At 66.0% G+C, this 55,082-nt stretch carries 53 protein-coding genes, 1 tRNA gene and 3 riboswitches (1 of these 57 running past the window's edge); of the genes, 26 read left to right on the top strand and 28 right to left on the bottom strand.

Features of this window, described 5'->3' with window-relative positions; all coding sequences use genetic code 11:
• A protein-coding gene (locus V6M63_RS08280) for an O-acetylhomoserine aminocarboxypropyltransferase (protein WP_056275631.1) crosses the window boundary here: on the bottom strand, positions 1-372 show its 5' end (the start). 939 nt of this gene lie to the left of the window's left edge; only the first 372 of its 1,311 coding nucleotides appear in the window; the start codon lies at positions 370-372; the stop codon falls past the left edge of the window.
• A 132-nt stretch (positions 373-504) separates the two neighbouring features.
• Here V6M63_RS08280 and V6M63_RS08275 point away from each other — a divergent pair, with 132 nt between their 5' ends.
• Positions 505-969 carry a CBS domain-containing protein gene (locus tag V6M63_RS08275; protein WP_332741110.1) on the top strand — a complete coding sequence of 155 codons (465 nt, stop codon included), beginning with the start codon at positions 505-507 and terminating at the stop codon, positions 967-969.
• 76 nt (positions 970-1,045) lie between these two features.
• On the opposite strand, the gene V6M63_RS08270 is transcribed toward V6M63_RS08275, so the two are convergent.
• Positions 1,046-2,254: a polyhydroxyalkanoate depolymerase gene (locus V6M63_RS08270; RefSeq protein ID WP_332741109.1), complete on the bottom strand. Its 1,209-nt coding sequence runs from the start codon at positions 2,252-2,254 to the stop codon at positions 1,046-1,048.
• 133 nt (positions 2,255-2,387) lie between these two features.
• Here V6M63_RS08270 and V6M63_RS08265 point away from each other — a divergent pair, with 133 nt between their 5' ends.
• Complete coding sequence (locus V6M63_RS08265) at positions 2,388-3,044, top strand: glutathione S-transferase (protein WP_332741108.1); 657 nt, start codon at positions 2,388-2,390, stop codon at positions 3,042-3,044.
• A gap of 178 nt (positions 3,045-3,222) precedes the next feature.
• Here V6M63_RS08265 and V6M63_RS08260 read toward each other — a convergent pair whose 3' ends face one another.
• A complete protein-coding gene (locus V6M63_RS08260; protein WP_332741107.1) occupies positions 3,223-3,645 on the bottom strand; it encodes a cupin domain-containing protein in 423 nt (140 codons plus the stop codon).
• Positions 3,646-3,808: 163 nt separating this feature from the next.
• Between V6M63_RS08260 and aroC the strand changes: the two genes are divergently transcribed.
• Both aroC and V6M63_RS08250 read left to right on the top strand, forming a co-directional pair.
• Positions 3,809-4,909 (top strand): chorismate synthase, encoded by a 1,101-nt coding sequence (aroC, locus tag V6M63_RS08255; RefSeq protein ID WP_332741106.1) that lies wholly within the window; start codon positions 3,809-3,811, stop codon positions 4,907-4,909.
• A complete protein-coding gene (locus tag V6M63_RS08250) occupies positions 4,906-6,090 on the top strand; it encodes an MFS transporter (protein WP_332741216.1) in 1,185 nt (394 codons plus the stop codon). The genes aroC and V6M63_RS08250 overlap by 4 nt, the downstream gene beginning before the upstream one ends.
• Here the strand turns inward: V6M63_RS08250 and V6M63_RS08245 are convergent.
• On the bottom strand, positions 6,047-6,937 hold the full coding sequence (locus V6M63_RS08245; protein ID WP_332741105.1) for a DMT family transporter: 891 nt from the start codon (positions 6,935-6,937) through the stop codon (positions 6,047-6,049). The two genes, V6M63_RS08250 and V6M63_RS08245, sit on opposite strands and share 44 nt — an antisense overlap.
• 7 nt (positions 6,938-6,944) lie before the next feature.
• Positions 6,945-7,403 carry a type II 3-dehydroquinate dehydratase gene (aroQ, locus tag V6M63_RS08240; RefSeq protein WP_332741104.1) on the bottom strand — a complete coding sequence of 153 codons (459 nt, stop codon included), beginning with the start codon at positions 7,401-7,403 and terminating at the stop codon, positions 6,945-6,947.
• 197 nt (positions 7,404-7,600) lie between these two features.
• On the opposite strand from aroQ, the gene V6M63_RS08235 reads away from it, so the two are divergent.
• Positions 7,601-8,641 carry an SGNH/GDSL hydrolase family protein gene (locus V6M63_RS08235; protein WP_332741103.1) on the top strand — a complete coding sequence of 347 codons (1,041 nt, stop codon included), beginning with the start codon at positions 7,601-7,603 and terminating at the stop codon, positions 8,639-8,641.
• Here the strand turns inward: V6M63_RS08235 and aroE are convergent.
• Complete coding sequence (aroE, locus tag V6M63_RS08230; RefSeq protein ID WP_332741102.1) at positions 8,622-9,443, bottom strand: shikimate dehydrogenase; 822 nt, start codon at positions 9,441-9,443, stop codon at positions 8,622-8,624. The genes V6M63_RS08235 and aroE overlap by 20 nt on opposite strands.
• A gap of 95 nt (positions 9,444-9,538) precedes the next feature.
• On the opposite strand from aroE, the gene V6M63_RS08225 reads away from it, so the two are divergent.
• Entirely contained in the window at positions 9,539-10,198 is a 660-nt protein-coding gene (locus tag V6M63_RS08225) for a DsbA family oxidoreductase (RefSeq protein WP_332741101.1), read from the top strand.
• 3 nt (positions 10,199-10,201) lie between these two features.
• On the opposite strand, the gene V6M63_RS08220 is transcribed toward V6M63_RS08225, so the two are convergent.
• Positions 10,202-12,130 carry a B12-binding domain-containing radical SAM protein gene (locus tag V6M63_RS08220; RefSeq protein WP_332741100.1) on the bottom strand — a complete coding sequence of 643 codons (1,929 nt, stop codon included), beginning with the start codon at positions 12,128-12,130 and terminating at the stop codon, positions 10,202-10,204.
• 147 nt (positions 12,131-12,277) lie between these two features.
• Here V6M63_RS08220 and V6M63_RS08215 point away from each other — a divergent pair, with 147 nt between their 5' ends.
• A complete protein-coding gene (locus tag V6M63_RS08215; protein WP_332741099.1) occupies positions 12,278-13,126 on the top strand; it encodes an Ivy family c-type lysozyme inhibitor in 849 nt (282 codons plus the stop codon).
• A 7-nt stretch (positions 13,127-13,133) separates the two neighbouring features.
• Here V6M63_RS08215 and gcvP read toward each other — a convergent pair whose 3' ends face one another.
• From gcvP to V6M63_RS08190, 5 genes are all read right to left on the bottom strand, one after another.
• The gene (gene gcvP, locus V6M63_RS08210; RefSeq protein ID WP_332741098.1) at positions 13,134-16,025 is read right to left on the bottom strand and encodes an aminomethyl-transferring glycine dehydrogenase; all 2,892 of its coding nucleotides are present in this window, start codon (positions 16,023-16,025) and stop codon (positions 13,134-13,136) included.
• Between the two features lie 129 nt (positions 16,026-16,154).
• A complete protein-coding gene (gene gcvH, locus V6M63_RS08205; RefSeq protein ID WP_332741097.1) occupies positions 16,155-16,523 on the bottom strand; it encodes a glycine cleavage system protein GcvH in 369 nt (122 codons plus the stop codon).
• A gap of 27 nt (positions 16,524-16,550) precedes the next feature.
• Positions 16,551-17,729 (bottom strand): glycine cleavage system aminomethyltransferase GcvT, encoded by a 1,179-nt coding sequence (gene gcvT, locus V6M63_RS08200; RefSeq protein ID WP_442909562.1) that lies wholly within the window; start codon positions 17,727-17,729, stop codon positions 16,551-16,553.
• A gap of 5 nt (positions 17,730-17,734) precedes the next feature.
• A riboswitch (glycine riboswitch) is annotated at positions 17,735-17,839 on the bottom strand.
• 12 nt (positions 17,840-17,851) lie between these two features.
• Positions 17,852-17,953: riboswitch (glycine riboswitch) on the bottom strand.
• A 20-nt stretch (positions 17,954-17,973) separates the two neighbouring features.
• Complete coding sequence (locus tag V6M63_RS08195) at positions 17,974-18,486, bottom strand: hypothetical protein (RefSeq protein ID WP_332741095.1); 513 nt, start codon at positions 18,484-18,486, stop codon at positions 17,974-17,976.
• Positions 18,487-18,615: 129 nt separating this feature from the next.
• Complete coding sequence (locus V6M63_RS08190) at positions 18,616-20,301, bottom strand: electron transfer flavoprotein-ubiquinone oxidoreductase (RefSeq protein WP_332741094.1); 1,686 nt, start codon at positions 20,299-20,301, stop codon at positions 18,616-18,618.
• A 132-nt stretch (positions 20,302-20,433) separates the two neighbouring features.
• On the opposite strand from V6M63_RS08190, the gene V6M63_RS08185 reads away from it, so the two are divergent.
• The 3 genes from V6M63_RS08185 to V6M63_RS08175 are packed head-to-tail and all read left to right on the top strand — an operon-like array spanning position 20,434 to position 22,580.
• Positions 20,434-21,216 carry an SDR family oxidoreductase gene (locus V6M63_RS08185; protein WP_332741093.1) on the top strand — a complete coding sequence of 261 codons (783 nt, stop codon included), beginning with the start codon at positions 20,434-20,436 and terminating at the stop codon, positions 21,214-21,216.
• On the top strand, positions 21,217-22,161 hold the full coding sequence (locus V6M63_RS08180) for a DMT family transporter (protein ID WP_332741092.1): 945 nt from the start codon (positions 21,217-21,219) through the stop codon (positions 22,159-22,161).
• Positions 22,158-22,580, top strand: a complete 423-nt coding sequence (locus tag V6M63_RS08175) for an acyl-CoA thioesterase (RefSeq protein ID WP_332741091.1) — start codon at positions 22,158-22,160, stop codon at positions 22,578-22,580. Before V6M63_RS08180 ends, V6M63_RS08175 begins: the two co-directional genes overlap by 4 nt.
• Positions 22,581-22,582: 2 nt before the next feature.
• Here V6M63_RS08175 and V6M63_RS08170 read toward each other — a convergent pair whose 3' ends face one another.
• Positions 22,583-23,161 carry a peroxidase-related enzyme gene (locus V6M63_RS08170; protein ID WP_332741090.1) on the bottom strand — a complete coding sequence of 193 codons (579 nt, stop codon included), beginning with the start codon at positions 23,159-23,161 and terminating at the stop codon, positions 22,583-22,585.
• Positions 23,162-23,228: 67 nt separating this feature from the next.
• On the opposite strand from V6M63_RS08170, the gene V6M63_RS08165 reads away from it, so the two are divergent.
• Positions 23,229-23,621 carry a carboxymuconolactone decarboxylase family protein gene (locus V6M63_RS08165; protein ID WP_056275566.1) on the top strand — a complete coding sequence of 131 codons (393 nt, stop codon included), beginning with the start codon at positions 23,229-23,231 and terminating at the stop codon, positions 23,619-23,621.
• A 48-nt stretch (positions 23,622-23,669) separates the two neighbouring features.
• Positions 23,670-24,641, top strand: coding sequence for a Bug family tripartite tricarboxylate transporter substrate binding protein (locus V6M63_RS08160; RefSeq protein WP_442909561.1), 972 nt, complete (start codon positions 23,670-23,672; stop codon positions 24,639-24,641).
• A 119-nt stretch (positions 24,642-24,760) separates the two neighbouring features.
• On the opposite strand, the gene V6M63_RS08155 is transcribed toward V6M63_RS08160, so the two are convergent.
• Entirely contained in the window at positions 24,761-25,315 is a 555-nt protein-coding gene (locus V6M63_RS08155) for a LuxR C-terminal-related transcriptional regulator (RefSeq protein WP_332741089.1), read from the bottom strand.
• Between the two features lie 89 nt (positions 25,316-25,404).
• On the opposite strand from V6M63_RS08155, the gene V6M63_RS08150 reads away from it, so the two are divergent.
• From V6M63_RS08150 to V6M63_RS08135, 4 genes are all read left to right on the top strand, one after another.
• Positions 25,405-26,112, top strand: a complete 708-nt coding sequence (locus tag V6M63_RS08150; protein WP_332741088.1) for a CoA transferase subunit A — start codon at positions 25,405-25,407, stop codon at positions 26,110-26,112.
• A 1-nt stretch (position 26,113) separates the two neighbouring features.
• Positions 26,114-26,752 carry a 3-oxoacid CoA-transferase subunit B gene (locus V6M63_RS08145; protein WP_332741087.1) on the top strand — a complete coding sequence of 213 codons (639 nt, stop codon included), beginning with the start codon at positions 26,114-26,116 and terminating at the stop codon, positions 26,750-26,752.
• Positions 26,753-26,769: 17 nt separating this feature from the next.
• Positions 26,770-26,943, top strand: a riboswitch (yybP-ykoY riboswitch).
• 6 nt (positions 26,944-26,949) lie between these two features.
• On the top strand, positions 26,950-27,516 hold the full coding sequence (locus V6M63_RS08140; RefSeq protein WP_332741086.1) for a TMEM165/GDT1 family protein: 567 nt from the start codon (positions 26,950-26,952) through the stop codon (positions 27,514-27,516).
• A 230-nt stretch (positions 27,517-27,746) separates the two neighbouring features.
• Positions 27,747-28,724 carry a PEP-CTERM sorting domain-containing protein gene (locus tag V6M63_RS08135; protein WP_332741085.1) on the top strand — a complete coding sequence of 326 codons (978 nt, stop codon included), beginning with the start codon at positions 27,747-27,749 and terminating at the stop codon, positions 28,722-28,724.
• A 109-nt stretch (positions 28,725-28,833) separates the two neighbouring features.
• Here V6M63_RS08135 and V6M63_RS08130 read toward each other — a convergent pair.
• Positions 28,834-28,907, bottom strand: a tRNA-Gly gene (locus V6M63_RS08130).
• Between the two features lie 13 nt (positions 28,908-28,920).
• The gene (locus V6M63_RS08125) at positions 28,921-30,411 is read right to left on the bottom strand and encodes an NAD-dependent succinate-semialdehyde dehydrogenase (protein ID WP_332741084.1); all 1,491 of its coding nucleotides are present in this window, start codon (positions 30,409-30,411) and stop codon (positions 28,921-28,923) included.
• 226 nt (positions 30,412-30,637) lie between these two features.
• Between V6M63_RS08125 and alaS the strand changes: the two genes are divergently transcribed.
• Positions 30,638-33,259 carry an alanine--tRNA ligase gene (alaS, locus tag V6M63_RS08120; RefSeq protein WP_332741083.1) on the top strand — a complete coding sequence of 874 codons (2,622 nt, stop codon included), beginning with the start codon at positions 30,638-30,640 and terminating at the stop codon, positions 33,257-33,259.
• Positions 33,260-33,269: 10 nt separating this feature from the next.
• On the opposite strand, the gene V6M63_RS08115 is transcribed toward alaS, so the two are convergent.
• The 6 genes from V6M63_RS08115 to V6M63_RS08090 form a co-directional block, all read right to left on the bottom strand.
• On the bottom strand, positions 33,270-34,475 hold the full coding sequence (locus V6M63_RS08115) for a CaiB/BaiF CoA transferase family protein (RefSeq protein ID WP_332741082.1): 1,206 nt from the start codon (positions 34,473-34,475) through the stop codon (positions 33,270-33,272).
• Positions 34,472-35,254, bottom strand: a complete 783-nt coding sequence (locus V6M63_RS08110) for an enoyl-CoA hydratase/isomerase family protein (RefSeq protein WP_332741081.1) — start codon at positions 35,252-35,254, stop codon at positions 34,472-34,474. The genes V6M63_RS08115 and V6M63_RS08110 overlap by 4 nt, the downstream gene beginning before the upstream one ends.
• Positions 35,255-35,256: 2 nt before the next feature.
• Positions 35,257-36,540, bottom strand: coding sequence for a TRAP transporter large permease (locus V6M63_RS08105; RefSeq protein WP_332741080.1), 1,284 nt, complete (start codon positions 36,538-36,540; stop codon positions 35,257-35,259).
• A complete protein-coding gene (locus tag V6M63_RS08100; RefSeq protein ID WP_332741079.1) occupies positions 36,537-37,073 on the bottom strand; it encodes a TRAP transporter small permease in 537 nt (178 codons plus the stop codon). Before V6M63_RS08100 ends, V6M63_RS08105 begins: the two co-directional genes overlap by 4 nt.
• Before the next feature lie 87 nt (positions 37,074-37,160).
• Positions 37,161-38,186 carry a TRAP transporter substrate-binding protein gene (locus V6M63_RS08095; RefSeq protein WP_332741078.1) on the bottom strand — a complete coding sequence of 342 codons (1,026 nt, stop codon included), beginning with the start codon at positions 38,184-38,186 and terminating at the stop codon, positions 37,161-37,163.
• An 81-nt stretch (positions 38,187-38,267) separates the two neighbouring features.
• The gene (locus tag V6M63_RS08090) at positions 38,268-39,494 is read right to left on the bottom strand and encodes a pyridoxal-phosphate-dependent aminotransferase family protein (protein WP_332741077.1); all 1,227 of its coding nucleotides are present in this window, start codon (positions 39,492-39,494) and stop codon (positions 38,268-38,270) included.
• A gap of 108 nt (positions 39,495-39,602) precedes the next feature.
• On the opposite strand from V6M63_RS08090, the gene V6M63_RS08085 reads away from it, so the two are divergent.
• The 3 genes from V6M63_RS08085 to V6M63_RS08075 are packed head-to-tail and all read left to right on the top strand — an operon-like array spanning position 39,603 to position 43,878.
• On the top strand, positions 39,603-40,304 hold the full coding sequence (locus V6M63_RS08085; RefSeq protein ID WP_332741076.1) for a GntR family transcriptional regulator: 702 nt from the start codon (positions 39,603-39,605) through the stop codon (positions 40,302-40,304).
• On the top strand, positions 40,301-43,402 hold the full coding sequence (locus V6M63_RS08080) for an FAD-binding and (Fe-S)-binding domain-containing protein (RefSeq protein ID WP_332741075.1): 3,102 nt from the start codon (positions 40,301-40,303) through the stop codon (positions 43,400-43,402). Before V6M63_RS08085 ends, V6M63_RS08080 begins: the two co-directional genes overlap by 4 nt.
• A 53-nt stretch (positions 43,403-43,455) precedes the next feature.
• Complete coding sequence (locus tag V6M63_RS08075) at positions 43,456-43,878, top strand: hypothetical protein (protein WP_332741074.1); 423 nt, start codon at positions 43,456-43,458, stop codon at positions 43,876-43,878.
• Between the two features lie 73 nt (positions 43,879-43,951).
• On the opposite strand, the gene V6M63_RS08070 is transcribed toward V6M63_RS08075, so the two are convergent.
• Both V6M63_RS08070 and trmB read right to left on the bottom strand, forming a co-directional pair.
• On the bottom strand, positions 43,952-44,884 hold the full coding sequence (locus tag V6M63_RS08070) for a pseudouridine synthase (RefSeq protein WP_332741073.1): 933 nt from the start codon (positions 44,882-44,884) through the stop codon (positions 43,952-43,954).
• 32 nt (positions 44,885-44,916) lie between these two features.
• Positions 44,917-45,645 (bottom strand): tRNA (guanosine(46)-N7)-methyltransferase TrmB, encoded by a 729-nt coding sequence (gene trmB / locus V6M63_RS08065; RefSeq protein WP_332741072.1) that lies wholly within the window; start codon positions 45,643-45,645, stop codon positions 44,917-44,919.
• Between the two features lie 238 nt (positions 45,646-45,883).
• Here trmB and V6M63_RS08060 point away from each other — a divergent pair, with 238 nt between their 5' ends.
• Positions 45,884-46,417 (top strand): hypothetical protein, encoded by a 534-nt coding sequence (locus tag V6M63_RS08060; RefSeq protein ID WP_332741071.1) that lies wholly within the window; start codon positions 45,884-45,886, stop codon positions 46,415-46,417.
• 64 nt (positions 46,418-46,481) lie between these two features.
• Here V6M63_RS08060 and gluQRS read toward each other — a convergent pair whose 3' ends face one another.
• From gluQRS to V6M63_RS08045, 3 genes are all read right to left on the bottom strand, one after another.
• Positions 46,482-47,384: a tRNA glutamyl-Q(34) synthetase GluQRS gene (gene gluQRS / locus V6M63_RS08055; RefSeq protein ID WP_332741070.1), complete on the bottom strand. Its 903-nt coding sequence runs from the start codon at positions 47,382-47,384 to the stop codon at positions 46,482-46,484.
• A gap of 45 nt (positions 47,385-47,429) precedes the next feature.
• Positions 47,430-48,530: an NAD(P)/FAD-dependent oxidoreductase gene (locus V6M63_RS08050; RefSeq protein ID WP_332741069.1), complete on the bottom strand. Its 1,101-nt coding sequence runs from the start codon at positions 48,528-48,530 to the stop codon at positions 47,430-47,432.
• A 198-nt stretch (positions 48,531-48,728) separates the two neighbouring features.
• Positions 48,729-49,676 carry a LysR family transcriptional regulator gene (locus V6M63_RS08045; RefSeq protein ID WP_332741068.1) on the bottom strand — a complete coding sequence of 316 codons (948 nt, stop codon included), beginning with the start codon at positions 49,674-49,676 and terminating at the stop codon, positions 48,729-48,731.
• A gap of 149 nt (positions 49,677-49,825) precedes the next feature.
• Between V6M63_RS08045 and V6M63_RS08040 the strand changes: the two genes are divergently transcribed.
• The 3 genes from V6M63_RS08040 (at position 49,826) to V6M63_RS08030 (ending at position 51,609) form a co-directional block, all read left to right on the top strand.
• Entirely contained in the window at positions 49,826-50,527 is a 702-nt protein-coding gene (locus V6M63_RS08040; RefSeq protein WP_332741067.1) for a pirin family protein, read from the top strand.
• 47 nt (positions 50,528-50,574) lie between these two features.
• Positions 50,575-50,982 carry a DoxX family protein gene (locus tag V6M63_RS08035; RefSeq protein ID WP_332741066.1) on the top strand — a complete coding sequence of 136 codons (408 nt, stop codon included), beginning with the start codon at positions 50,575-50,577 and terminating at the stop codon, positions 50,980-50,982.
• 72 nt (positions 50,983-51,054) lie between these two features.
• Entirely contained in the window at positions 51,055-51,609 is a 555-nt protein-coding gene (locus tag V6M63_RS08030; protein ID WP_332741065.1) for a flavodoxin family protein, read from the top strand.
• A 30-nt stretch (positions 51,610-51,639) separates the two neighbouring features.
• Here V6M63_RS08030 and V6M63_RS08025 read toward each other — a convergent pair whose 3' ends face one another.
• Positions 51,640-52,629 (bottom strand): Bug family tripartite tricarboxylate transporter substrate binding protein, encoded by a 990-nt coding sequence (locus tag V6M63_RS08025; protein WP_332741064.1) that lies wholly within the window; start codon positions 52,627-52,629, stop codon positions 51,640-51,642.
• 93 nt (positions 52,630-52,722) lie between these two features.
• Here V6M63_RS08025 and V6M63_RS08020 point away from each other — a divergent pair, with 93 nt between their 5' ends.
• Together V6M63_RS08020 and dnaE are read left to right on the top strand one after the other, a co-directional pair.
• The gene (locus V6M63_RS08020; protein WP_332741063.1) at positions 52,723-53,436 is read left to right on the top strand and encodes a DUF599 domain-containing protein; all 714 of its coding nucleotides are present in this window, start codon (positions 52,723-52,725) and stop codon (positions 53,434-53,436) included.
• A gap of 35 nt (positions 53,437-53,471) precedes the next feature.
• The coding region (gene dnaE, locus V6M63_RS08015) for a DNA polymerase III subunit alpha (protein ID WP_332741062.1) at positions 53,472-55,082 on the top strand (1,611 nt) is incomplete at its 3' end.

Raw genomic sequence — 55,082 nt, 5'->3', positions numbered from 1 at the left:
CATGGTGTAGTGCAGCAGGTTCTGGCTGCCGCCATAGAGCGCGGTGCTGGCGACGATGTGCGAGCCCGCACCCATGAGCGTGGCCACACTCAGGTGCAGCGCGGCCTGGCCGCTGGCGGTGGCAATCGCGCCAATGCCGCCTTCGAGCGCGGCCATGCGCTGCTCGAACACCGCATTGGTCGGGTTGCTGATGCGGCTGTACACGTGGCCCGCACGCTCCAGGTTGAACAGGGCCGCTGCGTGGTCGCTGGATTCGAAGACGAACGAGGTGGTGAGATGGATCGGCACGGCGCGTGCGCCGGTGGCGGGGTCGGGCGCGGCGCCCGCGTGCAGCGCGAGCGTGTCGAAGCCTGGGTCTGAATAACCGGACATGGGGGTGGTCTCCTCGGAGTGCCGTGCTGTGTCGCCAAGGGCTGGCGCACAGTGGTTTTGAGCGGTATTGTGGGGGTATATTGCATGGACGCCAGCCTTGCTGGAGACACCACCAGAAACAGGAGATCAGACATGAAAGTCAGCGACATCCTTCGCGTCAAGGGCGGAACGCTCTACACCACCCACCCGCACGAAACCCTGCACCGCGCGGTGGAGACCATGTCTCAGTTCGACATCGGTTCGCTGGCCGTGATGGAGCACGGCGAGCTGGTGGGCATGCTGACTTTCCGCGAAATCATTCACACGCTGGCGCGCAACGGTGGCGCGCTGGGCGACAAGACCGTGCGCACGGTGATGGACGACCACCCCATGACCTGCACCCCCCAGACCGAGCTTGAGCAGGTGCGTCCCATGATGCTGGAGCGGCACACCCGCTACATGCCGGTGATGGACAACAAGATGCTGATGGGCGTGATCAGCTTCTACGACGTGGCCAAGGCCGTGGTGGACAGCCAGAACTTCGAGAACCAGATGCTCAAGGCCTACATCCGCGACTGGCCGGCCGAAGACGAGCAACCCGCCGCTCCTGCGCGCTGAGCAACGAGCGCCCCATGACAAACGCCCCGCAAGTCGGGGCGTTTGTCATGGAGGTGGCGCGAAGCGCCGCGGGGGGTTACTGCGTGCTATGAATCATGTCCCGGACCTTCGGATAAATCTCCTGGTTCCAGCGCCGCCCGCTGAACACGCCGTAGTGGCCCACACCGGTCTGCACGTGGTGGGTCTTGAGGTAGGGGCGCACGTTGCAGCAGAGGTCTTGCGCCGCCACGGTCTGGCCCACCGCGCAGATGTCGTCGCGCTCGCCTTCCACCGTCATGAGGGCGGTGCGGCGGATGGCGGCCGGGTTGACCTTGCGTCCGTTCCAGGTGAGCTCTCCGCGCGGCAGGTCGTAGGTCTGGAACACCTTGGCCACCGTCTCCAGGTAGAACTCGGCCGGCAGGTCGTTGACCGCCAGGTATTCCTCGTAGAAGGCCTGGATCACTTGCGCCTCTTCCGTGCGGCCGTGTTCCAGGTGGTCGTAGATGTTGCGGAACGACTGCTTGTGGCGTTCCGGGTTCATGGCCATGAAGGCCGAGAGCTGGATGAAGCCGGGGTAGACGCGGCGCATGAAGCCGGTGTGCGGCAGCGGCACGTGGTTGATGAGGTTCTTCTCGAACCATTCGATGGGCTTGCTGGTGGCCAGGCGGTTCACCTCGGTCGGGTTCACGCGACAGTCCACCGGCCCGGCCATCAGGGTGAGGCTGCGCGGTTGCGCCGGGTTGTCGTCTTCGGCCATCACGGCGGTGGCCGCGAGTGCTGCCACGCAGGGCTGGCACACCGCCACCATGTGGCTGCCCGGGCCCACGGCCTCGGTGAAACGGATCATGTAGCTGATGTAGTCGTCGAGCGAAAAGCCGCCGTGCAGCAGCGAGACGTCGCGCGCGTTGTGCCAGTCGGTGATAAAGACGTCGTGGTCCTGCAGCAGGGTGCGCGCGGTCTCGCGCAGCAGGGTGGCGAAGTGGCCCGAGAGCGGTGCCACCAGCAGCACCGGCGGCTGCGGCTCCACGCCCGCCTTGCGAAAGTGCAGCAGCGTGCCGAAGGGCAGGGTGAGCACGACTTCTTCGGTCACGGGCACTTGCTGGTCGCCCACCATCACCTGGCCAATGTTGTAGGGCGGGCGTGAGTGGGTGAGGCGAAGGCGCGAGATCACGTCACAGGCGGCGGCCACCTTGCGCAGCACGCTGCGTTCGGTGTCTTGCAGCCACAGCGATGCGCTCAGGTGCTGGGCCATGAGTCGCAACGGCGAGAGCAGGTCGGACTGGGTCTGGTAGGCCTGGTACAGCATGGTGGGATCCTGAAACAACGTGTTGCTCTGCAGGCAAGTAACGCGCCAGCCGGGTCTGCACCGCCCCGGTGCGTGGCTGGGCACTTTTGTGGCACAGCCCTTGCTCAGAGCAGGACCCACGAGGAGCATGTCCATGACCACCACGGTACTCACGATCAGCAGCAAGAACTACGGTGCCTGGGCCCTGCGCGGCTGGCTGATGGCTCGGTTGGCCAAGCTGGAGTTTTCGGAGAAGGTCATCTCGCCCGACGACCCGGCCATGAAGGCCGAAATGCTGCTGCTCTCGGCCTCGATGCGTGTGCCGGCGCTGGAACACCAGGGTATTCACGTGTGGGACACGCTGGCCATTGGCGAATACATCAACGAAATCAAACCCAAGGCGGGCCTGTTGCCGGCCGACCGCGCAGCACGTGCGCACTGCCGGGCGATCTGCGGCGAGATGCATTCGGGCTTCAGCTCCATGCGTTCGTCGCTGCCGATGAACATCAAGGCGCACTTCCCGAACTTCAAGCTGTGGTCACGCGCGCAGACGGACATCGACCGCATCGAGGCGATCTGGATCGAGTGCCTGGAGACCTATGGCGGCCCCTACCTCTTTGGCGCCAAGCCCTGCATGGCCGATGCGATGTTTGCGCCGGTGGTCACGCGTTTCATCACCTACGGGGTGGCGATCGACCCGGCCTGCGTGGCGTATTGCGACACCATCATGGCGCTGCCGGCCATGAAGGAATGGGTGGCTGCTGCTGAGGCTGAGCCGGATGACATCGATGAGTTGGATGCCGAGTTCTGAGGTTTTTTTGTTCGTGGCGTTTCAGGCGGCTACTTCGCGCTGGATCGGGCACCTGGGCGCTCTGCTCCGCGAATGTCCTCCGGCGGCCTGGAGGCCGCCTCCCCCTTTATTTCGCTGCGCAGAACGCCCAGGCGCCCGATCCCCACAGACCAAGCAGGCCAGCAATCCCCGATCCTGCTCAAACCCAAGGCGTGGGTTTGGGAATCTCACAAACCGGCTCGACATCAATGGTCTTGAAGTCGGCCGGCGACACGATCTCCAGGTACTCCATGTCCGGCGAATAGTCGAACAAATAGTGGCGAATCCCCGGGCGCTGGTGCACGCAGTCGCCGGCTTCCACCAACGTCACCTGATCCTCATACATGAATTTGGCCCAGCCCTTGATCATGATCACGATCTGGAAGTCCGCCTCGTGGCGGTGCCAGCCCGTCCCCTCCTCGGGCGGCAGGTTGGCCTTGACCAGATGCGCGATCACCTTGCCGTGGGTGGCGGCTGCGATGCCGAGGTCGCGGTAGAGGAAAAAATCCCGCAGACCGCCGGTGGCGTAGGGGTTGTCGGTGCCTTTGACGTGCGAGAACAGGGTGCTGGTGCGGTCGAGCATGGCGCGCTCCTTTCTGGGGCTGGACAGCAACGATTTGCTGCACTGCAGCGCGAAGCACGAAATGTTCCTGTCGCCCTTCCTGCCATGCGGGCGGTTTTTCGGGCACCTCACGCACCAGACTGGCCCACCGGCGCACCAGCGTGCCTCAGGGATAATCCAGCGCATGAGCGGCAACACCTTCGGCACCCTGTTTTGCGTCACCAACTTTGGTGAATCCCACGGCCCGGCCATTGGCTGCGTGATCGACGGCTGTCCGCCGGGCATGGAACTCAGCGAGGCCGACATCCAGGCCGACCTGGACCGCCGCCGCCCGGGCACCAGCAAGTTCGTCACCCAGCGCAACGAGCCTGACGCGGTCGAAATCCTGAGCGGCGTGTACGAGGGCAAGACCACCGGCACACCCATCGCCCTGCTGATTCGCAACACCGACCAGCGCAGCAAGGACTACGGCAACATCGCCCAGACCTTCCGCCCTGGCCACGCCGACTACACCTACTGGCAGAAATACGGCATCCGCGATCCACGCGGCGGTGGCCGCAGTTCGGCCCGCCTGACCGCGCCCACCGTGGCCGCCGGCGCCGTGGCCAAAAAGTGGCTCAAGGAGAAGTTCGGAACCACGTTCGTGGGTTGCATGACGCAGATCGGCGATGTGGTCGTTCCCTTCGAAAGCTGGGAGCACGTGCCGAACAACCCGTTCTTCGCGCCCGTGGCCGACGTCTCGGCGCTGGAGGACTACATGAACGCCCTGCGCAAGAGCGGCGACTCCTGCGGCGCGCGCATCCGCGTGACCGCGCAGGGCATGCCGGTGGGCCTGGGCCAGCCGCTGTACGACCGGCTCGATGCCGACATCGCCTACGCCATGCTGGGCCTCAATGCGGTCAAGGGCGTGGAGATCGGTGCCGGGTTTGCCAGCGTGTCCGACAAGGGCAGCACGCATGGCGACAGCCTCACACCCGAGGGCTTCGCGGCCAACAAGGCCGGCGGTGTGCTGGGTGGCATCAGCACCGGGCAAGACCTGGAGGTGGCGATCGCGATCAAGCCCACCAGCTCGATCCTGATCCCGCGCGAGACCATCGACGTGGCGGGCGCACCCACCGAGATCATCACCAAAGGCCGCCACGACCCCTGCGTGGGCATCCGCGCCACGCCGATTGCCGAAGCGCTGCTGGCGCTGGTGGTGATGGACCACGCGCTGCGCCACCGCGCGCAGTGCGGCGACGTGCAACTGCCCACACCCGACATCGCGGCCAAAGCGCGCGGCTGAGCGTGTCGCTGCGCGGCCCACTGCTGCCGTTTTCAGCACTGAGTGCGAGCTACTTCGCGCACATCGGCTTCTTCAATCCCTACCTCCCGCTCTGGCTCAAGGAGCTCGGGTTCAGCCTGCTGGCCATCAGCGTGCTGACCTCGGTGCAGTCGGCCTCGCGCCTGTTTGCGCCTTATCTCTGGGGGTCACTGAGCGACCGCACCGGTGAGCGCGTGCGGCTGCTGCGCTATGGCGCCACCATGGCGCTGTTGCTCTCGCTGGGGCTGTGGTTCGACCTGGGCGGCGTGGGACTCTTCGTGGTGCTGCTGCTGATGTTCACCCACACCAGCGGGATGATGCCCATGAGCGAAGCCGCGCTGGCGCACCTGGTGAGCCACGGCGGTGCCTTTGACGCCCGGCGCTACGGCCGCATCCGCCTGTGGGGCTCGCTGGGGTTTCTGGTGACGGTGGTGGCCGCGGGGTTCTGGTTCGAGCGCTTCGGCCTGGTGCACTTTCCCGCCTGGACGCTGGCCACGCTGGCGGCCGTGACGATCAGCGTGTGGCTGCTGCCCGACTTTCGCGAACCGGCCCACGCCGACGAGGTGCAGCCCACCGTCTGGCCGGTGCTGCGCCAGCCACCGGTGCGCTGGTTCTTCGCCGCGGTGTTCTTCCATGTGCTCGCGCACATCTTCATCTACATCTTCTTCTCGCTCTACCTCGACTCGCTGGGCTACAGCAAGACGGTGATCGGTCTGCTGTGGGCGCTGTCGGTGGTGATCGAGATCGGCTGGTTCTTCACCCAGGGCCGCTGGCTGCCGCGCCTGTCGCTCTCGGCCTGGCTGGTGCTGGCCGCAGCACTCATGGCCCTGCGCATGGGGCTCACGGCCGGTTTCCCGCTGGTGTGGCCGCTGCTGCTGGTGGCCCAGGCGCTGCACGCCATCACATTCGCCGCGCACCACACGGTGTGCATCGCGCTGCTGTCGCACCATTTTCCCGGCCGCCTGCGCGGGCGGGGCCAGGCGCTGTACACCGTGGTGGGCTACGGCCTGCCGGGTGTGGTGGGTGGGGTGGTCGGCGGGTTCCTCAGCTCGGCACTGGGTCTGGCCAGCGTGTTCTGGCTGTCATCGGCCTGCGCCGTGGCCGCCTGCGCGTGCGCGCTCAGGGTTTGGGCGTTTCAGCGGACCAGCGCTGCAGCGGGTTGAAGCCCGTCACCAGCGCGGTGGCCAGCAGCACCAGCGCACCGCCGGCAAAGATGCCGGGTGACAGGGCTTCACCAAGAAACAGATGGCCCCAGGTCACGCCGAACACGGGAATCAGAAACGCCGGGCTCATGGCCGCCACCGGGGTCACGTGGCGGATGATGCGCAGGTGCGCCCAGTAGGCCAGGCCCGAGGTGACCACCCCCATGACGAGCAGCGCACCCAGTGCCGCCGGGGTGAACTGCGCTTGTGGCCAGGCCCACATGGCGCCCGGCAACACCAGCACCATGGCGCCGAGATGGATGCCCGCGGCGATCGCCAGCGGTTGCATGCGGGTGGTGGCGCGCTTCATGAGCGGGGTCGAGCAGCCGTAGCAGGCGGCCGCCAGGATGCAGGCCAGGGCTGCGGCGATGGTGCCGGCGTCGGGCTGCACCGGACCCAGCCGCACGATGAGGCCCACGCCGATGAAGCCGCACAGGCAGCCCAGCAGCTTGCGCGCGGTGAGGGTGTCTTCCTTGAACCAGCTGGACGCCAGCGTGCCGAACAGCACCGCCGTGGTGTTGAGCAGGGCGCTGTAGCCAGCCGGCAGGCGCAGCGCGGCCCACGCATAGAGCAGGAAGGGCGCTGCCACCGACAGCGCGCCCAGCAGCAACAGCTCGCGCCAGTGCTCCCACGGCCAGCGCTGCTTCAGGCCCCGCATGATGAAGGCCAGCGTGAGACCGGCCAGCGCCACGCGGCAACCCGCCAGCACCATCGGCCCGATCACGGGGCTGGCGATGCGGATGAACAGGAAGGACGCGCCCCACAGGGCGGACAGGCCCACGAGCTGGGCGAAGTGGCGGGTTTTCACCGCACGATCAAGTGGCGCCGTCTTTGCGCGCCAGCCCTTCGATGGCCAGGCGGTAGCCGTCGGTGCCGAAGCCCACCACGATGCCCGCCGCGGCCGGCGACAGGTACGAGTGGTGGCGGAAGGCCTCGCGTGCGTGCACGTTGGAGATGTGCACCTCGATCACCGGCAGGGGTTTGACGCCGCTGATGGCGTCGAACAAGGCCACCGAGGTATGGGTGAGGGCGCCGGCGTTGAACACCACGCCGGCCAGCTCTGCGGCCTTGAAGCGGCGGCCCGCATCCTGGATACGGTCGATCAGCACACCCTCGTGGTTGCTCTGGAAACACTCGACCGCATAGCCCAGGCGCTGGCCATGGCCGACGCACTCGGCCTCCACCTCGGCCAGCGTGGTGGCGCCGTACACCGCGGGTTCGCGCGTGCCGAGCAGGTTGAGGTTGGGGCCGTTGAGGATGAGCAGGGTCTTCATGGCGTGGCGGTGTTCTGGCCGAGGGTTGGGCGTCGGAAGTATAGGCCGCGGGTGGCGGCTGTCGGGCCGGCGACTGCCTTGCTCGGCCCTGAGGGTTTGCCCCGTGTCGGCCGCCGGGACTCGCGAGGATGCTTCGGTTGCGCCCACCGTTTCAGCCACCGGAGCGGCGCATCACAACAAACACCAGGAGACATTTCATGACTTTCAAGCGCATCCGCTCCACCCTGCGCGCTCTGCTGCTGCCCGTGCTGGTCGCGGTGTCGGTGTCGGCGCAGGCCGGGCCGTTTTCCAGCATCTTCGTGTTCGGCGACAGCCTGTCCGACACCGGCAACCTGAGCCTGGCCACGGGCGGTGCCGCGCCGGGTACGGCTCAGCCCTACGCCGATGGTCGGTACTCGAACGGGCCGCTGTGGGTGGAGGGCCTGGCCTTTGGCCTGGGGCTGGCTGGCCAGGCCAGTTCTTATCTCACCGGTGGCAACAACTTCGCGTACGCCGGTGCCCGCACGGGCACGGGCAGCAGCCCGCCCGGCGTGTTGGCGCAGGTGGCCGGCATCTGGGGCAGCGGCCCGGTGCCCGTGCCCGGGAGTGCCGATCCCGACGCCCTGTATGTGGTGGTGGGCGGCGGCAACGACATGCGCGATGCCCGCCTTGCCTTTCAAGGGAACACGCCGGCCGATGACCTGGGTCGCCAGGCTGCGGCGATCGCCGCGATCACCGATCTGGCCACCACCATCGGCTACCTTGCCGCCAGCGGTGCGCAGAACGTGCTGATTGCCAGCTTGCCCAATCTGGGCAACACCCCTGAAGCCGCGCTGCTGGGCCTGCAGGCAGCGTCTGCCGACGCCTCCGCCCGATTCAACGCGCTGGTGCCCACGCTGTTCGGTCTCGAATCGTTGTTTCCCGGCCTCAACGTCGAGCTGCTCGACATGGCGGGCATCGCGGTCGATGTGCTGGCGAATCCGGGCGCTTACGGCGTGACCAACACCACCCTGCCGTGCGGCGCCTTCTTCTTCAGCGCCGGCGCCGACTGCGCGCATTCGCTGTTCTCCGACACGCTGCACCCGTCGGCCTTCGTGCATGGCCTGTTTGCCCGGGCGGCGCTGGAGATCTACGGCGTGCCGGTTCCTGGCACGCTGGCGCTCGTGGCGCTGGCCTTGCTCATGCTCGTGGTTGTGCAGCGCAGCCGCGCGGGCCGTGGCCGTGTGATGGCCGTGGCGTTCAGGCCAGCGGCACGGTGAGCTGCTGAATCACCGCGCGGGTGTCGGGCCGCACGCCGCGCCACCAAGCAAACGCCTCGGCGGCCTGCTCGATCAACATGCCCACGCCGTCGGCCACGGTGCTCACGCCAGCGACCTGGGCCTGTTTCAGGAACGGCGTGAGGCCCTTGCCGTAGACCATCTCGTAGGCGATGGCGCCCGGTGCGAACACGCCTGCGGGCAGAGGCAGCGCTTCCTGCGTGAGACCGGTGGACGTGGCGTTGATCACCACGTCGAACGCCTGGCCCACGAGGGTTTCATAGCCGCCGGTCTGCAAGGGCGTGTGGGCTGCGAAGTCGTGTCTCAGCGCGTGTGCCTTGTCGGCCGTGCGGTTGGCCACCGACAGCAGCGCCGGTCGTTCGGCCGCGATCGGCAGCAGCGCGCCGCGCGTGGCGCCGCCCGCGCCCAGCAGCAGCACCCGTTTGCCGGCGAGCGGGCAGCCCAGGTTGCGCTGCAGGTCGTTGACCAGGCCCACGCCATCGAAGTTGTCGGCCAGGATGCGGTCTCCGTCGAACTTGAGGCAGTTGGCCGCTCCGGCCAGCCGGGCACGCTCGCTCGGCTCGGTGGCGATTTCATATGCCTGCAGCTTGAACGGCAGGCTCACGTTCAGTCCGCGCCCGCCGCTCGCACGAAAGGCCAGCACGGTGTCCTTGAAGCCGTCCAGCGGCGTCTCGATGGCGGTGTAGGCGATGTCCTGCCCGGTGGCCTGCGCGAACAGGCCGTGGATCAGGGGCGACTTGCTGTGGCCAATGGGGTTGCCGAGGACGGCGTAGCGGTCGGTCATGGGGTGCAATGGAGTTGGGTGCGCCGAGGGATGTCCATTGTGGCGCAAGCCCCTGCGGCGTTTGCGGTCAAGGGGCTCGGCCTACCATCGCAGCCATGACCACATCCCTCAAGATCGATTTTGTGTCCGACGTGTCCTGCCCGTGGTGCGCCGTCGGGCTGGGCGCGCTCGAAGAAGCGCTGGGCAAGCTGCAGGGCGAGGTGTCTGCCGAGTTGCATTTTCAGCCGTTCGAACTCAATCCGCAGATGGGTGCAGAAGGCCAGGACATCGGCGAGCACCTGACGCAGAAATACGGTTCCACCGCCGCACAGCAGGTGCAGATCCGCGAGACCATCCGCGCGCGCGGTGCCGAGGTGGGCTTTGCGTTCAACCCGGCAGGGCGCGGCCGCATCTGGAACACCTTTGACGCGCACCGCCTGCTGCACTGGGCCGAGCTCGATGGCGCGCCGGGCCAGCAGCATGCGCTGAAGAAGGCGCTGCTGGCGGCCTGCCACACACGGTCGGAAGCCATGGGTGATCACGGGGTGTTGCTGGCGTGCGTGCGTGAAGTGGGCTTGGACGAGGCGCGGGCGCAAGCCATTCTGGCGAGCGACGAGTTCGCGCAGGCCGTGCGCGAGCGCGAGGCCTTCTACACCAGCCACGGCATTCACTCGGTGCCGGCGGTGATCATCAACGAACGCCACCTGATCTCGGGTGGGCAGCCAGCGGCGGTGTTCGAGCAGGCTTTGAGGCAGATTGCTGCGGAAGCCGCTTGATGTTCAGGCTGGCTGGGTCAGAGCCTTCGCGATGCGGTTTCTGCCGACAGTGGCCTTGGGCACCTTGCCAGGCACATGACTGAACCAGGCACGCACGTCTTCATCCAGCCCGATGCCGTGCATGTAGTTGTAGATCGCCTTGCGCAGGCCAACGCCCAGTGCGTCGTGGTCCACGCCGCTGGGGTCGATGAAGCCGATGTCGTTCTTCGCGAAGGTGACCGGGGGCAGCGGGATCAGCTCGATGCCGTAGGCGGCCGGGTCCAGACCCACGGGTGAGTGCACGGTGCACGAAAACCGGTGGAAGAAGCCGCTCTGGATGCAGCCGTTTTCGAACAGCTGGCGCACATATTCGAGGGCGTCCACGGTGTCCTGCAAGGTCTGGGTGGGGAAGCCGTACATGAGGTAGGCATGCACCAGGATGCCGGCGTCTGAAAAGCCCTTGGTGACGCGAGCCACCTGCTCGACTGTCACGCCTTTTTTCATCAGGGTGAGCAGCCGGTCGGAAGCCACTTCGAGCCCGCCGCTCATGGCGATGCAGCCGCTGTCGGCGAGCAACTGGCAGAGCTCGGGCGTGAAGGTTTTTTCAAACCGGATGTTGCCCCACCACGAGATCGGCAACTGGCGGCTGATCAGCTCGTCGGCCAGCGCCTTCAGGGCCTTGGGTGGTGCCGCTTCGTCCACGAAGTGAAAGCCCGTCTGGCCGGTCTCGTTCACGATGGTCTCGATGCGGTCGGCCAGCGTGGCGGCTGACGCGGTTTCGTAGCGGCTGATGTAGTCCAGGCTTACGTCGCAGAAACTGCACTTCTTCCAGTAGCAGCCGTGCGCCACGGTGAGCTTGTTCCAGCGCCCGTCGCTCCAGAGCCGGTGCATGGGGTTGAGCATGTCGAGCAGACTCAGGTAACGCTCCAGCGGCAGGCCGGCCCAGGTGGGCGTGCCGATCTCTTCGAACGGCACCTCGGGCTCGGCGAAGTTGATGTAGCGCACGGTCTCTTCTTCGCGCACGAAGGTGCGCACCAGCCGCTGCTTGGAGCGTTTGCGCTGCAGATACTCCATCAGCGCCAGCAAGGGCCGTTCGCCGGAGTCCAGCGTCACGAAATCGACGAAATCGAACACGCGGGGCTCGGCCAGCTCGCGCAGTTCGGTGTTGACGAAACCACCCCCGAGCGCGATCGTGATGTGCGGGTTCTGCGCCTTGATGGTCTGCGCGATGCGCAGGGCGGCGTACAAGGCGCCCGGGAAGGGCACCGAGAGCAACACGAGGTCGGGCTTGTGTTGTGAGAGCGTCGCCAGGGTGAGCGTGTGCAGGATCTCGTCGACCAAGGTGAAGGGCGCGGCGAGGGCGGCGGCCATGGGCTCGAAGGTGGGCTGGCTGCTGGCCAGCGATTCGGCGTAGCGCACAAAGGCAAAGCGCTCGTCGACCGCGTCGCGCAGCACGTCGGCCAGGTCGTTGAGGTAGAGCGTGGCGATGTGGCGCGCCTTGTCCTGCACGCCCAAGGCGCCGAACGCCCAGGCGAGCGGATCGCCGCCTTCGTCGCTCAGTGCCGCGTCCACGTACACCTCCAGTGCGGCAAAGCGCGGGCCTTCGGGCAGCAGCTCGCGCGCGGCGATGCGGTGCGCCAGGGTCGAGTCTCTGCCCTGCAGGAAGGCGATCACCAGGCCGATGGTGGCGCGGTAGCGCGAGAACTGGTCGAGGAAGGCATGCACGCTGGCCGTGCGCTGCGCCTCGGGCTGCGCCAGCGCGTGGCTGCGCACGGATTCCAGCCCAGCCGGCGAGAACAGCTTGAGCACCAGTGCCAGCGCCAGGTCGGCCTGCACCGCGTCGACCCCGCGCGAGCGCAGGAAGCCGGTGATGTAAGCGGTTGAGGGGTAGGGCGTGTTGAGCTGCGTCATCGGCGGGATGAGGCTCAGCACGCGCAGGGCGGGGGCGGTCATGGGCAGCGCGGTGAGGGTAGGGGGTGATCTTACGGCTTGGCTGCGCCAGCGCAGGGGCGTCGCATGCATGACCGGCCATCCCTTGTGGGTGGACGTTGCGGGTGCGCCGTCCTAGCATTTCGATCTGTGCACAGGCAGGAGAACAACATGAACACCTGGAAGCAGGGTCTGCGGGCATGTGGGGCGGCCGGGCTGCTGGTCAGCGGTGCGGTGGGGGCGCAAAGCGGGCTCGATGCCGACAGCCTGAAGCTCTACGGTGGGCTGTACGCCATCGATTGCAGCCAGCCGCAGTCGCCGCGCGTGCGGGTGGAGCGCAACGCCATCAGCGTGGAGCAGGGCGACCGGCGGCTCACCGCGCAGTCGGTGCAGGCGGCGCATTCGTACTTCGGGCAGTCGCCGCCGCCGGGTTACCTGGTGGCTCTGCTCGCGCAGGTGCAGGGCCGCCACGAGATGCTGTTTGTCGTGCAGGCCGACGCGCGAGGGCAGTTCCTCAACGTCGACGGCGACAAGGCGGTGCTGGCCAACCTGGGCCCTGCCTTGTCGAAGGCGCGATACCGGCGTTGCGATGCGGCCGCCAACCAGCGGGCGGCGGCACAGGTGCGCGAAGAGCAGCAGGCGCAGGCGGCGGCGCGCGCGCCGGTCAAGCCCGGCACCGCGACATCGCCATCGGAGTTGATACGGGATGCGCAGTTCAAGGCGGCTTACCAGCGTGTGCTCGGTCCGCTGTCGTCCCAACCCTGGCTGGCCCGGATGGACGGCCCGGCCACCGAACTCAAAGCCGAGACCGTGGCGGGCACCCGCTACACGCTGGCGGCGTTCTGCAAGCCGCACGATTGCTACGACAACAGCGCATTGCTGCTGTACGACGCACCACAGGCCAAGGTGTATGGCTTCGTGCACATGGCCGGGCGCAACACCGTGGTGGGCTCTCCACCGGGCCCCGTGATGGCCGAGCTCAACCGCCTCTGGCGCCGCGAGTTGCGCCAGGGCAAATGAGTCGGCTTCAGGCCAGGTCGCTCAGCGGCACGCAGCTGCAGAACAGGTTGCGATCGCCATAGACGTTGTCCACGCGCCCCACCGGCGGCCAGTATTTGGCGTGTGCCCGCGTGGACGCGCTGGCCGCGCCGATGTCGCGGGCATAGGGGTGCGGCCAGTCGGCCTTCATCAGGCTGGCCGCGGTGTGCGGCGCGTTCTTCAGTGGGTTGTCGTCCTGCGGCCAGGTGCCGGTTTCCACCAGACGGATCTCCTCGCGGATTGCGATCATCGCGTCGATGAAGCGGTCCAGCTCTTCCAGCGTCTCGCTCTCGGTGGGTTCCACCATCAGCGTGTTGGCGACCGGGAACGACAGCGTGGGCGCGTGGAAGCCGTAGTCCATCAGCCGCTTGGCCACGTCCTCGGCCATCACGCCGCTGGTGTCCTTGAGCGGGCGCAGGTCCAGGATGCACTCGTGCGCCACATGCCCGTTGGCGCTGGCGTAGAGCGTGGGATAGTGCGGCGCCAGGCGCTTGCTGATGTAGTTGGCCGCGAGGATGGCGGCCTCGGTGGCGTGCTTCAAGCCATCGGCGCCCATCATGCGGATGTACATCCAGCTGATCGGCAGCACGGCCGCGTTGCCCAGTGGAGCCGCAGAAATGGCGCCCACGCCGTTCACCGGCAGGCCGCCCGTGGCATGCCCGGGCAGGAAGGGCACCAGGTCTTCGACCACGCACACCGGGCCCACGCCCGGGCCGCCGCCGCCGTGCGGGATACAGAAGGTCTTGTGCAGGTTGAGGTGGCTCACGTCGCCGCCGAACTCACCCGGCGCGGCCACGCCGACCAGTGCGTTCATGTTGGCGCCGTCCACGTACACACGCCCGCCGTGGCGGTGCACCAGGGCGCAGAGTTCCTTGACCGTGGTCTCGAACACGCCGTGCGTGCTGGGGTAGGTGATCATCACCGCGGCCAGGTTGGCGCTGTGCTGTTCGCACTTGGCCTGCAGATCGGCCATGTCGACGTTGCCCTTGTCGTCGCACTTGGTCACGACCACTTGCATGCCCACCATCTGCGCCGACGCTGGGTTGGTGCCGTGCGCGCTGCTGGGAATCAGGCAGATGTTGCGGTGGCTCTCGCCGCGCGAACGGTGATAGGCCTGGATCACCAACAGGCCGGCGTATTCGCCCTGCGAGCCGGCGTTGGGCTGCAGGCTGATGCCGGCGTAGCCCGTGGCCTGGCAGAGCCAGGCGCGCAGCTGCTCGTCGAGCTTCTTGTAGCCCAGGAGCTGATTGGCCGGCGCGAAAGGGTGAATGTTGGCAAAGCCCGGCCAGGTGATGGGGATCATCTCGCTGGTGGCGTTGAGCTTCATGGTGCAGGAGCCCAGCGGGATCATGCTGCGGTCCAGTGCGAGGTCCTTGTCGCTGAGCGCGCGGATGTAGCGCAGCATGCCGGTCTCGCTGTGGTGCGTGTTGAACACCGGATGCGTGAGATAGGCGCTGGTGCGGCGCAGCTCGGTGGGGATGCGCGGCTCGATGCCTCTCTCGAATTCGGCAAAGCCGGGCAGGCTCTGGCCTTGCAACGCAAACACGGCCCACAGCTTCTCGATGTCCTCGCGCGTGGTGGTTTCGTCCAGCGTGATGCCGACGTATTCGCCCCAGCTCAGGCGCAGGTTCATGCCGGCGTCCACCGCGCGTTTGAGCAGCGCGCTGGCGCGGTCGCCCGCCTTGAAGGTGAGGGTGTCGAAGGCGGTCTCGCTGGTGCTTTTCCAACCCAGTTGTTCCAGGCCCTGCGCAAGGATGGCGGTGTAGGCAGCCACGCGCTGCGCAATGCGCTTGAGGCCCTGCGGACCGTGGTACACGGCGTACATGCTGGCCACCACCGCCGGCAGCACCTGCGCCGTGCAGATGTTGGACGTGGCTTTCTCGCGGCGGATGTGCTGCTCGCGCGTCTGCAGCGCCAGGCGGTAGGTGGGGTGGCCGTGCGCGTCCACGCTCACGCCGACCAGGCGGCCCGGCAGCGAACGCTTGAATTCGTCGCGGCAGGCCATGTACGCGGCGTGGGGGCCTCCCGCGCCCATGGGCATGCCGAAACGCTGCGTGGTGCCCACCGCAATGTCGGCGCCCCATTCGCCGGGTGGTACCAGCAGCGTGAGCGCAAGCAAGTCGGCGCACGCGATCAGCGCAGCGCCTTTGGCGTGGATACGGTCCGCGTCGGCCTTGAGGTCGTCGATGCGGCCACTCGTGGACGGATAGGGCGCGATGACGGCGAAGTACTCGCCGTCGAGCAGCGTGTCCCATTCGCTGGCCGAGCCCGCTTGCGCCACTTCAAGACCCAGCGGCGCGGCGCGGGTCTGCACCACCTCGATGACCTGCGGGTGGCAGTCGGCGGCGATCACGAGCCGGTTGCTCTTGCTCTTCACGCTGCGCCGGGCCAGCGTCATGGCTTCGGCGGCGGCGGTGGCCTCGTCGAGCATGGAGGCATTGGCCACGGCCAGGCCGGTGAGGTCGCACACCATGGTCTGGAAGTTGATCAGCGCTTCCATGCGGCCCTGCGAGATCTCGGCCTGGTAAGGCGTGTAGGCGGTGTACCAGGCGGGGTTCTCCAGCACGTTGCGCAGGATCACGCCGGGCGTGTGGGTGCCGTGGTAGCCCTGTCCGATGAAGCTCTTGAGCAACTGGTTCTGCTCGGCGATTGCCTTCATCTCGGCCAGCGCGGTGGCCTCGGTGACGGCCGGCGGCAACTGCATGCCCTGGCTGCGCGCGATGCTGCGCGGCACGATGCCGTCGATCAGCGCGCGGCGCGAGGCCTCGCCGATGACCGAGAGCATCAGCGTTTCATCAGCTTCGCTGATGCCGATGTGGCGGGCCACGAACTCGGACGGGTTCTCGAGTTCACCGAGGGGTTTGACGGAGGGCATCAGCATGGAAAGCCTCAACAGAAGAATGCATGGTTCGGAGGAGATGTCTGTCCAGAGGCATCGCGGGACCGGCTTTGCCGGACCGCAGATGCCGCCCCCTTGAGGGGGTCGCGCGAAGCGCGGCGGGGGTGTTCGTCACTGCGCCGCGAATGCGGCGTAGGCGGTCTCGTCCAGCAGGGCGTCGACCTGCTTGGGGTCGGACAGCCTGACCTTGAAGAACCAGCCGGCCTTGAGCGGGTCGCTGTTGGCCAGCGACGGGTCGGCGCGCAGGGCTTCGTTGACCTCGGTCACTTCGCCGCTCACCGGCATGTACACGTCGGCCGCGGCCTTGACGGACTCGACCACGCCGGCCACGTCCTTCTGCGCCAAGGTCTTGCCGACCTCGGGCAGGTCGACGAACACCACGTCGCCCAGCGCGTCCTGTGCGTGCACGGTGATGCCGACGGTGGCGATGTCGCCGTCAACGCTGATCCATTCGTGGTCTTCGGTGTACTTGGTGGTCATGTGCAATCTCCTGAAAAAAGAAAAGGGTCAGCCGCGGAAATAGCGGTTGGGAACAAAGGGCATGGCGCTGACTTGCATCGGCACCGGCTTGCCACGCACGATGGCCTGCACGCGCGTGCCCACCGCAGCGTGCGCCGGGCTCACGTAGCCCATGGCCACTGGCTGGTCGGCGCTGGGGCCGAGCAGGCCGCTGGTGACGTCACCGATGGTCTCGCCGCTGGTGGTTTGCAGTTCGGTGTGGTCGCGCACGGGGACGCGTTCCAGCGCAATCAGGCCCACGCGCTTGCGGCTCAGAGCCTCGTTGCCGTCGAGCTGGGCCAGCACACGGGCCGCGCCTGGGAAACCACCCGCGCGCGCGCCGCCGGTGCGGCGCACCTTCTGCATTGCCCAGTTGAGCGCGGCTTCCACCGGTGTGGTGGTGGTGTCGATGTCGTGGCCATAGAGGCACAGGCCGGCTTCCAGGCGCAGCGAATTGCGCGCCCCCAGGCCCACCGGTTTCACCTCGGGCTCGGCCAGCAGGGCACGCGCGAAAACTTCGGCACGGCCGCCGGGCACCGAGATCTCGAAGCCATCCTCGCCGGTATAGCCGCTGCGGGTGATGAACAGATCGGCGCCTTGCCAATGGAAGGCGCCGCCGGTCATGAAGACCAGTTTTTCGACGCCGGGTACCAGTCGCTGCAGCGCGGTCACGGCCTGTGGGCCTTGCAGCGCCAGCAGCCCGCGCTCGAACCGGGGCTCCACGGTGCAGCGGCTGCCGATGCGCTCAACGATGTGGGCCAGGTCGCCGTGTTTGCAGGCGCCATTGACGATCACGAAGATGTCCGCGCCTCGGTTGACGAACATCAGGTCGTCGATGATGCCGCCCTCATCGTTGAGCAACAGGCCGTAGCGCTGTTTGCCCACGGCGAGATCGATCACGTCCACCGGCATGAGCGATTCGAAGGCGGCGGCGGCCTGCGCCCCGACCAGGCGCAACTGGCCCATGTGCGAAACGTCGAACAGGCCGGCGGCACTGCGGGTGTGGTGGTGTTCGGCCATCAGGCCGGCCGGGTACTGCACCGGCATGCTGTAGCCGGCAAACGGCACCATGCGGGCGCCGAGTTCGGTGTGCAGTGCGTGCAGCGGGGTCTTGAGGAGATCGGTGTCGGACACGGAGGGCTCGCAGTCAAAAAGGGGCAGGCCCCGGTGGGGCGGAACACGGTTCATCCGTGCGCTGCCCCACTGTCCGCTTTACCTGAGAGATTCACGCGGGCGATGCCGCGTTTGCTCCTTCGGTGGATCGCCTCGGTGGGCGATCTCTCTCCAGGGGGGTACACCGGCCTTGCGGCCCGTGTTTGTCAGTCCTTTTGCCTGAGCGTTCAGGGCCACGTGGGTGGCCTCCTGCGCCTTCGGCGGCCGCCTCGGGGGCGGCACTCTCCTGACCCGATCGAGTGTATCCGAGAGAGGTGGCTCAGGCGTTTGCCAGGGCCGATTCGGGCAGCAGCTTGGCCAGCCGTTCGCTGATCGCGTCGGCTCGTGCGGTGCCCGCCATGCCTTCGATGGAGATGAGCATCTCGCGGCTCACCGCCAGCATGGCCGTTGCGTCGCGCGCTTCGCGCAGCGCGTCTCGAAACTGCACGGCCATCTCCTTGTGGCGCGGAGCGAACATGCGCTCGCTGATGTCGAACAGGAACATGCGTGCGCTGGCGAGGGAACGTGGCCCCGAAAAGGCATCGGCCGATCCCTTGGGTGCGACGGGTTCGGGCTGCGCTGGGGCAGCGGGCGCGGGCGGTGCTTCCTCAACGATGTAGCCGTTGGCCAGCAACTCGCGCACGATGTCGGCGCCCAGGCCGCCGAAAAGCGCCTGCAGCGATGCCGTGGCCTTGCGGCCATCGGCCACCAGCAGAACGGCGCGCTCGCGCTGGCCCAGGGTGCGTTGGCCGGGCTGCAGTTCGGCGCGGCCCTTGTCGGTCTTGTTGAGCATGGTGAGGCAGGTGGTGGAGGCACAAGCCCGCACTGTGGTCACGCCATGTGACGGCGAGGTGAATCGCAGGCGTGAAAAAGCCGCCCGAGGGCGGCCGTGTGCATGAATGTTCGAAGGTCGTGACTTTGCTCACATGCCCGCGTAGTTCGGACCACCGCCGCCCTCGGGCGTCACCCAGACGATGTTCTGCGTCGGGTCCTTGATGTCGCACGTCTTGCAGTGCACGCAGTTCTGCGCGTTGATCTGCAGGCGGTCCGATCCGTCTTCGTTCTTCACGAACTCGTAGACGGCAGCCGGGCAGTAGCGGCTCTCGGGGCCGGCGTACTTGGCCAGGTTGATCTGCACCGGCACGCTGTTGTCCTTGAGCGTGAGGTGGGCCGGCTGGTTTTCTTCGTGATTGGTGTTGGAGACGAACACGCTGGAGAGCCGGTCGAAGGTGATCTTGCCGTCGGGCTTGGGATAGCTGATCTTCGGCATCTCGGCGGCCGGGCGCAGCTTCAAGTGGTCGGGCGTGGTGTTGTGCAGCGTCCAGGGCGGCGTCTTCACGCCCACCTTGGGCAGGAACCAGTGCTCCACGCCCGTCATGAGCTTGCCCAGCAGTGGACTCTTCTTGAACCAGTTCTTGAAGTTGCGGTAGGTCCAGAGCTCCTCATGCAGCCAGCTTTTCTCGAAGCGCTCGGGGAAGCCGGCGAGCTCGTCGCCCTGGCGGCCAGCGGCCACCGCTTCGAAGGCGGCTTCGGCGCAGAGCATGCCGCTCTTGATGGCGGCGTGGCTGCCCTTGATGCGTGCAGCGTTCAAAAAGCCGGCGTTGCAGCCCACCATGGCGCCGCCCGGAAACACCAGCTTGGGCAGGGCCTGCGGCGTGCCGTTGTTGAGCGCGCGCGCGCCGTAACCCAGGCGCTTGCCGCCTTCGATGTGCGCCTGGATGCTGGGGTGCGTCTTCCAGCGCTGCATCTCCTCAAACGGCGACATCCAGGGATTCTGGTAGTCCAGGCCGACCACCAGACCCAGCGTGACCTTGTTGCCTTCGAGGTGATAGAGGAAACCGCCGCCGAAGGTGTCGTTGTCCATGGGCCAGCCGGCGGTGTGCACCACCAGACCGGGCTTGGCCTTGTCGGCCGGGATTTCCCACAGTTCCTTGATGCCGATGGCGAAGGTCTGCGCGTCCTTGCCCTCGGTGAGCTTGTATTTCGCAATGAGTTGTTTGCCCAGGTGGCCACGTGCGCCCTCGGCGAACACGGTGTACTTGGCGTGCAGTTCCATGCCGAGCTGGAAGTGACCGGTGGGCTCACCGTCCTTGCCCAGGCCCAGGTGGCCAGTGGCCACGCCCTTGACCGATCCGTCGTCGTTGTAGAGCACCTCGGCCGCGGTGAAGCCGGGGAAGATCTCCACGCCCAGGGCTTCGGCCTGCTCGCCCAGCCACTTGGTGACCGCACCCAGGCTGATCACGTAGCAGCCGTCGTTGTGGAAGTTGCGCGGCATCAGCCAGTCGGGCGTGCGCGTGGCGCCGGTCTCGGAGAGCACCAGCAGGTCGTCGCCGGTCACGGGCTGGTTCAGCGGCGCGCCCAGTTCTTTCCAGTTTGGAAAGAGTTCGGTGATCGCGATCGGGTCCATCACCGCACCGCTCAAGATGTGCGCGCCCGGCTCGGAGCCCTTTTCCAGCACGCACACATTGATCTCGCTGCCCTTCTCGGTGGCCAGCTGTTTCAGGCGAATGGCGGTGGCCAGGCCTGCGGGGCCACCGCCGACCACGACCACGTCGTATTCCATCGCTTCGCGTGGGCCGTACTGGGTCAGCAATTCATCATGGGTCATCGGGGGTCTCGCAGATAATGATTTTTGAGAAGGCGCTGAGTGTGCCTTGCGTGTCACTCGACAAACAGCATTTTATGCGGCACCTGCACGGAATCGAACGGTCGTGCTAATCATCACTTGGGAGCTTGTATCGTGTCATACACCATGGACTTGTCGGGCCGCGTGGCCTTGATCACCGGCGCATCGGGCGGCCTGGGTGAACAGTTCGCCAAGACGCTGGCCAAGGCGGGCGCCGCCGTGGTGCTGGCCAGCCGCCGCACCGACCGCCTGATGGCCTTGCGCGCGCACATCGAGGCCTCGGGCGGAGACGCCCACGTGGTGGCCATGGATGTGACCGACCGTGCCTCCATCAAGGCCGCGGTGGCGCACGCCGAGACCGAGGTGGGCGCCATCGACATCCTCGTCAACAACTCGGGCGTGAGCACCACGCAGCGCCTGCAGGACGTCAACGAGGAAGACTACGACTTCATTTTCGACACCAACACCAAGGGCGCGTTCTTCGTGGCCCAGGAAGTGGGCAAGCGCATGCTGGCGCGCGCCAACGGTGCCGCGCCGGGCACCTACGTGGGCGGGCGCATCGTCAACATCGCGTCGATGGCGGGCCTCAAGGTCCTGCCGCAGATCGGCGTGTATTGCATGAGCAAGGCCGCCGTGGTGCAGATGACCAAGGCCATGGCGGTGGAGTGGGGCAAGTACGGCATCAACGTGAATGCCATCTGCCCGGGCTACATCGACACCGAGATCAACCACCACCACTGGCAGACCGAGCAGGGGCAGAAGCTCATCGGCATGCTGCCGCGCAAGCGCGTGGGTGTGCCGACCGATCTGGACGCGGTGCTGGTGATGCTGTGTTCATCCGAGAGCCATTTCATCAACGGCGCAGTCATCGCCGCCGACGACGGTTTCGGAGCCTGAATGAACGTTGCTGTTCTGGGCCGGCCCTCGGGCTGGCCGCCCGGCATGGTCACCGGCATCCTGGCCGGTCTGGGGGCCGGCGCATTCTGGGGAACGACCTTCGTCGCGCCCTTGATCGCCCCCGGCTTCAGTTCGATCGACCTCACCGTGGGGCGCTACCTCTCGTGTGGCTTGCTGTCGGTGGTGCTGTTGCTGTGGGCCGGGTTGCGGGGCGACATGCAGCGTCCCACGCTGGCCCAGGCGGGTGCGGCGCTTTGGCTCAGCCTGCTGGGCTACACCGGTTACTACCTGCTGCTGGTGCTGGCCATCCAGGCCGCGGGCGCGGCATTGCCCGTGCTCATCATCGGCACCATACCGCTGTGGATCATGCTGTTGGGCAAACCGAAGGGTTTGCGCTGGCGCTCGCTGGTGCCGGGTTTGCTGCTCACGGTGGCGGGCATGGTGTTGATGATGCAGGTCACGGCGCACGGGCCGGACGAAGGCGCGGGCAAGAATCTGTGGTTGGGCATCGTCTACGCGGTGCTGGCCATGCTGTCGTGGACGGCCTTCGGTTTGCTCAATGCCCGTTGGCTGGCCAGACACCCGGAAGTCAATTCCACCGTGTGGGCCAACTGGCTGGGCGTTGCCGCCGGTGCAGGCGCGTTGTGCATCTGGGCGGTGGCGGGCACCGATCTGGCCACGCTGGTCTCACGCCCGGGCTTCGGCACCTTCGTGATCGTCTGTGCCGTCACCGGCATCGGCGCGGCCTGGGTGGCGTCGGTGCTCTGGAACATGGCCAGCCGTCGGCTCAGCGCCAGTCTGGCGGGTCAACTCATCGTCAGCGAGACCGTGTTTGGTCTCGTTTACAGCTTCGCCTGGGACGGCGCCTGGCCCGCTGCGTTGCAGTGGGCCGCGTGTGCGCTTTTCGTGCTGGGCATCCTCGCGTCCATCAAGGCCCACCGATGAAGTTCGAGTTGCCCGAGCAGAAAAAAGAAGTGTTCCGCATGACCATCCCGATCCGTTGGGGCGACATGGATGCCATGGGACATGTCAACAACACCACGTACTTCCGCTACCTGGAGACGATCCGCATCGAGTGGATGCGCAGCATCGGCTGCCAGCCCGACCCGCAGGGGGAAGGCCCGGTGATCGTCAACGCGTTCTGCACCTTCCACAAGCAGCTGGAGTTTCCCGGCGATGTGATCGCCACGATGTTCGTGAGCGACACCGGGCGCAGCAGTTTCGAGAGCTGGTGCACGCTCACGCGGTCCGACGATCCGGACACGCTGTACGCCTCAGGCGGTGCTACCACGGTGTGGGTGAACTTCCCGCAACAGAAGTCGGCGCCGCTCCCGGCCGAGTTGCGGGCCCGGCTGCAAGACTGAGCTCAGGCCGCCTTGGTTTTGGGCACGCGCCCCATCAGATAGAACTCCGGATTGGGCTGCATGTTGCTGAAGCTGGCCATGCGGTTGGACAGGCCGAAGAACGCGGTGATGGCGGCGATGTCCCAGATGTCTTCGTCCGAGAAGCCGTGGCGGTGCAATGGAGCAAAGTCGGCGTCGTTGATCTCGTGTGAGTCCAGGCAGACCTTCATCGCGAAATCGAGCATGGCTTTCTGGCGCGGGGAGATGTCGGCCTTGTGGTGGTTCACCGCCACCTGGTCGGCCACCAGCGGCTTCTTTTCGTGAATTCGCAAGATGGCGCCGTGGGCCACCACGCAATACAGGCAGTGGTTGGCCGCGCTGGTGGTGGTCACGATCATCTCGCGGTCGCCCTTGGTGAGCGAGCCTTCTTCCTTGAGCATGAGCGCGTCGTGGTACGCGAAGAAGGCGCGCCACTCGGCCGGACGGCGCGCCAGCGCGAGGAACACGTTGGGCACGAAGCCGGCCTTTTCCTGCACTTCCAGCACTTTGGCCTTGATGTCCTCGGGCAGGTCATTGATGTCGGGGGCGGGGTAACGGGTCATGGTGTCTCCTTCGGGTGTGTTCATCGAATGTAGCGGCTATGCTGACGGTTTTGCCTGGAGCCCCGGTATGAACCCACCCGCCACCGACAAAGACTTTGACAAGGGCCTGGCCACCCGCAAGCGCGTGATGGGCGAGGACTTTGTGGCACAGGCTTTCGGCAACGCCACGCCATTCACCGAGCCCATCCAGCAGTACATCACGCGCAACGCGTGGGGCGATGTCTGGCAGCGTCCCGGGCTCGATCTGAAAACCCGCAGTCTCATCACCGTGGCCATGCTCATTGCCATGGGCAAACAGCACGAGCTCAAAGGCCATGTGCGCGGTGCGCTCAACAACGGCGTCACACCCGAAGAGCTGCAGGAGGTGTTGTTGCACGCCAGCATCTACTGCGGCGTTCCTACCGCCGTGGAGGCATTCCGCACGGCAGCGAGTGTGGTCGACGGCGAGAACAAGGCCTGAAGGCTGGCGCTACGATCGGGTTTTCTTCATCCCTCTCGGAGTTCCGTCATGTCACATCCCAGCCCATCCCTGGTTCGCCGCGCGCTGCTGGCCGCCGGCGTGATTTGCACCCTCGGCATGGCCCAGGCGCAGTCGACCACCCGCATCCTGGTGGGCTTTCCGCCGGGCGGCGGTACCGACGCGATTGCGCGCATCCTCGGTGAGCGTCTCAAGGACGAGCTGGGCCATTCGGTGGTGGTCGACAACAAACCCGGTGCTGGCGGGCAGATTGCTGCGCAGGCGCTCAAGGCCTCGGCGGCCGACGGCAACACCCTGTTCCTGAGCCACGACCACAGCATCACCATCCTGCCCATGGTGATGAAGGCGCCGGGTTACGAGCCGGCCAAGGACTTCGTTCCGGTGGCCGGTTTCGCCACCTTCGTCAACGCGTTTGCGGTGAGCAGCGGCACGCCCGCCACCAGCTTCAAGGCCTATGTGGACGGCGTGAAGGCCGCCGGCGGCAAGGGCACGGTGGGCATTCCCGCGCCGGCCTCGGTGCCGCAGTTTCTGGTACAGGTGATCGCCAAGCAGAACGGGCTGGACCTGGTGGCCGCGCCTTACCGCGGCAGCGCGCCCATGATGGCCGACATGCTGGGCAACCAGATCCCGGCCGGCGTGGCTTCCATTCCCGACTTCATCGAAAACCACAAAGCCGGCAAACTGCGCGTGGTGGCCGTCATGGGCTCGCAGCGCCAGGCCGCCATGCCCGAGGTGCCCACGTTCGCCGAGCTCGGCCTCAAGGGTTTTGAAGACGTGCCGTACTACGGCCTGTTTGCCCCGGCCGGCACACCCAGGACCACGCTGGACCGCATCGCCCAGGCCGTGCAGAAGGCCATTGCCCAGCCCGATGTGCGCGACAAGCTCACCGCCATGGGCCTCACCGTGGGCTTCATGACCGGTGAACAGCTCGGCGCGCGCGAGCAGGCTTACGGCAAGGTGTGGTCCAAGATCATTCAAGAGAGCGGCTTCGTTCCTCAGTGAATGGCCCCCACGCTCCCCCGCTGCGCGTGGTCCGCTGCCCCCCGAGGGGGCTGATCCTGCTTGGGGCGGCCCGGCGCCGGATCGTGCTCAACGAAGCTGCGTCGCTTTAGGGGCCATTCCTAACCTGCCAGCAATCTGTGCACAAGGTCTGGCGTGCTGTGCGCCCCGTACTTGCGCATGAGCCGCGCCCGGTAGATCTCCACCGTGCGGTGGCTGATCGCCAGGGCCTTGCCGATCTCCTTGCTGGTCAGGCCGCTCATGAGGTGGGCCGCCACCTCACGCTCGCGTGGCGTGAGGTCGGCCTTCACCATGCGGCGTGAACTCAGGTCTTCAAAGCTCCAGATGCCCGCCGCATGTGGCGTCTCGCGGCTCAGCGCGCGCCCCGTCACATGGCACCAGAAGGTCTCGTCCTTGAGCCGGCCACCCACGCGTTTCATGATGCGGTCGTCCGCATAGGTGCCGCCTTTGCCCAGCAGCGGCGCCATGCGCGCGCCCAGACGCTCGTACTCGTCAGCACTGGGGTAGAGGATCTGGAAACTCTGGCCCACGAGCTGCTCGCGCGTGGCGCCGAACATCTCGCACAGCACCCGGTTGCAGTCGACCATGATGCGCTGGCGCGAGAGCGCGAGGCCCACGGGGGCCAAATCGAAAGCCAGGCGGTAGTCGATGTCCATGCGGGTGAGGGTTTTACTTTACGAATTACTACGTATGCCGTTACGTAGTATCGTACCGGCTTCCTTGCTTCAACCCAGGAGACAGCAACGTGAACAAGATCCACCCGAGCGCAGCCGACGCGCTCAAAGACATCGTGGCCGACGGCCAGCTGTTCGCCGTGGGCGGCTTCGGCCTCTGCGGCATTCCCGAGGCCCTGATCGACGCGCTGCGCGACAGCGGCAAGAAGAACCTCACCGTGATCTCGAACAACGCGGGTGTGGACGGCTTTGGTCTGGGCAAGCTGCTGGAAACGCGCCAGATCACCAAGATGATCTCGAGCTACGTGGGCGAGAACAAGGAGTTCGAGCGTCAGTACCTCGCCGGTGAACTGCAGCTGGAGTTCACGCCCCAGGGCACGCTGGCCGAGAAGCTGCGTGCTGGCGGCGCCGGCATCCCGGCGTTCTTCACCAAGACCGGCGTGGGCACCATCGTGGCCGAGGGCAAGGAATTGCGCGAATTCGACGGGGAAACCTATGTGATGGAACGCTCGCTGGTGCCCGACGTCTCGCTGGTGAAGGCCTGGCGCGCCGACACCTCGGGCAACCTGCAGTTCCGTTTCACCGCGCGCAACTTCAACCCCGCCGTGGCCATGGCCGGCAAGATCTGCGTGGTCGAGGTGGAAGAGATCGTGGAGAAGGGCGCCATCGAGCCCGACCAGGTCCACCTGCCGGGCATCTACGTGCACCGCCTGGTGCTCAACGCCACGCCCGAGAAGCGCATCGAGAAACGAACCATCACTGAGAAAGCGGGAGTCTGATATGCCCTGGAACCAAGACCAGATGGCTGCGCGCGCAGCCCAGGAACTCGAAGACGGTTTTTATGTGAACCTGGGCATCGGCATCCCCACGCTGGTGGCCAACTTCGTGCCCGCCGACAAAGAGGTGTGGTTGCAGAGCGAGAACGGCATGCTGGGCATCGGCCCGTTTCCCACCGAGGACGAGGTGGATGCCGACCTGATCAACGCCGGCAAGCAGACTGTCACCACCATTGCGGGCTCGTCGATCTTCGGCAGCCACGACAGCTTCGCCATGATCCGTGGCGGCAAGATCAACCTGAGCATCCTCGGAGCCATGCAGGTGAGCGAGAAGGGCGATCTGGCCAACTGGATGATCCCCGGCAAGATGGTCAAAGGCATGGGCGGCGCCATGGACCTGGTGGCTGGCGTCAAGCGCGTGATCATCCTCATGGAGCACGTGGCCAAGAAGAAAGACGGCACCGAAGATCTGAAGATCCTCGACCACTGCTCCCTGCCGCTGACGGGCGTGGGAGTGGTCAACCGCATCATCACCGACCTCGGCGTGATGGACGTGACCCCCCAGGGCCTGAAGCTGGTGGAGCTCGCCCCCGGCGTGACCCGCGAGTTCATCCAGTCCAAGACGGGGCCCACGCTGATCTGATGGCTATACTCCCGGCTGCACCCGTCATTGGGGAGTAGCCGCTCTGCACCTTGCAGAGGTCCGCGTCAACACACTTGGCCCTCAAGGCCATGGCGCCGACAGCCTTCAGCCTGGCAAGACCTTTGACCACACTGCCTCCGGATGGGCCGGGGATGCCGTGTGGTCTTTTGGTTTCTGCCGGCCCTCGGAGCACTGTCTTGGAAGCTTTCCTCATATCCACCGGCATCGTCGCCCTCGCTGAAATGGGCGACAAGACGCAATTGCTCGCCCTCGTGCTGGCCGCGCGCTTCAAGCGCCCCTGGCCCATCGTCTGGGGCATCTTGGTGGCCACCTTGCTCAACCACGCACTGGCTGGCCTGGCGGGCGCCTGGATCATGGCCGCCGCTGGGCCGGGCGTGATGCGATGGGTGCTTGGCGTGTCATTCATCGCCATGGCGCTGTGGATGTTGAGCCCCGACAAGCTCGACGACGAGAACGCCCTGCCCAAACGGCAGATGGGCGTTTTTTTCGTGACTGTGTGGGCCTTTTTCCTGGCCGAGATGGGCGACAAGACGCAGATCGCCACCGTGGCGCTCGGCGCGCAATACGACCCCCTCATCGCGGTGGTGCTCGGCACCACCTTCGGCATGATGCTGGCCAACGCGCCGGTGGTGTTTTTTGGCGATGCGATCACGCGCAAGGTGCCCATCGCGCTGGTGCACCGGGTGGCGGCGGGCATTTTTGCGGTGCTGGGGGTGCTGGCGCTGTTCGGCGTGGGGCCTTGATCGCCCGCTGACCTCCAGTCGGTGCTTGAAACGCTCCACGCAGAGCTGTCTCCGATTTTGCTTGTGGGTGTGTCGGGATTTTTTCCACAGGGAGGACCCTGCAGCACCGCCAAGCGGCGAACCCTTTGAATTTCTTCGGGTTTTTGATTGGGCTCAAAGTTTGCTTATTTGAAGCAAAGATGTCAGGGGGAAGACTGTCTGATGTCAACCATCCTTGTATGAGGCACCCAATGAACAACAAACTCCTTCAAATTCTGCGCACCGCCTCCCTGGTTTCTGCGTTCGTCGCAACCTCCAGCGTTCAAGCGCTGACGCTGCCCTCCGTCACCAGTTGTGGATACGGAGCTGGCTTCGAAAACCTTCTCTGTTATGAGCCTTCTGCGGGCGTGAAGATTTATGTCGCGAGTTCTCACGACGACTTCATTTCGTACTCGGTGAATTCCCTGCAGCAACTCGCCAACAATTTCGGCTATGCCGGTCTGAGCGACTGGAGCACGCTGCCTTCGTTCGGCTCGGGCCAGATCGTCAAGCTGTTCTCGTTCAACAATTCGAACAACGGGACGTTTCCCGACGCAACCGGCGGGACTGGGGACAATCAGAATCCCTCGCCTGACGGGGATCAGACCCCCAAGAATGACAACCAGTACCTGGGTGAGTGGCCGTATCTCGTGAATGTGACCGTGGCAGACCTTCAGGCGTTTTTGGGAGGCAGTCTGTTCACGCCCGTTTTCAGCTTCGACCTCAACAACACCCACAACACAGATTTGAACCTGAATGGCTTGTTGGAAGTCAGGCGCGATGGGCTCACGATCGAGACCCTGGCGTTCGACAACATCGTCAACAGCGAGTACGACGCTGACTCGTTGGTGACTGCGCAGGCCGAGGTGGTGGTCGAGTGGTTCGATGCCAGCAACACCAGTGCCGGTTGCGTGGCAGGCTTTTGCTCGATGACCGTGGACAACAATGTGGGAAGCGGCAAGCCCGATTTCTTTGCGTATGCGCCGTCTTTCGACCTGACAAACTACCTGCCATCCGACGTTCTGTACTTCAAGCTGTACATGGTGGGTCTGGACGCAGGCGGTGAAGAGCTGGCCCTGACCAACGCCATCAACGTTCCTGGCGAAGTGCCAGAACCGGGTGTTCTTGCTTTGATTGGTGTGGCGCTGGCTGGCCTTGGTGCTGCCCGCCGTTTCAGGAAGCTTGCTTGAGGCGACGCTTGTTGGTCGACTGATTCAGGCTTGATCTGAACCCGAACCCCTCCCAGCGTGTGCTGCGAGGGGTTTGTTCTTTGGGAACTGTGGCTTGGGCCACTCAATCTGGAGCGGGTGAAGGGAATCGAACCCTCGTATGAAGCTTGGGAAGCTGCCGTTCTGCCATTGAACTACACCCGCAGGGCTGCTGAGTTTACTTGAGGATGTCGCCCACGCAGAGGTACTTGATCTCCACGTAGTCATCCATGCCATGGTGCGAGCCTTCGCGACCCAGGCCCGACTGCTTCACGCCACCAAAGGGCACGTGTTCGGTGGCCAGGATGCCCACGTTGATGCCGACCATGCCGTACTCCAGCGCCTCGCTCACCCGGAAGATGCGGCCCACGTCGCGGCTGTAGAAGTAGCTGGCCAGGCCGAACTCGGTGTTGTTGGCCGCGTCGATCGCTTCCTGCTCGGTGTTGAACTTGAACACCGGGGCGAACGGGCCGAAGGTTTCTTCTTTGGCGCAGAGCATGTCGGCGGTGGCGTCGGCCACCACGGTGGCCTCGAAGAACTGGCCGCTGCCGATGTTGGTGAGGCGCTTGCCACCGGTCATGACGCGGGCGCCTTTGGCCACGGCGTCGTCCACGTGGCGCTGCACCTTCACCAGCGCGGCCTCTTCGATCAGCGGCCCCTGGCTCACACCTTCGTCGAATCCGTTGCCGACTTTCGTCGTCTTCACCTTGGCGGCGAACTTGTCCACGAAGCTGTCGTACACGCCGGCCTGCACGTAGATGCGGTTGGAGCACACGCAGGTCTGGCCGGCGTTGCGGTACTTGCTGGCGAAGGCGCCTTCCACCGCGCTGTCGATGTCGGCATCGTCGAACACGATGAAGGGCGCGTTGCCGCCGAGCTCGAGCGACATCTTCTTGACCGTGGGCGCGCACTGCGCCATGAGGATGCGGCCCACTTCGGTGGAGCCGGTGAAGCTGATGTGGCGCACCACGTCGCTGGCGCACAGCACCTTGCCCACGGTGATGCTGTTGTCGGCGTCGGCACAGAGCATGTTGAGCACACCGGCCGGGATGCCGGCGCGGATGGCCAGTTCGGCCGCGGCCAGCGCGGTCAGCGGCGTGAGCTCGGCGGGCTTGATGATCACGGGGCAGCCGGCGGCCAGCGCGGGCGCGACCTTGCGCGTGATCATGGCCAGCGGGAAGTTCCACGGCGTGATGGCCGCGCACACGCCGATGGGCTGTTTGAGCACGATCAGGCGGCGGTTGTTGTCGAAGGTGGGCAGGGTCTCGCCGTTGACGCGCTTGGCTTCTTCGGCGAACCATTCCACGAAGCTCGCGCCATAGGCGATCTCACCCTTGGCCTCGGCGAACGGCTTGCCTTGCTCGGCGGTGAGGATGCGCCCCAGATCTTCCTGGTTCGCCATGAGCAGGTCGAACCACTTGCGCAGGATGGCGCTGCGTTCCTTGGCGGTCTTGCCCTTCCACGCGGGCCAGGCGGCGTTGGCCGCGGCGATCGCGGCCTCGGCGTCCTTCGGGCCCAGATTGGCCACGTCGGCCAGCTTGTGGCCGGTGGCGGGGTCCAGCACGTCAAAGCGGCTGGCGCCCTTGACCCATTCGCCGTTGATCAGCGCGTCGGTCTTGAGCAGGGTGGGGTCCTTGAGCAGGGCGAGGGGGGAAGTCTTCATGTCCATGTGCAGTCTCCGGTGTTCGGTGCGCGCCAGGGTGGCGGGGCAGCCAGAAAGCATAGTCCTTTGGCCCCAGGCGTGCAGTACCGCTGGCGACCTTGGCCCCCGGTCCACCCGGACCGCAGAGCGGTGAAAACCCGCTTCGAAGCAACCGGCCCGCCATGTTGGAAAATACAGGGTTTCGCGCGCCCGCGCGTCGACCGAATCCTCGACCGAAAACCACAAGGCCACCATGACCCGCCCCGCCTCCGTTGCCGATATCCGCAAGAGCTTCCTGGACTTCTTTGCCTCCAAGGGCCACACCGTGGTCGCGTCCAGCTCGCTGGTCCCGGGCAACGACCCCACGCTCATGTTCACCAACTCGGGCATGGTCCAGTTCAAGGACGTGTTCCTCGGCACCGACAAGCGCCCCTACGTGCGCGCGGCCTCGGTGCAGGCCTGCCTGCGCGCCGGCGGCAAACACAACGATCTGGAAAACGTGGGCTACACCGCGCGCCACCACACCTTCTTCGAGATGCTGGGCAACTGGTCGTTTGGCGACTACTTCAAGCGCGAGAGCCTGAAGTGGGCCTGGGAATTGCTGACCGAGGTCTACAAGCTGCCCAAGGAACGCCTGCTGGCCACGGTGTACGAAGAGGACGACGAGGCCTACGACATCTGGACCAAAGAGATCGGCCTGCCGCCCGAGCGCGTGATCCGCATCGGCGACAACAAGGGCGGGCGCTACAAGAGCGACAACTTCTGGATGATGGCCGACACCGGCCCCTGCGGCCCCTGCAGCGAGATCTTCTACGACCACGGCGACCACATCGCCGGCGGGCCCCCGGGCAGCCCCGATGAAGACGGTGACCGTTTCATCGAGATCTGGAACAACGTGTTCATGCAGTTCAACATGGCCGAAGACGGCTCGGTCACGCCGCTGCCCGCGCCCTGCGTGGACACCGGCATGGGCCTGGAGCGCCTCGCCGCCATCTTGCAGCACGTGCACAGCAACTACGAGATCGACATCTTCGACGTGCTGATCAAGGCCGCCGGCCGCGAAACCGGCACCGCCGACCTGAGCAACCCCTCGCTCAAGGTGATCGCCGACCACATCCGCGCCACCTCGTTCCTCATCAGCGACGGCGTGATCCCGAGCAACGAAGGCCGTGGCTACGTGCAGCGCCGCATCGTGCGCCGCGCCATCCGCCACGGCTACAAGCTGGGTCAGAAGACACCGTTCTTCCACAAGATGGTGCCCGACCTGGTGCGCATGATGGGCGAGGCCTACCCCAACCTGGCCAACCAGGCGCAGCGCATCACCGACGTGCTGCGGGTGGAAGAAGAACGCTTTTACGAGACGCTGGCCAACGGCATGGAGATTCTCGACGCGGCCCTGGCCGACGGCGCGAAAGTGCTGCCCGGTGACGTGGCCTTCAAGCTGCACGACACCTACGGTTTCCCGCTCGACCTCTCGGCCGACGTGTGCCGCGAGCGTGGCCTGTCGGTCGACGAAGCGGGCTTTCACGCCGCGATGGACAAGCAGAAGGCCCAGGCCCGCGCGGCAGGCAAGTTCAAGATGGACAAGGCACTCGACTACACCGGCGCAGGCAACACCTTCGTGGGTTACGACCAGCTCGATGCCACCGGCAAGATCGTGGCGCTGTACCTCGACGGCACGCCCGTGGCCACGCTCAAGGCCGGCCAGAGCGGTGTGGTCGTGCTGGACAGCACGCCGTTCTATGCCGAGAGCGGCGGCCAGGTGGGTGACGAGGGCGTGATCACCAGTGGATCGGCCCGCTTCGACGTGGCCGATACGCAGAAGATCAAGGCCGACGTGTTCGGCCACCACGGCGCGGTGGTGCAGGGCACGATCAGCGTGGGTGACAGCGTGGCGGCCCAGGTGAACACGGCGGTGCGGGCCGCCACCGTGCGCAACCACAGCGCCACCCACCTGATGCACAAGGCCCTGCGCGAGGTGCTGGGCGAACACGTGCAGCAGAAGGGCTCGCTGGTGAACGCCGATCGCACGCGCTTCGACTTCGCGCACAACGCGCCGGTGACGGACGCTCAGATCCGGAGAATCGAAGCGCTGGTGAACGAAGAAGTGCTGGCCAACGCCGCCACGCAGGCGCGCCTGATGGACATCGAGTCGGCGCAGAAGACCGGCGCCATGATGCTGTTTGGCGAGAAGTACGGTGAGACCGTGCGCGTGCTCGACATCGGCGGCAGCCGCGAACTCTGCGGCGGCACGCACGTGCAGCGCACCGGCGACATCGGGCTCTTCAAGGTGGTGGGCGAGGGCGGTGTGGCCGCGGGTGTGCGCCGCATCGAAGCCATCACTGGCGTCAACGCGCTGAGCTACCTGCAATCGCTCGAAGACACCGTGGCCCAGGCGGCTGGTGCGCTCAAGGCGCCCACCGCCGAGCTCACGCACCGCATTGGCCAGACGCTGGAGCAGGTGAAGGCGCTGGAGAAGGAAGTGGCCGCGCTCAAGGGCAAGCTGGCCTCCAGCCAGGGCGATGATTTGATGTCGCAGGCCGTGGACGTGAAGGGCATCAAGGTGCTGGCCGCCGTGCTCAACGGCGCCGATGCCAAGACCCTGCGCGACACGCTGGACAAGCTCAAAGACAAGCTCAAGACCGCCGCCATCGTGCTGGCTGCCGTGGACGGCAACAAGGTGCAGTTGGCCGCCGGCGTCACCGCCGACAGCGTGGGCAAGGTCAAGGCTGGTGAGCTGGTGAACTTCGTGGCCCAGCAGGTGGGTGGCAAGGGCGGGGGCAAGGCCGACATGGCCATGGCCGGCGGCACCGATGCGTCGGGTCTGGACGCCGCGCTGAAATCGGTGCACGCCTGGGTGGCCGAGCGGGCCTGAGCCCGCCCGCTCAGGGTTCGGCGACCACGCCCTCGGCCACGAGGGCGTCGATCTCGGTCTCCGCCAGATCGAACTCGCGCAGCACCTCGCGCGTGTGCTGGCCCAGCAACGGCGCGGGTGTGCTGCTGCGATCCGGTGAGGCGGAGAAGTGGATCGGGCAGCCAATGGCCCGCGTGGCGCCGGCTTGCGGATGCTCCACCTCCACCACCATGCCGCGCGCCACGGTTTGCGGATGGCTCAGTGCTTCGCCGATGGTGTGCACCGGGCCGGCCGGCACACCTGCTGCGTCAAACGCCGCTTGCCACTGCTCGCGCGTTCGCGTGCGCACCACCGCATTCATCAGGTCCACCAGCACATCAAGATTCGCCATGCGGTCGCTGTTGGTGGCAAAGCGCGCGTCGCCTCGCCACTCGGGGTGGCCCAGCACGTCGCAGATGCGTTCCCAGTTGGTCTGGTTGGCGCCACCGATGTTGATCCAGCCGTCGCTGGCTTCAAACGCCTGGTAGGGCGCGGTGAGGATGTGCGCCGAGCCGGTGGGCTCGGGCGACCGTTGCGTGGCGAACCACACCGCCGCGTGCCAGTAGGTCTGCTGCAGCGCCGCGTCGCTGAGCGACGTGTCCACCACCTGCCCTTCCCCAGTCTTGAGCTTGTGGATGTAGGCGGCGAGGATGCCGAGCGCGGCCAGGATGCCCGCGTTCATGTCCGACACCGCGTTGCCGCTCTTGGCCGGCGGGCGGCCCGCTTCGCCGGTGATGGACATCAGCCCTGCGAAGCCCTGTGCAATGAGGTCGAAGCCGCCCTTGTCGGCATACGGCCCGGTGCGCCCGTAGCCGCTGATGGCGCAGTAGATGAGGCCGGGGTTCTCGGCTTTCAGGGCCTCATACCCCAGACCCAGCTTGTCCATGGTGCCGCCGCGGAAGTTCTCCACCAGCACGTCGGCGTTCTTCGCCATGCGCAGCAACAAGTCACGTCCCTTGGGGCTCTTGAGGTTGAGTGCAAGGCCGCGCTTGTTGCGGTTCATCATCATGAAGGGCGCCGACACACCGCCCACCTGCGGGTCGCGGTAGCCGCGCGCGTCGTCGCCGCCGGGAATTTTCTCGATCTTGATCACGTCGGCGCCCATGTCGGCCAGCAAGAGGCCACAGGTGGGGCCCGACATGATCTGGGTGACTTCGAGCACGCGCAGTCCCGCCAGCGGTCTGTTGGATGGGCTCACTGGCCGCTCCAGACGGGGGACCGTTTGGCCACGAAAGCGGCCACGCCTTCGTGGAAGTCGTCGCTGCCGTAGGCGGCGCGGATCAGGTCCTCTGACTCGGCCAGATCGTGCGTGGTCAGGCGCTCCAGCGTGGCCTTGCTCACGCGCTGCGTCACCGGGGCCAGCGCGGCGAGTCGCTGCACGAGCGCGGTGGCGGCGTTGTCGATGGTCTCGGGCGTCTCGATGGCATGCAGGAAGCCGCAGGCCAGCGCCTCGTCGGCCTCGATGAACTCGGCCAGCATCAGCATGCGTTTGGCGCGCTGGTGACCGAAGGCAGCGCGCAGCCGCGCCACGTTGGCGATGGCCAGGCAGTTGCCCAGCGTCTTGGCGATCGGCACGCCGAATTTCGCGCCCGACGTGGCCAGGCGGAAGTCGCACGCGGTGGCGATCGCCAGGCCGCCACCCACGCACCAGCCCTCGACCACGGCCACGGTGGGCATGGGCAACTGGCACAGCAGTTCAATGCCGGCCTCGATCTGGCGTTCGTAGGACACGCCGTCCTCGCCGGTCTTGAAAGCGGCGAACTGTTCGATGTCGGTGCCGGCCACAAAGGCCTGCCCACCGGCGCCGCGGAACACCGCCACACGCACGCTGCGCTCGTTGCTCAGCTGGCGGTTGATGGCCGCGAGCTGTTCGTACATGGCCCAGGTCATCGCATTGCGCGCCTGAGGCCGGTTGAACACCACCGAGGCCAAGCCGGCGTCGATGTGCAGGGTCACTTCACCGGTGTCCGCGCTCATGGTCAACGGTAGAAGTATTCAACGAGGAACATCGGGATCGCGGGGATGTAGGTCACCATGAGCAACAACACCACGAGCACACCGATGAAGGGCAGGTTCACGCGCGTGACCTTCCACATGTCGGCCTTGGCGATGGAGCATGCCGTCATGAGCACGCTGGCCACCGGTGGGGTCTGCTGGCCGATGCCCAGGTTGAGCGTGACGATCAGGCCGAAGTGCACCGGGTCGATGCCCACGGCCTTGACCAGGGGCATCACGATCGGCACCACCAGGATGATGGCCGCGGCCGAGTGCAGGAACAGACCCACCACCAGGAAGAAGATGTTGAGGATGCCGAGCACGGCGTACTTGTTGTCGGTGAGCGCCGAGATCCAGGCGGCGAGTTGCTGGGGAATCTGCTGCTCGGTGAGCAGGTGGCCGAGCAGGGCGGAAGCGGCCACCAGCAGCATCACCACCGCGGTCTGGATGCCGCCTTCGAGCATGGAGTCGTACAGATGCCTGAAGTTGAGTTCTCGGTAGATCACGCCACCGATGAACAGCGCCGCGAGCACGGCGAGCGCTGCGCCTTCGGTGGCCGTGACCACGCCACCAAAGATGCCGCCCAGGATGATGATGGGCAGCAAGAAGGCCCAGGCCGCGTCCTTGAAGGTGGAGCGGAAGCGCGCCCAGCTGAACACTTCTTCCACGGGGTAGTTGTAGCGTTTGGCGTACCAGTAGGCCAGCGCCATCATGCCGCCGCCGCCCAGGATGCCGGGCACGATGCCGGCCACAAAGATCTGCACCACCGAGGCCTCGGCCATCACGGCGTACAGGATCATCGGGATCGAGGGCGGGATGATGATGGCCAGCGTGGCCGACGACGATGTGACCGCTGCCGCGAACTCCTTCGGGTAGCCCTTCTTCTTCATCGCCGGGATCAGGATCGAGCCCATCGCAGCCACGTCGGCCACGGCCGAGCCGGAGATTTCGGCGAAGAACAGCGAGGTGCCGATGTTGACCATCGCCAGGCCACCCTTGATGAAGCCGAAGCAGGCCGAAGCAAAGGCAATCAGCCGGCGCGACAGGCTTGACGAATTCATGATGGCGCCGGCCAGGATGAACAGCGGGATCGACAGCAGCGGGAAGCTGGTGGCGCCGGTGAACATGGTGATCGCGGCACTCAGCAGCGCGTCCGGGCCGCCATGGAACACCATGGCGATCATGGCCACCACACCCAGCGAAACGCCGATCGGCACGTTGATCAGGATGAGGGCGATCAAGCCCAGGAACATGAGCAAGGCGGTCATGGTTGCATCGCCTTGCGAAGTTCTTTTTCCATCTCCTGCTGCTCGGCATCGATCACGCCGGCGCCACGGGCCTGCGCCAGCAATTCGGGCAGGCTCAAGAGCTGCGCCAGGATGAACATGGCCGACCCCACCGGGATCACGGATTGCGTCAGCTGGGTGGGCACCCAGGGCAGACTCACCATGGTGTCTCCCTGCAGGATGTCGAGCACCTGGTAGCCATACCAGGCGAGCACGGCAAAGAAGCCGATCACCACCACCTCACCGAACAGCACCACCGCCACGCGCAAGGCCGGGGGCATGGCATTGACCAGGCCGGGGAAACCGATGTGCGCGCGCTTGAGCGCGGCCAGCGCGGCGCCATAGTAGGTGAGCCACGCCAGGGCGATGGAGGCGACTTCGTCGTACCAGACCATGGCGATGCCGAGCTTGCGGTAGGTCACGCCCATGAGGACGATGACCGCCAGCGAGGCCAGCAGAAAAATGACGAACGCTGTCAGGGTGCGGTCGAACGCGGTTCGTAGGGTGAGGAACACGGTGGGAATCCTTGAGGAAATGAAGGGTGTGCACGACGCGTCGGGCACTGGCGCTTGCCAGTCCCGGCGCGTGTGTGCAGGGCGGCCTTAGAAGGCGGCGCCGAGTGCGACGGCCTTGTTCACCAGATCGGCACCGCCGGGCACTTCTTTCCCGAACTCCTCATAGACCGCCTTGCTCGCGGCGATGAAGGCGTTCTTGTCGGCTTCGTTCACCTTGGTGCCAGCGGCCTTGATCTTGTCGACCAGCTCACCGTCGAGTTGGGCCGCGGTCTTGTAGACGAAGGGCTGCACGTCCTGCGCGGTCTTCTCCAGAATCTCGCGCACGTCGGCCGGCAGCGAGGCGAACTTGCGTGTGCCCGCCGTGAGGAAAGCGGGCGTGTACACGTGGCCCGTCATCGACATGAACTTCTGCACTTCCTGGAACTTGGACGAGTAGATCTGCGTGAGCGGGTTTTCCTGGCCGTCCATCACACCGGTCTGCAATGCCACGAACACCTCGGACAGGGCCATGGGCGAGGGGTTCGCGCCGTAGGCCTGGAACATCTTCACGCGCCACACGCCGGGTGGCACACGCAGGCGCATGCCCTTCAAGTCTTCGGGCTTGACGATGGGCTTGACGTTGCTGGTGATGTGGCGAAAACCGTTCTCCCAGACGCCCAGAATCTTGAAGCCCTTTTCCTCGGCCATGGGCAGCATGGTGGGGCGCAGGATGTCCGACTCGATCTTTTTCATGTGATCGCGGTTCTTCACGAGATAGGGCATCTCGAACATGCCGAAGGCCGGCACATTGGACGACATGATGGTCGACGGAATCGACAGCTCCAGTGTGCCCAGACGAAGCTTCTGCATCATTTCGGAGTCACCGCCGAGCTGGCTGGAGCCGAACACCATGACCTTGCCTTTGCTGCCCAGGCGCTCGTTGGCCAGGCGCGCGAACTCGTTGGCCGAACGCTCGAAGAGCGAACCCGGGCCCCCCACGTGGCCGAGCTTGATCTCCACCTGCGCATGGGCCAGGTTGGCGCCGAGCAGGGCGGTGGCGCCCAGCAGTGCGGCCGCAGCCACCTTGCGCATCGGGCCGCTGAAAGTCGGGAACTTGAAGGTTTGTGTCGGCATGTCTGTCTCCTTGTCGTTGATGTCCGCTGAAAAGCGTGCGCCGTCCACGGACGAGACGGTGCACGGAAACGGTGGGTGGTGTCAGGCCTTGAGCAAGCCACCAGGGTGGCTGCTGAAGTGGTCCATGAGTGCCTGCACGCCCGAGCCGGCGAGCTTCACGCCGGCGAGCTTGAGGCCCATCTCGCAGCCCGCCACGGCGGCGATCAGCGTGAGGTCGTTGGTGTCGCCCAGGTGGCCGATGCGGAACATGCGGCCCTTGATCTTGCCCAGGCCGGTGCCCAGCGAGCAGTCGAAGCGCTCGTAGATGATCTTGCGCACCGCGTCCGCGTCCACGCCTTCGGGCGTCATCACGCCGGTGAGGATGGGCGAGTGCACACCGCTCTCGGCGCACTGGATCGGCAGACCCCAGCTCTGCACCGCAGCGCGCACGCCGCTGGCCCAGCGCTGGTGGCGCGCGAACACCACGTCCAGGCCCTGGCCCAGGATCGTGTCGGCCGCTTCGCTCAGCCCATAGAGCAGGTTGGTGTTGGGGGTCGACGGCCAGTAGCCGGTCTTGTTCATCTCGATCATCTCGTCCCAGGCCCAGAAGGCCTTGGGCAGCCTGGCGGTCTTGCTGGCTTCGATCGCCTTGGGCGAAAGGGCGTTGAAGCTGATGCCGGGCGGCAGCATCAGCCCTTTCTGCGAGCCGCTGATGGAGACGTCCACGCCCCATTCGTCGTGGCGGTATTCGGCGCTGGCCAGGCCCGAGATGGTGTCCACCAGCAGCAGGGCCGGGTGCCTGGCCGCGTCGATGGCCTTGCGCACGGCCGCGATGTTGCTCGTCACGCCGGTGGAGGTTTCGTTGTGCACCACGCACACCGCTTTGATGCTGTGGCCGGCATCGGCCTTCAGGCGCTCCTCGATCAGATCGGCCTGCACGCCGTGGCGCCAGCTCGCGGGCACGCCGTTGTCGGTGCCGCTCAATGCCAGCACCTCGGCCTTGAGACCCAGGCGGTTGGCCAGCTTGTTCCACAGGAAGGCGAAGTGGCCGGTCTCGTACATCAGCACGTGGTCGCCCGGGCTCAGGGTGTTGGCCAGCGCGGCCTCCCAGGCGCCGGTGCCCGAGGCCGGGTAAATCATCACCGGGTGTTGGGTCTGGAAGATCTTCTGCATGTCCGCCAGGACCTTCAGGCCCAGCACGCCGAACTCGGGGCCACGGTGGTCGATGGTGGGCAGGCTCATGGCGCGCAGCACGCGGTCGGGCACGGGCGAGGGGCCGGGAATCTGCAGGAAATGGCGGCCGGTGGGGTGGGAGTCGGTGATCAGCATGGCAAATGATGGGTGGATGACAGACCCATTTTTTGCATACAAAATCAATCTGTCAACCGGATCAGCCCTAAAATGCGGCAAACAAGGCGACTTTTTTGAATACAAAACATGACGGCCCAGATCTTTTCCATTCCTCCCGCGGCCTTGCACGAGCAGGCCACCCACCGTTTGCGCCAGATGCTGGTCGAGGGGCAGATTGCCCCGGGCGCCAAGCTCAACGAGCGCGAACTGTGCGAACAGCTCAAGGTCTCGCGCACCCCGCTGCGCGAAGCCATCAAGACCCTGGCCGCCGAGGGCCTGGTGGAGCTGGTGCCGAATCGCGGCGCGGTGGCGGTGCAGCTGACCGAAGCCGACGTGCACAACACCTTTGAAGTGATGGCCGGGCTGGAAGCGGCTTCCGGACAGCTGGCCGCGCAGCGCGTGACCGACGCCGAGCTCGTCGAGATCAAGGCCATGCACTACGAGATGCTGGCCGCGTACACGCGGCGCGATCTCTCGGCCTACTACCCGCTCAATGCCGCGATCCACCGTGCCATCAACGCAGCGGCCCGCAACCCGGTGCTCACCAGCACCTACAACCAGGTCAATGCGCGCCTGCAGGCGCTGCGCTTCCGCTCCAACCAGGACGGTGAGAAGTGGAGCCGCGCGGTGAAGGAGCACGAAGCCATGATCCAGGCGCTGGAAGCCCGCGATGGCGTGGCGCTGGCCAGCGTGCTCACGACCCACCTCAACAACAAGCGCGACGTGGTCATGGAGCAGCTGCGTTCGCAGGAGGCGCAGACGCTGCAGCGCCAGGGAGGCACTGAATGAACGCGCCCTTGCCCCTGGACGTGACGCGGGAGAACGCCGATGCGGTGTACGAGCGTGTGGCCCAGACCAGCAACGAGGTGGCCGGCCAGCTGGCCCGACGCCTGACACAGCAAACCCAGGGCGAAGTGTTGTTCAGCCCCGCCGACCGCGGCCGCTACGCCACCGACGCCTCGATCTACCAGCAGATGCCGGTGGGCGTGTTCGTGCCACGCGATGCGGACGACGTGCGCGTGGCGCTCGACATCTGCCGCGATCTGGCCGTGCCCATCGTGCCGCGCGGCGGCGGCACCAGCCAGTGTGGCCAGACCGTGGGCGCGGGCCTGGTGATCGACCACAGCAAGCACGTGCGACGCGTGCTCGACGTGAACGTGCAGGCCCGCACCGCCACGGTGGAGCCCGGCCTGGTGCTGGACCACCTCAACGCGCAGCTCAAACCGCACGGCCTGTGGTACCCGGTGGACGTGTCCACCAGCGCGCAGGCCACGCTGGGCGGCATGGCCGGCAACAACTCCTGCGGCAGCCGCTCGGTGGCCTACGGCAACATGGTGCACAACGTGCTGGGCGCGCAGGCCTGGCTGGCCGATGGCAGCCTGGTCGACTTCGGTGACCACGCCACCGCGAGTCCGCAAGCCAGGGCCATCGGCGACTTCGTGCGCGACCTCGCCATGGAGCACGCCGACGAGATCGACGCGCGCTGGCCCAAGGTGCTGCGCCGCGTGGCCGGCTACAACCTCGACATCTTCCGCAACCAGAACGAAAAGCCGTACACGCACGACGGCTCGGTGAACCTGTCGCACCTGCTGATCGGCAGCGAAGGCACGCTGGCACTCACGCGATCGCTCAAGCTGCAGTTGCGCGAACTGCCGCGTGCCAAGGTGCTCGGCGTGGTGAACTTCCCCAGCTTCTTCCAGGCGATGGACAGCGCGCAGCACATCGTCAAGCTGGGCGAGGGCATGGCCGTGGGCCAGCTCACCGCGGTGGAGCTGGTCGACCGCACCATGATCGAGCTCTCGCTGCAGAACCCGGCGTTTGCGTCCACCATCCGCACCGCGCTCTCGCCGCACATCAACGGCGGCAAGCCCGAGGCCGTGCTGCTGGTGGAATTCAGCGGCCCCAGCAAGGCCGACATCGCCCACAAGATCCGCGAGCTCGTGGAACTGATGGGCGACCTGGGCCTGCCCGGCAGCGTGGTGGAGATGGTGGACGACGCGCCGCAGAAGAACCTCTGGGAAGTGCGCAAGGCGGGCCTGAACATCATGATGAGCCTGCGCGGCGACGGCAAGCCGGTGAGCTTCATCGAAGACTGTGCCGTGCCCCTGGTGCACCTGGCCGAGTACACCGATGCGCTCACGCAGGTGTTCCACAAACACGGCAGCCGGGGCACCTGGTACGCCCACGCTTCGGTGGGCACCCTGCACGTGCGCCCCATCCTCGACATGCGCCGCGAAGGCGCGAGCAAGATGCGCGCGATCGCCGAAGAGGCCAGCGAACTGGTGCGCCAATACAAAGGCGCCTACAGCGGTGAACACGGCGACGGTCTGTGCCGCGGCGAATGGATCGAATGGCAGTTCGGCCCACGCATCAACGACGCGTTTGCCCGCATCAAGGACCACCTCGATCCCACCCGGCTGTTTTCGCCCAACCGCATCATCGACCCGCCCAGGATGGACGACACACGGCTGATGCGCTTCCCGCCCAGCTACAAGGTGGTGCCCATCACACCCGTGCTCGACTGGAGCGCCTGGGACGTGCAGGCCGACCCGGTGACCGAAGTGACCACCGCGCCCGGCACCGGTGAAGACCCGGCGCGCGGCCTGGCCAAGGCGGTGGAGATGTGCAACAACAACGGCCATTGCCGCAAGTTCGACGCCGGCACCATGTGCCCGAGCTACCGCGTGACCCGCGACGAACAGCATCTCACGCGTGGCCGCGCCAACACCTTGCGCCTGGCGCTCAGCGGGCAGATCCCGGGCCTGTCGGGCAACGACGCGCTCACCAGCGAGGTGGTGCGCGAAGCCATGGACCTTTGTGTGGGCTGCAAGGGCTGCAAGCGCGACTGCCCCACCGGCGTGGACATGGCGAGGATGAAGGTCGAGTTCCTGCAGCACTACAAGGCGAAACACGGCCACACGCTCAAGGACCGCATGGTCGCGCAGTTGCCCGACTACGCTCCCTGGGCCGCGCGGCTGGCGCCGGTGCTCAACCTGCGCAACCGCGTGCCGCTGCTCGCATCGCTGACCGAAAAATGGCTCGGCATCTCGGCCCGGCGCAGCCTGCCGCCATGGCACACCCGGCATTTTTTCAACACACCACGCAAGACGGCGACGCGCGACGAAGTGCTGGCCGCGGAGCGCGGCGTGGTGCTCTTCGTCGACACCTTCAATGGCTACTTCGAATCGGAAAACGCACACGCGGCCGTGCGGGTGTTGCAGGCGGCGGGCTATACCGTGCACGTGGCGACCAAGACCAAAGACGACGGCAAACACCTGTGTTGCGGGCGCACCTATCTCGCCAGCGGCATGGTGGAGCAGGCGCGCGAGAAAGCACGCGAGGTGGTGCAGAGCCTGCTGCCGTTTGCGCACAAAGGCATTGCCATCGTGGGGCTGGAGCCGTCGTGCCTGCTCACGCTGCGCGACGAGATGCTGGTGATGGGCCTGGGCTTGGCGCCGCAGCACATTGCCGAACACGCCCTGCTGTTTGAGGAGTTCCTGGCGCGCGAAGCGAAGGCCGGGCGCCTGGACGGGTTGAAGGCCATGCTCCAGCCGGTGGACCAGCCGGTGCTGCTGCACGGTCACTGCCACCAGAAGGCGTTTGACGCGGTCTCACCCATCATGGAAGTGCTGCGCTGGATTCCCGGCGCCCAGCCGCAACTGATCGAGAGCAGCTGCTGCGGCATGGCCGGCAGCTTCGGCTATGAAGCCTCGCACCACGGTGTGTCGATGCAGATGGCCGAGCTCAACCTGCTGCCCGCCGTGCGCGCCCAGCCCGACGCGATCGTGGTGGCCGACGGCACCAGCTGCCGCCACCAGATCCACGACGGCGCGCAGCGCGAGGCGGTGCATGTGAGCCGTTTGCTGGCGGGTTTGCTGGCGGGGTAAGCTGGGCCGATTCGTCTCAATCTCAGGAAGCCGTGATGACCAGAGAAATTCAAATGGCCCAGGCCAACCTGCCCACGAGGACCACTCGTTGGGGGGTGCTGGCATTCGCCGCACTGGCCTTGCTCGTCGCGGGCTGCAAAGACCAGAGCTCGTCACCCGCACCGGTCAGCGCGGCGAGTCCTGCGGGTTCGAGCTCTGCGCCCGCCACCGACCAGTGGCTGGGAAAATGGGATGGGCCCGAGGGCACATTTCTGCAACTCGCCGGCGGCAACGGCCGGTACGACGTGACCATCCAGAACCTGGACGGCCCTCGCACCTTCCCAGGCCAGGCCGCAGGCGATCGGATCGAGTTTGAACGCAACGGCGTGAAAGAATCTCTGCGCGCCACGAACGGTGCTGACACAGGCATGAAGTGGTTGAGCGAGCGGTCCAACTGCCTGACGGTTCGGGCCGGTGAAGGCTACTGTCGCGACTGAAGAGCGCAGGAAACACGACCCCGACGCAATGGCATGGTTGCGCGCCTCATCGATCCTGGGCGACTTGTGAGCCTCAGTCCACGGGCCACGCCAACACCCGCCCGCTCTCGAAGTGCCGATCCCTCCCGGTCACCGGATCGGTGAACGCGATGCCGCGCGCCAGCAGGCGCAGCGGCTCGGCAAAGTCCTCGGTGTCGTCCGGCCCGCGCAGCACCTGCGGGTAGAACTGGTCACCTGCGATGGGGGCGCCGAGTGCGTTCATGTGCACGCGCAGCTGGTGCCGCTTGCCGGTCACGGGTGAGAGCGTGTAGCGCGCCCAGGCGCCGCGCACCTCGGTTGGTTCGATCCGCGTTTCGCTGTTGGGCTCGCCCTCGGCTTCGACCATTCGGAAAAAGCGCTCGCTCTCTTCTTCGATGCGGCTGCGCCGCGTGAGTGGAAAGCTCAAGTCCGGGCGGTGGGGCGCGATGGCCTCGTAGGTCTTGTGCACCGCGCGGTCCCGAAACAGCGCCTGGTACGCGTTGCGGTCTTGCGCTCGCACGCTGAAGAGCACCAGGCCTGCGGTCTCGCGGTCGATGCGGTGGATGGGGCTCAGTGTGTCGATGCCGGTGCGGCGTTTCAAACGCACCAGCAGGCTTTGCTGCACGTAGCGCCCACCGGGCGTGACCGGCAAAAAATGCGGCTTGTCGGCCACGAGCAAATGCGCGTCCTGGAACAGCACCGTCTCTTCGAACGGGATGGTGGGCTCGTCGTCGAGGTGGCGGTAGTAGTGGATGCGCGCACCGGGCTGGAATGGTGCGTCCGGTGGCAGCGGCTGGCCGGCGTCGTCCAGCACCTCGCCGCGCGAGAGCCGCTCGGCCCAGGCCGCGCGATCCACCACGTTCAGGCGCTCGGCCAGGTAGTCCAGCAACAACGGCCAGGGCGCCACCTTGGTGTGTGGCAGCGCCACGCAGCTGGCGGACACGCCGTGGCGTGCCGGGATGTGCGGACTTTTCGGCGGGCGTGCCACGGTGGAGGTGGACGGGCCTCAGGCGCTGGGTGTCAGGCCCGGCGGAACACCAGGTCCCACACGCCGTGGCCGAGCTTCAGGCCCCGGTTTTCGAACTTGGTGAGCGGTCGGTAGCCGGGTTGTGGCACGAAGCCGTTGGCGCCGGCCTCGGCGGTGTTCTGCAGCAGCGGTTCGGCGCTCAGCACCTCGAGCATCTGGTGGGCGTAGGGCTCCCAGTCGGTGGCCAGGTGCAGGTAGCCACCGGGCTTGAGGTGGCGCGCGAGCCGGTTCACGAACGGCCCCTGGATCAGGCGGCGCTTGTGGTGGCGGCTCTTGTGCCAGGGGTCGGGAAAGAAGATGTGCACGCCGTCCAGGCTCGACTCACCGAGCATGTGGTCGAGCACTTCCACCGCGTCGTGACGCAGGATGCGGATGTTGTCCAGATGCTGTTCACCCGCGAGCTTGAGCAGCGCGCCGACGCCGGGCTCGTGGACCTCGCAACACAGGAAGTTGTCTTCGGGTCGCACGGCGGCGATGTGCGCGGTGGCGCCCCCCATGCCGAAGCCGATTTCCATGATCAGCGGCGCGCTGCGGCCAAAGGCGGCGGTGGCGTCGAAGGGGCCTGGCGCGTAGTTCAGCAGCCAGCGTGGGGCATAGAGTTCGTAGGCTTTGGCCTGCCCGACCGTGGTGCGGCCCGCGCGCAGCACATAGCTTTTCACTTGCCGCACGTAGGGCACTTCGCTCAGGGGAATGCGCGGTTGCGCGTGTCGAGGATCGGTCATGTTGGCGGTTTGAGGGTGCCAGATTGTAGGAGAGAGGGTTGGCTTGCCCCCTTCTGCGAGCCGCGGCTCGGATAGACTGCGCGGCAGTTGCCCGTCCTGCATGGGGAAGGTGCGTGCTTTGGGCGCAGAGCCAAGTGGCCTGACTGGCATCAAAGCAAAGGCGGGCAACCGTGGGGGGTGAGACCGATAGGCGGTCTCACCGAGGAGTTTTGCTTTGCCAACAACCAGAAAGTCATTCATGAAAATTGTGTCCCTGGCCATGCTCGCCACCGTAGCGATGTTGTCCGGTTGTGCCTACAACGCGTCTCCATATGGGGCGTCGGTCAAGAATGTGGAATCCATCAAGTTCCTCAACATCAAACCGGTCGCCGTGGCGAAATTCGAGTCCTCGAAACCGGGATTGGCCTCCATCACCTGCCGCGCAGCCGGCCCGGTCACGGTGTCACCCAGTTTCGAGAGCTACATCGAGAAGGCGTTCATAGACGAGCTCAAGCTCGCGGGCGCGTATGACCCAGCATCATCGATGGTCGTTTCCGGCAAGCTTGAGGAAGTGGACTTCAGCTCAGGCATCACGGACGGCAAGTGGCTGTTCACGTTGGTGGTGTCGAACGCGCGCAAGGAGAGCTTCAGCATCAAATCGGTCTTTGGATTTTCGGGTAGTTTTGTTGCGGACAAGGCGTGTCAGGAAGTCGCGCAGGCTCTGGGTCCTGCGGTTCAGAAGCTGATCGAGGACGTTGTCCGCGATCCGAAATTCAAGCAGATTGCGATGTAGTCGAAAGTCGGGGCGGCACTCCATCCTTGCGGTGCCGGCCGTTTTCCCAAGGGGGGGCTCCGCGCTATGCGGCGCCCCCTTTTCGTTGAATCCACTGCTCATCCCACACAGATGTCCAGCTGTCGAGGGCCAGCGCCGGACGGGCGTTGGTGCTGTGCAACCCCAGCACGTTTGCGGCTTGGCAGAGGGCCGTGATGGGATCGCTCAGGTCCAGCGGCTGCGCGCCGTTCTGCTTGCTGAGCTTTTCGCCGTTGTCACCCAGCACCAGGGGTGTGTGCAGGTAGGCCGGCGTGGGCAGGCCGAGCGCGCGCTGCAACAGGATCTGGCGCGCGGTGTTGTCGGCGAGGTCTTGGCCGCGCACCACGTGGGTGATGCCTTGTGCGGCGTCGTCCACCACCACCGCGAGCTGGTAGGCCCAGAGGCCGTCGGCGCGTTTCAGGATGAAGTCGCCGACCTCGGTGGTGACGTTCTGGGTCTGGGGGCCCAGGCGGCGGTCGCTCCAATTCACATGTGCTGTCTGGGGAATGGAAAACCGCCAGGCGCGCGCGGGCTTGCCCTGCAGGCCGCCGCGCTCGGGTCGGCAGGTGCCAGGGTAGACGGCGATGTGATGGCGCTCGCGGCCCCTGCCTTGCGTTTGCAGGGCGGCCTCGATGTCCTTGCGCGAGCAGCCACACGGGTAGGCGTGGCCTTGCTGCACGAGGTGGTCCAGCGCCTGCTGGTACGCGTCGCCGCGCCGCGATTGCCAGACCACGGGTTCGTCGCTCACCAGCCCACAGCGGGCGAGCTGGCGCAGGATGACCTGATCCATGCCGGGCAGGCAGCGCGGCGTGTCCACATCTTCGATGCGCACCAGCCAGGCGCCGCCGTGGGCGCGGGCGTCGAGCCAGCTGGCAAGCGCTGCCACGAGCGAGCCCGCATGCAGCGGGCCGGTGGGGGAGGGGGCGAAACGACCTCTGTACGCAGCCATCTTGGGGAGGGCTTCGACAGGCTCAGCCCGAACGGGGGAATGGGTTCAGGCGATTTCCAACGCCATTTCGAGCCCGGAGACAAACGCGTCCTCGACGCGATGGCCCAGGCACCAGTCGCCACAGGCGCCGATGCCCAGTGCCTTGTCGAACAGGTGGCTTTTGCCCAGCGGGGTTTGCGTCTGGGCGAATCGCCAGCGGTGCGCCACGGCAAAGGTGGGCGTGGCGCGGATGCCGGTGATTTCAGCGAAGCCCTTGAGCAGCTTGGCCTTCACGCGCTCGGCGTCGTCTTCGAGGTGTTTGGTGGACCAGGTCGGGCTGGCCTGGATGGTCCAGCGCTCGATCGGGTCGCGCCCGGGCTTGCTCGATTCGCGCGCCAGCCAGCTGATGCGGTGGTGCGTGCTGCGCGCGGCGTTCCACTGTGGACCCAGGTGGGGCAGGCCGGGCTGCATGGCCTGCGGGTACGCCACCATCAGCGTCCAGCAGGGGGCCACATGCACGGGCGCCAGTGCCTGGCGCAGTTCGGGCGCCAGGCCCGAGGCGCGCAGCAGGTCGTGCACCTGCGGATGCGGCATGGCCAGCACCACGCGGTCGAAACCCCCCACGACCTGTTGACCACCGGCGCTGTCTTCGGTGCGCAGTTGCCACTGTCCGGGGTGAAGCGCATCGCGTTCGATCTGGGTCACACAGGTGTCGAGCAGCGTGGTGGCGGCCAGCGGCTGGGCCCACAGGTTCACCAGGGCGTTCATGCCGGGCGAGGCCACGAAATGAGGCTCGGTGGGGGGTGGCGCGCTGGCCAGCACGTGGCCGAATTCGTCGAGCACGCGCACGGTGCTGGCGCTCCAGGGACGCACCACCGAGGTGGCGTTGCTGCGCAGCGCGGTCTCGAAGCGCGCGTCGCGCACGGTGAAGTACTGCGAGCCGTGGTCAAAACCGCCGAACTCGGTGCGCCGGGTCGACATGCGCCCTCCCAGGCCGCGGCTTTTTTCGAACAGCGAGACCTTGTGACCGGCCTGCACCAGCGTGCGCGCGCACACCACGCCCGCCATGCCGGCGCCCACCACGGCGACGTGCAGACCCACCGACCGGGTGGCCTTGGCTTTGGGGACAGAACCTCTGGAGGCGCGGGTCTTGGGGGATGTGGTCATGTCTCTGGGCGCTTTCTGATGACGCTTGGTCGGGCTGGGTGGAGTGCTGTTGACTGTAGCAGTTGCTCCCCCCATCTTCCTTGCTTTCACGCGAACCGCGGCGCGCGAGAGGCCACCCTTCCAGAACACCGCGGAACTGGCTTTGCCAGGCCGCAGGTGTTGCCCCCTGGGGGGAGGCGCCTCAGGCGCTTCGGGGGGTCACATCTGGTGGTGATTGTTGAGCAGCGCGGCGCGCGTCTGTGGGCTTTGCAGATGATCGAGCCACCAGCGCAGTGCGCGACCCGTGTCGTTCGCGGTGCGTGGCAGGCGCCAGGCATAGGCCACGCGCAGGCTGCGGTCGGGTCGCTGCACGTTTTTCACGACCAGCCGCCCGGCGGCAATGAAGGGCTGTGCCAACGGCAGTGGCAGGAAGCCGCCCCCCAGGCCACGCAACTGGGCGTCCAGTTTGTGCTGCATGGTGGGCACGGTCAGCACATCCTGCCCGGGCAACAGGTTGTGGGTGACGCCGCGCCCACGCTGCGCGCTGTCGGCCACCGCCACGGCGCGGTGTTCGCGCAGTTCTTCGTCGCACAGACTGTGGCTTACCCCCGCCAATGCGTGGTGGGGCGCTACCGCAAACACAAAAGTGATGGGGCCCAGCGGCGCTGACTGGATCTCGGGCAGCGAGAGGTCGGTGGGCACGCCGAGGGCCAGATCGGCCTGGCCCATCTGCAAGGCTTCCACCGTACCCGACAGTGTTTCGGCCCGCAGCTTCAGCCGCGTGGGCGCGCCTTCGGCGTAAAAGGCCTCGCAGAGCTCGAACAGCGTGGCGCGCGCGATGATCGCGTCGGCCGCGATGGTGAACTGCGGCTCCCAGCCGGTGGCCACGCGCTTGACGCGCTGCGCCACCGCATCGAGTTCGTTCAGCAGGTGCTGGCCCGAGCGCAGCAGTTCGGCGCCCGCGGGCGTGAGCACGGCACGGCGCGCGCTGCGGTCGAACAGCAGCACGTCGAGCGCGTCCTCGACCTGGCGGATGCGGTAGGTCAGGGCGCTGGGCACCATGCCCACTTCGCGGGCGGCGGCGGCCATGCTGCCCAGGCGTGCCACCGCCTCCAGCAGGCCCAGGTTTTCGGGCGACAAGGCGGCGCGGGGTGTGGAGGTGGCCATGGTTATGGAGGTCGATGGTTCAAATTATTTGAATGATGCCATCAAATCCGTGCAGTCTCAATGAGCATGCGTGCTCCCACAATCCATTCCATGCCAGCGAGATCCATCCGGTTTCAATGGCACCACTCCCAGACGGAAAGGGACTCACCATGCTCCAGATTCGACGCTCCGAAGCACGCGGTTTTGCCGACCACGGCTGGCTCAAGAGCTTTCACTCGTTCTCGTTCGCCGACTACTTCGATCCGGCCTGGATGGGCTGGGGCAACCTGCGTGTGATCAACGAAGACCGCATTGCCCCGGGCACCGGCTTCGGCACGCACGGCCACCGCGACATGGAAATCATCAGCTACGTGCTGCAGGGCAACCTGGCGCACAAGGACAGCATGGGCAACGTCAAGGGCATTCCGCCCGGCGACGTGCAGCGCATGAGCGCGGGCAGCGGCGTGCGCCACAGCGAGTTCAATCACGCGCCCAACAGCACCACGCACTTCCTGCAGATCTGGATCGAACCCAACGTGAAGGGCATCGAGCCGGGCTACGAGCAGAAGAGTTTTGCCGAGGATCAGAAGCGTGGCCAACTGCGCCTGGTCGCGTCCAAGGACGGGGCCGAAGGCTCCGTGACGATTCACGCCGATGCTTCCATGTACGCTGGTTTGCTGGATGGCGCCGAGACCGCCGAGCTGGCGCTGAACCCGACACGCAAAGCCTATGTGCATCTGGTGCGTGGCGCGCTCGATGTGAACGGCCAACGGCTGGAAGGCGGTGATGCTGCGGTGCTTGCCGGCGAGAGCCATCTGGAACTTTCCCGAGGAAAGGACGCCGAAGTGCTGGTGTTCGATCTCGCGGCCTGAACACTTTTCCCCTCAACCCTCAACCTTTGTTTTTTCAAGGAATCTTCATGAACGCTCTGCAAAATCCCCTGGCCCTGATCGGCCGCATCCTGTTGGCCCTGATGTTCGTGCCGGCCGGCTTCGGCAAGATTGCCGGTTTCACCGGCACCGTGGGCTACGCCACGGCCATGGGATTGCCTTTGCCCACCGTGGGTGTGGCCATCGCGCTCGTGATCGAACTCTTCGGTGGCCTGGCGTTGCTGATCGGTTTCCGCACCCGCTACGCTGCACTCGCGCTCGCGGTGTTCACGCTGGTGGCCAGCTTCTTCTTCCACGCCTATTGGTCCCTGCCGGCCGAGCAGCAGATGATGCAGCAGCTGATGTTCTTCAAGAACATCGCCATCACGGGTGGCCTGCTGGCCTTCGCGGCCTTCGGTGCGAGTGCCTTCAGCGTGGACGCTCGCCGCAAGGCCTGAGCACCGGTTCCTTTTCACTTCGTTTGTCCATCGCGGCGCCCAGGCGCCGCGTCTTTTTCAGAAAGACAAGTCATGTCCAAAGTTGTTGTGGTTTATCACTCTGGCTACGGTCACACCCAGCGCATGGCGCAAGCGGTGGCCCAGGGCGCCAACGCCGAACTCATCGCGATCGACGCCGACGGCAACCTGCCCGACGGCGGCTGGGAAACGCTCGATGCAGCCGACGCCATCATCATGGGCTCGCCCACCTACATGGGCAGCGTGAGCTGGCAGTTCAAGAAGTTCGCCGACGCCTCCAGCAAACCCTGGTTTTCCCAGCAATGGAAAGACAAGATCGCAGCCGGCTTCACCAACAGCGCCGGCATGAACGGCGACAAGCTGAACACTTTGAACACCTTGTTCACCCTGGCCATGCAGCACGGCATGATCTGGGTGAGCCAGGGCCTGATGCCGAGCAACACCAAGGGCGCCCAGCGCAACGATGTCAACTACCTGGTGAGCTACAGCGGCGCCATCGCGCAGAGCCCGTCGGACGCTGGTGCCAACGAGATGCTGCCTGGCGACCTGGAAACAGCCCGCTTGTTCGGCGAGCGCGTGGCGTCCGTGGCGGCGAAGTTCAAGGGCTGATCGAATCCCTCGAGCAGGTCGCGGCGAGTTTCAACTCGCGGCGACCTGCAGTTTCTGGCGAGCCACCACCTGCAGCCATGACTGGAGGTCAGCCGCCAGAAAACGGCCCAGGTCGGCTGGCGTGCCGGCAGCGGGTTCCAGCGCATCCAGCGAAAACCTCGCCTTCACCTCCGGCAGCGTGACCAGACGCGCGATGGCAGCGTTCAGCCGGCCCACCACCTCGGGCGGCGTGCCGTGCGGGGCCACCAGTCCGAAGTAGTTGAGAACGTTGAATCCGGCCTGTCCCGCTTCCACCATGCTGGGCACGTCCGGCAAGGCCGGTGTGCGCCGATCCGACGTGACCGCCAGCGCCTTGATGCGCCCGTCGCGGATGAATGGTGCCAGTGCCGGTACCGTGCCTGTGACCAGGTGAATCTGCCCACCCATCATGTCCAGCACGGCGGGTGCGATGCCGCGGTAAGGGATGTGCGTGATGAACGCGCCTGTGCGCACCTTGAGCAGCTCCAGCACCAGGTGGTTGATGCCACCGGCACCGGCCGAGCCGTAGTTGTAGAAGCCGGGCCTGGCGTGAGCCAGCTGCACCACCTCGGCCAGTGTGCGGGCAGGCAGGTCCTTGTTGGCGGCCCACACCAGTGGACCGGTGGCGATCATGCCCACCGGCGTGAACTGCGCCAAAGGCTCGTAGCCGGCGCCCGGCAGCGCGGCCGGGACGGTGGTGAAGGGCGCGGCAACCAGCAGCAGGGTGTGCCCATCGGGCGCGCTGTGCGCCACCGCCTGTGCACCGATGGCGCCCGAGGCACCCACGCGGTTTTCCACCACCACGGTGGCGGGCAGCAACTCCGCGAGCTTTTCGGCCACCAGGCGGCCCACGGCGTCCGTGCCCGCCCCGGGCGCGAAGGGCACGACGATGCGGATCGGGCGCAGTGGCCAGGCCTGAGCCCAGACCGTGGGGAAGGACAAGGAAGCCAGCGCAGAGCCTGCGCCGGCAATCAGATGGCGCCGGGACAAAGGGTGTTTCATGGTGATGGAGGGTCGTGGCGACAGCGCCAGCCCCATTGTTGCCACCGGCTGTGACCTGATCGTGACGCCAAACGCAAAGGTAACATCCGGCACATGAAGATTCTCAGCCTCATTCCCTGGGCAGACTGGCTCGCGCTGATCTGCTTTTTTGCGTTGTGGACGGGCTACGCCTGGTTTGCCCGGGTCTGGGGACGTCGGATGGGCTCGCTCATCGAAACCACCAACCGTTACCGCGGCTACTGGATGACGCAGACCACCGCGCGCGACCCGCGCATGCTCGACGGCCTGATCACCCAGACGCTGTCCAACACGCCGGCCTTTTTCTCGTCCACCTCCATCCTGGTCATCGGTGGTCTGTTCGCCCTGCTGGGCACGACCGACAAGGCGACCGAGCTGATGAGTGAGATCCCCTTCGCGCAGACCACCACCTTGATCGTCTTCGAGTTCAAGATTCTGGTCATGGTGTCCATCTTCGTGTACGCCTTCTTCCGTTTCTCCTGGTGCATGCGGCAATACACCTTCGTGGCCTTGGTGATCGGCGCCATGCCGCCGGCTGAGGATTTCGAAGCCGGAAAATACGACCGGCGTGCTTACGCCGAGCGCGCCGCGGCCATGGTGGGTGCGGCAGCCGAGACCTTCAACGACGGGCTGCGGGCTTACTACTTTTCGTTTGCTGCGCTGGCCTGGTTCGTCTCGCCGGTGGCCATGGTGGTGGCCACACTGGCGGTCGTCGCCATTCTCTACAGCCGCGAGTTCCGCTCCGAGGTGCTGAGCATCCTCAAAGACGAGATACCTCCGTCGAACTGAGCGAAGGGAGCCGGTGCGCCTCCTAAAATGGACGCATGTTTCTACACCTGCGCCTGCACACCGAATTCTCCGTCGTCGACGGCACCAACCGCATTGATGAAGTCGTGGCCGCCGCGGCCGCCGACAGCCAACCCGCGCTGGCCATCACCGACCTGAGCAACCTGTTCGGCGCGGTCAAGTTCTACAAGGCCGCGCGCGGCGTGGGCGTCAAGCCCATCATCGGCGCCGAGGTGATGCTGCAAGGCTTCACCGAAGAGACGCCCGGCGCCATGCCCGGCAGCCACCAGCCCGCAGCACCCCGCGTGCTGCTGCTGGTGCAGGACCACCAGGGTTATCTGAACCTGAGCGAGTTGCTGGCCCGCGCCTGGACGCGCAACGAGGGCCGGGGCCAGGCGCTGGTGCACCGCGACTGGCTGCAGGAATGCAATGCGGGCTTGATCATGCTGTCGGGCGCGCAGTCTGGCCCGGTGGGTCAGGCGCTGATGCAGGGTGACACCCAGCGCGCCACCGACATGGCGCTGCAACTCTCCACGATGTTCACGCACCGCTTCTATCTGGAGCTGCAGCGCGCGGGTCGCGCCGATGACGAGCGCCACGTGACGCAGGCGGTGCAGCTGGCCGCACGCCTGCACCTGCCGGTGGTGGCCACGCACCCGGTGCAGTTTCTGGAGCCCGACGGCTACGAGGCGCACGAGGCGCGCGTGTGCATTGCCGAAGGCGAGATCCTCGGCAACAACCGGCGCGTGCGCCGCTTCACGCATGAGCAGTATTTCAAGAGCGCGGCGCAGATGCAGGCGCTGTTCGCCGATGTGCCCTCGGCGCTGGCCAACACGCTGGAGATCGCCAAGCGCTGCAACCTCACGCTGGTGCTGGGCAAGCCGCAACTGCCCAACTTCCCCACGCCATTGATCGATGGTGTGCCCATGCCGATGGCGGACTTCTTCCGCCAGTCGTCGTTTGAAGGGCTTGAGGAACGCCTGGCGCACCTGTACCCCGACCCGATCAGGCGCGAAGCCGAGCGCCCGCGCTACGTGGAGCGCCTGGAGTTCGAGATCAACACGATCCTGAACATGGGGTTCCCGGGCTACTTCCTGATCGTGGGCGACTTCATCAACTGGGCCAAGAAAAACGGCTGCCCGGTCGGCCCGGGCCGGGGTTCGGGCGCCGGTTCGCTGGTGGCGTACGCGCTCAAGATCACCGACCTCGATCCGCTGCAATACAAGCTGCTGTTCGAGCGTTTCCTGAACCCGGAGCGGGTGTCCATGCCCGACTTCGACATCGACTTCTGCCAGACCAACCGCGACCGCGTGATCGACTACGTCAAGGACAAGTACGGCAAGGACGCGGTGAGCCAGATCGCCACCTTCGGCACGCTGGCCGCGCGCGCGGCGATTCGCGACGTGGGCCGGGTGCTCGATTTCTCCTACGGCTTCTGCGACGGCATCTCCAAGCTGATCCCGAACAAGCCAGGCATGTCGGTCACGCTGCAGTACCCACCCAACCCGAAGAAGGAGGGCGACAAGAACAACTACGCGATCGAGATGGAGCCGGTGCTGGCCGAGCGCATCCAGAAGGAAGACGACGTCAAGACCCTGATCGAGCTGGCGCAGAAGCTCGAAGGCATGACGCGCAACATCGGCATGCAC

Origin of the sequence: Hydrogenophaga sp., from assembly GCF_036675665.1 — a bacterium.
GTDB lineage: Bacteria > Pseudomonadota > Gammaproteobacteria > Burkholderiales > Burkholderiaceae_C > Hydrogenophaga.
Note: the sequence above shows the minus strand (reverse complement) of the source record. Positions and strands in the feature narration are given on the sequence as shown.

What these genes read in the sequence shown, in the direction of transcription:
- V6M63_RS08275 (WP_332741110.1), top strand. Translation starts at nt 505, where the DNA reads ATGAAAGTCAGCGACATCCTTCGCGTCAAGGGCGGAACGCTCTACACC.
- V6M63_RS08270 (WP_332741109.1), bottom strand. Translation starts at nt 2,254, where the DNA reads ATGCTGTACCAGGCCTACCAGACCCAGTCCGACCTGCTCTCGCCGTTG.
- V6M63_RS08265 (WP_332741108.1), top strand. Translation starts at nt 2,388, where the DNA reads ATGACCACCACGGTACTCACGATCAGCAGCAAGAACTACGGTGCCTGG.
- V6M63_RS08260 (WP_332741107.1), bottom strand. Translation starts at nt 3,645, where the DNA reads ATGCTCGACCGCACCAGCACCCTGTTCTCGCACGTCAAAGGCACCGAC.
- aroC (WP_332741106.1), top strand. Translation starts at nt 3,809, where the DNA reads ATGAGCGGCAACACCTTCGGCACCCTGTTTTGCGTCACCAACTTTGGT.
- aroQ (WP_332741104.1), bottom strand. Translation starts at nt 7,403, where the DNA reads ATGAAGACCCTGCTCATCCTCAACGGCCCCAACCTCAACCTGCTCGGC.
- V6M63_RS08235 (WP_332741103.1), top strand. Translation starts at nt 7,601, where the DNA reads ATGACTTTCAAGCGCATCCGCTCCACCCTGCGCGCTCTGCTGCTGCCC.
- aroE (WP_332741102.1), bottom strand. Translation starts at nt 9,443, where the DNA reads ATGACCGACCGCTACGCCGTCCTCGGCAACCCCATTGGCCACAGCAAG.
- V6M63_RS08225 (WP_332741101.1), top strand. Translation starts at nt 9,539, where the DNA reads ATGACCACATCCCTCAAGATCGATTTTGTGTCCGACGTGTCCTGCCCG.
- V6M63_RS08220 (WP_332741100.1), bottom strand. Translation starts at nt 12,130, where the DNA reads ATGACCGCCCCCGCCCTGCGCGTGCTGAGCCTCATCCCGCCGATGACG.
- V6M63_RS08215 (WP_332741099.1), top strand. Translation starts at nt 12,278, where the DNA reads ATGAACACCTGGAAGCAGGGTCTGCGGGCATGTGGGGCGGCCGGGCTG.
- gcvP (WP_332741098.1), bottom strand. Translation starts at nt 16,025, where the DNA reads ATGCTGATGCCCTCCGTCAAACCCCTCGGTGAACTCGAGAACCCGTCC.
- gcvH (WP_332741097.1), bottom strand. Translation starts at nt 16,523, where the DNA reads ATGACCACCAAGTACACCGAAGACCACGAATGGATCAGCGTTGACGGC.
- gcvT (WP_442909562.1), bottom strand. Translation starts at nt 17,729, where the DNA reads ATGAACCGTGTTCCGCCCCACCGGGGCCTGCCCCTTTTTGACTGCGAG.
- V6M63_RS08195 (WP_332741095.1), bottom strand. Translation starts at nt 18,486, where the DNA reads ATGCTCAACAAGACCGACAAGGGCCGCGCCGAACTGCAGCCCGGCCAA.
- V6M63_RS08190 (WP_332741094.1), bottom strand. Translation starts at nt 20,301, where the DNA reads ATGACCCATGATGAATTGCTGACCCAGTACGGCCCACGCGAAGCGATG.
- V6M63_RS08180 (WP_332741092.1), top strand. Translation starts at nt 21,217, where the DNA reads ATGAACGTTGCTGTTCTGGGCCGGCCCTCGGGCTGGCCGCCCGGCATG.
- V6M63_RS08175 (WP_332741091.1), top strand. Translation starts at nt 22,158, where the DNA reads ATGAAGTTCGAGTTGCCCGAGCAGAAAAAAGAAGTGTTCCGCATGACC.
- V6M63_RS08170 (WP_332741090.1), bottom strand. Translation starts at nt 23,161, where the DNA reads ATGACCCGTTACCCCGCCCCCGACATCAATGACCTGCCCGAGGACATC.
- V6M63_RS08165 (WP_056275566.1), top strand. Translation starts at nt 23,229, where the DNA reads ATGAACCCACCCGCCACCGACAAAGACTTTGACAAGGGCCTGGCCACC.
- V6M63_RS08160 (WP_442909561.1), top strand. Translation starts at nt 23,670, where the DNA reads ATGTCACATCCCAGCCCATCCCTGGTTCGCCGCGCGCTGCTGGCCGCC.
- V6M63_RS08155 (WP_332741089.1), bottom strand. Translation starts at nt 25,315, where the DNA reads ATGGACATCGACTACCGCCTGGCTTTCGATTTGGCCCCCGTGGGCCTC.
- V6M63_RS08145 (WP_332741087.1), top strand. Translation starts at nt 26,114, where the DNA reads ATGCCCTGGAACCAAGACCAGATGGCTGCGCGCGCAGCCCAGGAACTC.
- V6M63_RS08135 (WP_332741085.1), top strand. Translation starts at nt 27,747, where the DNA reads ATGAACAACAAACTCCTTCAAATTCTGCGCACCGCCTCCCTGGTTTCT.
- V6M63_RS08125 (WP_332741084.1), bottom strand. Translation starts at nt 30,411, where the DNA reads ATGGACATGAAGACTTCCCCCCTCGCCCTGCTCAAGGACCCCACCCTG.
- alaS (WP_332741083.1), top strand. Translation starts at nt 30,638, where the DNA reads ATGACCCGCCCCGCCTCCGTTGCCGATATCCGCAAGAGCTTCCTGGAC.
- V6M63_RS08110 (WP_332741081.1), bottom strand. Translation starts at nt 35,254, where the DNA reads ATGAGCGCGGACACCGGTGAAGTGACCCTGCACATCGACGCCGGCTTG.
- V6M63_RS08105 (WP_332741080.1), bottom strand. Translation starts at nt 36,540, where the DNA reads ATGACCGCCTTGCTCATGTTCCTGGGCTTGATCGCCCTCATCCTGATC.
- V6M63_RS08095 (WP_332741078.1), bottom strand. Translation starts at nt 38,186, where the DNA reads ATGCCGACACAAACCTTCAAGTTCCCGACTTTCAGCGGCCCGATGCGC.
- V6M63_RS08090 (WP_332741077.1), bottom strand. Translation starts at nt 39,494, where the DNA reads ATGCTGATCACCGACTCCCACCCCACCGGCCGCCATTTCCTGCAGATT.
- V6M63_RS08085 (WP_332741076.1), top strand. Translation starts at nt 39,603, where the DNA reads ATGACGGCCCAGATCTTTTCCATTCCTCCCGCGGCCTTGCACGAGCAG.
- V6M63_RS08080 (WP_332741075.1), top strand. Translation starts at nt 40,301, where the DNA reads ATGAACGCGCCCTTGCCCCTGGACGTGACGCGGGAGAACGCCGATGCG.
- V6M63_RS08075 (WP_332741074.1), top strand. Translation starts at nt 43,456, where the DNA reads ATGGCCCAGGCCAACCTGCCCACGAGGACCACTCGTTGGGGGGTGCTG.
- trmB (WP_332741072.1), bottom strand. Translation starts at nt 45,645, where the DNA reads ATGACCGATCCTCGACACGCGCAACCGCGCATTCCCCTGAGCGAAGTG.
- V6M63_RS08060 (WP_332741071.1), top strand. Translation starts at nt 45,884, where the DNA reads ATGAAAATTGTGTCCCTGGCCATGCTCGCCACCGTAGCGATGTTGTCC.
- gluQRS (WP_332741070.1), bottom strand. Translation starts at nt 47,384, where the DNA reads ATGGCTGCGTACAGAGGTCGTTTCGCCCCCTCCCCCACCGGCCCGCTG.
- V6M63_RS08050 (WP_332741069.1), bottom strand. Translation starts at nt 48,530, where the DNA reads ATGACCACATCCCCCAAGACCCGCGCCTCCAGAGGTTCTGTCCCCAAA.
- V6M63_RS08045 (WP_332741068.1), bottom strand. Translation starts at nt 49,676, where the DNA reads ATGGCCACCTCCACACCCCGCGCCGCCTTGTCGCCCGAAAACCTGGGC.
- V6M63_RS08040 (WP_332741067.1), top strand. Translation starts at nt 49,826, where the DNA reads ATGCTCCAGATTCGACGCTCCGAAGCACGCGGTTTTGCCGACCACGGC.
- V6M63_RS08035 (WP_332741066.1), top strand. Translation starts at nt 50,575, where the DNA reads ATGAACGCTCTGCAAAATCCCCTGGCCCTGATCGGCCGCATCCTGTTG.
- V6M63_RS08030 (WP_332741065.1), top strand. Translation starts at nt 51,055, where the DNA reads ATGTCCAAAGTTGTTGTGGTTTATCACTCTGGCTACGGTCACACCCAG.
- V6M63_RS08025 (WP_332741064.1), bottom strand. Translation starts at nt 52,629, where the DNA reads ATGAAACACCCTTTGTCCCGGCGCCATCTGATTGCCGGCGCAGGCTCT.
- V6M63_RS08020 (WP_332741063.1), top strand. Translation starts at nt 52,723, where the DNA reads ATGAAGATTCTCAGCCTCATTCCCTGGGCAGACTGGCTCGCGCTGATC.